This is a genomic window from Mesorhizobium sp. M8A.F.Ca.ET.208.01.1.1 (assembly GCF_004791315.1).
GTDB lineage: Bacteria > Pseudomonadota > Alphaproteobacteria > Rhizobiales > Rhizobiaceae > Mesorhizobium.
Genome location: NZ_SRUT01000001.1, coordinates 1 through 56,523, shown reverse-complemented (window position 1 = coordinate 56,523; position 56,523 = coordinate 1). Strand labels below are relative to the sequence as shown.

The 56,523-nt window shown below is 63.8% G+C and carries 55 protein-coding genes, 3 pseudogenes and 1 riboswitch (1 of these 59 only partly in view); of the genes and pseudogenes, 8 read left to right on the top strand and 50 right to left on the bottom strand.

The annotated features are described in order from the left end of the window. From EN851_RS37640 to EN851_RS00285, 4 genes are all read left to right on the top strand, one after another. A protein-coding gene (locus tag EN851_RS37640; protein ID WP_135928294.1) for a molybdopterin cofactor-binding domain-containing protein crosses the window boundary here: on the top strand, positions 1 to 487 show its final stretch. 515 nt of this gene lie to the left of the window's left edge; only the last 487 of its 1,002 coding nucleotides appear in the window; the start codon falls outside the window, past its left edge; its stop codon occupies positions 485 to 487. 9 nt (positions 488 to 496) lie between these two features. After that, the gene (locus tag EN851_RS00300) at positions 497 to 1,378 is read left to right on the top strand and encodes a MoxR family ATPase (RefSeq protein WP_135866255.1); all 882 of its coding nucleotides are present in this window, start codon (positions 497 to 499) and stop codon (positions 1,376 to 1,378) included. A 234-nt stretch (positions 1,379 to 1,612) separates the two neighbouring features. After that, positions 1,613 to 2,749, top strand: a complete 1,137-nt coding sequence (locus tag EN851_RS00290; RefSeq protein ID WP_135928293.1) for a VWA domain-containing protein — start codon at positions 1,613 to 1,615, stop codon at positions 2,747 to 2,749. Beyond that, positions 2,749 to 3,636: an amidohydrolase gene (locus EN851_RS00285; protein ID WP_189521737.1), complete on the top strand. Its 888-nt coding sequence runs from the start codon at positions 2,749 to 2,751 to the stop codon at positions 3,634 to 3,636. Before EN851_RS00290 ends, EN851_RS00285 begins: the two co-directional genes overlap by 1 nt. A 51-nt stretch (positions 3,637 to 3,687) precedes the next feature. Here EN851_RS00285 and EN851_RS00280 read toward each other — a convergent pair whose 3' ends face one another. The 12 genes from EN851_RS00280 to EN851_RS00225 all read right to left on the bottom strand — a co-directional run bounded on the left by EN851_RS00280 (position 3,688) and on the right by EN851_RS00225 (position 18,486). Continuing rightward, positions 3,688 to 4,953 carry an ABC transporter substrate-binding protein gene (locus EN851_RS00280; RefSeq protein WP_135928291.1) on the bottom strand — a complete coding sequence of 422 codons (1,266 nt, stop codon included), beginning with the start codon at positions 4,951 to 4,953 and terminating at the stop codon, positions 3,688 to 3,690. A gap of 26 nt (positions 4,954 to 4,979) precedes the next feature. Beyond that, entirely contained in the window at positions 4,980 to 5,810 is an 831-nt protein-coding gene (locus tag EN851_RS00275) for a carbohydrate ABC transporter permease (RefSeq protein ID WP_135916696.1), read from the bottom strand. Next, complete coding sequence (locus EN851_RS00270; protein ID WP_135928290.1) at positions 5,807 to 6,730, bottom strand: sugar ABC transporter permease; 924 nt, start codon at positions 6,728 to 6,730, stop codon at positions 5,807 to 5,809. Before EN851_RS00270 ends, EN851_RS00275 begins: the two co-directional genes overlap by 4 nt. Beyond that, entirely contained in the window at positions 6,723 to 7,880 is a 1,158-nt protein-coding gene (locus tag EN851_RS00265; RefSeq protein ID WP_135928289.1) for an ABC transporter ATP-binding protein, read from the bottom strand. The genes EN851_RS00270 and EN851_RS00265 overlap by 8 nt, the downstream gene beginning before the upstream one ends. Continuing rightward, complete coding sequence (locus tag EN851_RS00260; protein ID WP_135928288.1) at positions 7,877 to 8,713, bottom strand: metallophosphoesterase; 837 nt, start codon at positions 8,711 to 8,713, stop codon at positions 7,877 to 7,879. Before EN851_RS00260 ends, EN851_RS00265 begins: the two co-directional genes overlap by 4 nt. Positions 8,714 to 8,952: 239 nt before the next feature. After that, the gene (locus EN851_RS00255) at positions 8,953 to 9,363 is read right to left on the bottom strand and encodes a carboxymuconolactone decarboxylase family protein (protein WP_127278345.1); all 411 of its coding nucleotides are present in this window, start codon (positions 9,361 to 9,363) and stop codon (positions 8,953 to 8,955) included. A gap of 390 nt (positions 9,364 to 9,753) precedes the next feature. Continuing rightward, positions 9,754 to 11,250 (bottom strand): sugar ABC transporter ATP-binding protein, encoded by a 1,497-nt coding sequence (locus tag EN851_RS00250; RefSeq protein ID WP_135928287.1) that lies wholly within the window; start codon positions 11,248 to 11,250, stop codon positions 9,754 to 9,756. After that, positions 11,250 to 12,305, bottom strand: a complete 1,056-nt coding sequence (locus tag EN851_RS00245; RefSeq protein WP_135928286.1) for a hypothetical protein — start codon at positions 12,303 to 12,305, stop codon at positions 11,250 to 11,252. Before EN851_RS00245 ends, EN851_RS00250 begins: the two co-directional genes overlap by 1 nt. Beyond that, positions 12,302 to 14,425 (bottom strand): SMP-30/gluconolactonase/LRE family protein, encoded by a 2,124-nt coding sequence (locus EN851_RS00240; protein ID WP_135928285.1) that lies wholly within the window; start codon positions 14,423 to 14,425, stop codon positions 12,302 to 12,304. Before EN851_RS00240 ends, EN851_RS00245 begins: the two co-directional genes overlap by 4 nt. Positions 14,426 to 14,681: 256 nt before the next feature. Then, positions 14,682 to 15,707 (bottom strand): sugar ABC transporter substrate-binding protein, encoded by a 1,026-nt coding sequence (locus EN851_RS00235; protein ID WP_015317085.1) that lies wholly within the window; start codon positions 15,705 to 15,707, stop codon positions 14,682 to 14,684. An 87-nt stretch (positions 15,708 to 15,794) separates the two neighbouring features. Beyond that, positions 15,795 to 16,781, bottom strand: coding sequence for an ABC transporter permease (locus tag EN851_RS00230; RefSeq protein WP_135928284.1), 987 nt, complete (start codon positions 16,779 to 16,781; stop codon positions 15,795 to 15,797). 271 nt (positions 16,782 to 17,052) lie between these two features. Then, entirely contained in the window at positions 17,053 to 18,486 is a 1,434-nt protein-coding gene (locus EN851_RS00225) for a DHA2 family efflux MFS transporter permease subunit (protein ID WP_135928283.1), read from the bottom strand. Positions 18,487 to 18,600: 114 nt separating this feature from the next. On the opposite strand from EN851_RS00225, the gene EN851_RS00220 reads away from it, so the two are divergent. Next, complete coding sequence (locus EN851_RS00220; RefSeq protein ID WP_135928282.1) at positions 18,601 to 19,602, top strand: ornithine cyclodeaminase family protein; 1,002 nt, start codon at positions 18,601 to 18,603, stop codon at positions 19,600 to 19,602. Next, on the top strand, positions 19,599 to 21,116 hold the full coding sequence (hutH, locus tag EN851_RS00215) for a histidine ammonia-lyase (RefSeq protein WP_135928281.1): 1,518 nt from the start codon (positions 19,599 to 19,601) through the stop codon (positions 21,114 to 21,116). The genes EN851_RS00220 and hutH overlap by 4 nt, the downstream gene beginning before the upstream one ends. On the opposite strand, the gene EN851_RS00210 is transcribed toward hutH, so the two are convergent. The 14 genes from EN851_RS00210 to EN851_RS00145 all read right to left on the bottom strand — a co-directional run bounded on the left by EN851_RS00210 (position 21,081) and on the right by EN851_RS00145 (position 35,330). After that, on the bottom strand, positions 21,081 to 21,881 hold the full coding sequence (locus tag EN851_RS00210; protein ID WP_135866230.1) for a 3-methyl-2-oxobutanoate hydroxymethyltransferase: 801 nt from the start codon (positions 21,879 to 21,881) through the stop codon (positions 21,081 to 21,083). The genes hutH and EN851_RS00210 overlap by 36 nt on opposite strands. A gap of 34 nt (positions 21,882 to 21,915) precedes the next feature. Next, positions 21,916 to 22,230 (bottom strand): MocE family 2Fe-2S type ferredoxin, encoded by a 315-nt coding sequence (locus EN851_RS00205; protein WP_135928280.1) that lies wholly within the window; start codon positions 22,228 to 22,230, stop codon positions 21,916 to 21,918. A gap of 28 nt (positions 22,231 to 22,258) precedes the next feature. Continuing rightward, positions 22,259 to 23,341 (bottom strand): fatty acid desaturase family protein, encoded by a 1,083-nt coding sequence (locus EN851_RS00200; protein ID WP_135929126.1) that lies wholly within the window; start codon positions 23,339 to 23,341, stop codon positions 22,259 to 22,261. Between the two features lie 85 nt (positions 23,342 to 23,426). Beyond that, on the bottom strand, positions 23,427 to 24,608 hold the full coding sequence (locus EN851_RS00195; RefSeq protein ID WP_135928279.1) for an aldose 1-epimerase family protein: 1,182 nt from the start codon (positions 24,606 to 24,608) through the stop codon (positions 23,427 to 23,429). A 10-nt stretch (positions 24,609 to 24,618) separates the two neighbouring features. Next, complete coding sequence (locus EN851_RS00190; RefSeq protein ID WP_135928278.1) at positions 24,619 to 25,401, bottom strand: ATP-binding cassette domain-containing protein; 783 nt, start codon at positions 25,399 to 25,401, stop codon at positions 24,619 to 24,621. Positions 25,402 to 25,403: 2 nt separating this feature from the next. Beyond that, a complete protein-coding gene (locus EN851_RS00185) occupies positions 25,404 to 26,408 on the bottom strand; it encodes an ABC transporter permease (protein ID WP_245520668.1) in 1,005 nt (334 codons plus the stop codon). A 56-nt stretch (positions 26,409 to 26,464) separates the two neighbouring features. Continuing rightward, the gene (locus EN851_RS00180; protein ID WP_135928277.1) at positions 26,465 to 27,409 is read right to left on the bottom strand and encodes a substrate-binding domain-containing protein; all 945 of its coding nucleotides are present in this window, start codon (positions 27,407 to 27,409) and stop codon (positions 26,465 to 26,467) included. Positions 27,410 to 27,465: 56 nt separating this feature from the next. Next, positions 27,466 to 28,380 carry a sugar phosphate isomerase/epimerase gene (locus tag EN851_RS00175; RefSeq protein WP_127279317.1) on the bottom strand — a complete coding sequence of 305 codons (915 nt, stop codon included), beginning with the start codon at positions 28,378 to 28,380 and terminating at the stop codon, positions 27,466 to 27,468. A gap of 75 nt (positions 28,381 to 28,455) precedes the next feature. After that, on the bottom strand, positions 28,456 to 29,553 hold the full coding sequence (locus EN851_RS00170) for a Gfo/Idh/MocA family oxidoreductase (protein ID WP_127279316.1): 1,098 nt from the start codon (positions 29,551 to 29,553) through the stop codon (positions 28,456 to 28,458). 35 nt (positions 29,554 to 29,588) lie between these two features. Then, a complete protein-coding gene (locus EN851_RS00165) occupies positions 29,589 to 30,659 on the bottom strand; it encodes an ABC transporter ATP-binding protein (protein WP_135866217.1) in 1,071 nt (356 codons plus the stop codon). Positions 30,660 to 30,662: 3 nt separating this feature from the next. Next, positions 30,663 to 31,754: an ABC transporter ATP-binding protein gene (locus EN851_RS00160; RefSeq protein WP_135928276.1), complete on the bottom strand. Its 1,092-nt coding sequence runs from the start codon at positions 31,752 to 31,754 to the stop codon at positions 30,663 to 30,665. After that, entirely contained in the window at positions 31,751 to 32,710 is a 960-nt protein-coding gene (locus EN851_RS00155) for a sugar ABC transporter permease (protein WP_127279313.1), read from the bottom strand. Before EN851_RS00155 ends, EN851_RS00160 begins: the two co-directional genes overlap by 4 nt. Then, positions 32,707 to 33,567: a carbohydrate ABC transporter permease gene (locus tag EN851_RS00150; RefSeq protein ID WP_135882002.1), complete on the bottom strand. Its 861-nt coding sequence runs from the start codon at positions 33,565 to 33,567 to the stop codon at positions 32,707 to 32,709. Before EN851_RS00150 ends, EN851_RS00155 begins: the two co-directional genes overlap by 4 nt. Before the next feature lie 149 nt (positions 33,568 to 33,716). Further along, entirely contained in the window at positions 33,717 to 35,330 is a 1,614-nt protein-coding gene (locus EN851_RS00145; protein ID WP_135882003.1) for an extracellular solute-binding protein, read from the bottom strand. A 357-nt stretch (positions 35,331 to 35,687) separates the two neighbouring features. On the opposite strand from EN851_RS00145, the gene EN851_RS00140 reads away from it, so the two are divergent. Next, positions 35,688 to 36,716 carry a LacI family DNA-binding transcriptional regulator gene (locus EN851_RS00140; RefSeq protein ID WP_127279549.1) on the top strand — a complete coding sequence of 343 codons (1,029 nt, stop codon included), beginning with the start codon at positions 35,688 to 35,690 and terminating at the stop codon, positions 36,714 to 36,716. Positions 36,717 to 36,772: 56 nt separating this feature from the next. Here EN851_RS00140 and EN851_RS00135 read toward each other — a convergent pair whose 3' ends face one another. The 22 genes and pseudogenes from EN851_RS00135 to EN851_RS00025 all read right to left on the bottom strand — a co-directional run bounded on the left by EN851_RS00135 (position 36,773) and on the right by EN851_RS00025 (position 54,497). After that, on the bottom strand, positions 36,773 to 37,792 hold the full coding sequence (locus EN851_RS00135; protein ID WP_127873218.1) for an aliphatic sulfonate ABC transporter substrate-binding protein: 1,020 nt from the start codon (positions 37,790 to 37,792) through the stop codon (positions 36,773 to 36,775). Positions 37,793 to 37,827: 35 nt separating this feature from the next. Further along, on the bottom strand, positions 37,828 to 38,733 hold the full coding sequence (locus tag EN851_RS00130) for an ABC transporter permease (RefSeq protein WP_135882004.1): 906 nt from the start codon (positions 38,731 to 38,733) through the stop codon (positions 37,828 to 37,830). 12 nt (positions 38,734 to 38,745) lie between these two features. Next, positions 38,746 to 39,582, bottom strand: coding sequence for an ABC transporter ATP-binding protein (locus tag EN851_RS00125; RefSeq protein WP_127279546.1), 837 nt, complete (start codon positions 39,580 to 39,582; stop codon positions 38,746 to 38,748). 13 nt (positions 39,583 to 39,595) lie between these two features. After that, complete coding sequence (locus EN851_RS00120) at positions 39,596 to 39,922, bottom strand: ferredoxin family protein (protein WP_135866199.1); 327 nt, start codon at positions 39,920 to 39,922, stop codon at positions 39,596 to 39,598. Beyond that, positions 39,919 to 41,544 carry an FAD-binding protein gene (locus EN851_RS00115; protein ID WP_135928275.1) on the bottom strand — a complete coding sequence of 542 codons (1,626 nt, stop codon included), beginning with the start codon at positions 41,542 to 41,544 and terminating at the stop codon, positions 39,919 to 39,921. Before EN851_RS00115 ends, EN851_RS00120 begins: the two co-directional genes overlap by 4 nt. Positions 41,545 to 41,578: 34 nt before the next feature. After that, the gene (locus EN851_RS00110; protein ID WP_135882006.1) at positions 41,579 to 42,175 is read right to left on the bottom strand and encodes a thioredoxin family protein; all 597 of its coding nucleotides are present in this window, start codon (positions 42,173 to 42,175) and stop codon (positions 41,579 to 41,581) included. 262 nt (positions 42,176 to 42,437) lie between these two features. Continuing rightward, on the bottom strand, positions 42,438 to 42,878 hold the full coding sequence (locus tag EN851_RS00105; RefSeq protein WP_189521736.1) for a DUF126 domain-containing protein: 441 nt from the start codon (positions 42,876 to 42,878) through the stop codon (positions 42,438 to 42,440). After that, on the bottom strand, positions 42,875 to 44,125 hold the full coding sequence (locus EN851_RS00100) for an aconitase X (RefSeq protein WP_135882008.1): 1,251 nt from the start codon (positions 44,123 to 44,125) through the stop codon (positions 42,875 to 42,877). The genes EN851_RS00105 and EN851_RS00100 overlap by 4 nt, the downstream gene beginning before the upstream one ends. Positions 44,126 to 44,361: 236 nt before the next feature. Next, a pseudogene (locus EN851_RS00095) lies at positions 44,362 to 44,607 on the bottom strand (TOBE domain-containing protein); the annotation flags it as partial. Beyond that, positions 44,498 to 45,040 (bottom strand): hypothetical protein, encoded by a 543-nt coding sequence (locus EN851_RS00090; RefSeq protein WP_245520666.1) that lies wholly within the window; start codon positions 45,038 to 45,040, stop codon positions 44,498 to 44,500. The pseudogene EN851_RS00095 and the gene EN851_RS00090, both read right to left, overlap by 110 nt. After that, positions 45,040 to 45,176: pseudogene (locus EN851_RS00085) on the bottom strand (ABC transporter permease); the annotation flags it as partial. The pseudogene EN851_RS00085 and the gene EN851_RS00090, both read right to left, overlap by 1 nt. Before the next feature lie 270 nt (positions 45,177 to 45,446). Then, positions 45,447 to 45,611 (bottom strand): DUF3309 family protein, encoded by a 165-nt coding sequence (locus EN851_RS00080; protein ID WP_127280942.1) that lies wholly within the window; start codon positions 45,609 to 45,611, stop codon positions 45,447 to 45,449. Positions 45,612 to 45,843: 232 nt separating this feature from the next. Further along, positions 45,844 to 46,188 (bottom strand): hypothetical protein, encoded by a 345-nt coding sequence (locus EN851_RS00075; protein WP_245520665.1) that lies wholly within the window; start codon positions 46,186 to 46,188, stop codon positions 45,844 to 45,846. 118 nt (positions 46,189 to 46,306) lie between these two features. Beyond that, positions 46,307 to 46,987 (bottom strand): isoprenylcysteine carboxylmethyltransferase family protein, encoded by a 681-nt coding sequence (locus EN851_RS00070; protein WP_245520664.1) that lies wholly within the window; start codon positions 46,985 to 46,987, stop codon positions 46,307 to 46,309. Between the two features lie 203 nt (positions 46,988 to 47,190). Further along, complete coding sequence (locus tag EN851_RS00065) at positions 47,191 to 48,207, bottom strand: ABC transporter substrate-binding protein (protein ID WP_135882010.1); 1,017 nt, start codon at positions 48,205 to 48,207, stop codon at positions 47,191 to 47,193. Beyond that, the gene (locus EN851_RS00060) at positions 48,200 to 48,967 is read right to left on the bottom strand and encodes an ABC transporter ATP-binding protein (protein ID WP_127279091.1); all 768 of its coding nucleotides are present in this window, start codon (positions 48,965 to 48,967) and stop codon (positions 48,200 to 48,202) included. Before EN851_RS00060 ends, EN851_RS00065 begins: the two co-directional genes overlap by 8 nt. Then, complete coding sequence (locus EN851_RS00055; RefSeq protein WP_189521735.1) at positions 48,964 to 49,782, bottom strand: ABC transporter permease; 819 nt, start codon at positions 49,780 to 49,782, stop codon at positions 48,964 to 48,966. Before EN851_RS00055 ends, EN851_RS00060 begins: the two co-directional genes overlap by 4 nt. A 39-nt stretch (positions 49,783 to 49,821) precedes the next feature. Further along, positions 49,822 to 50,430, bottom strand: a complete 609-nt coding sequence (locus EN851_RS00050; RefSeq protein WP_135919344.1) for a YkoF family thiamine/hydroxymethylpyrimidine-binding protein — start codon at positions 50,428 to 50,430, stop codon at positions 49,822 to 49,824. After that, positions 50,421 to 50,534, bottom strand: a riboswitch (TPP riboswitch). (Overlaps the previous gene by 10 nt.) Further along, positions 50,498 to 50,818 carry a hypothetical protein gene (locus tag EN851_RS36115; RefSeq protein WP_189587321.1) on the bottom strand — a complete coding sequence of 107 codons (321 nt, stop codon included), beginning with the start codon at positions 50,816 to 50,818 and terminating at the stop codon, positions 50,498 to 50,500. (Overlaps the previous riboswitch by 37 nt.) Positions 50,819 to 50,848: 30 nt before the next feature. Then, positions 50,849 to 51,664: a formyltransferase family protein gene (locus tag EN851_RS00040; RefSeq protein ID WP_189521733.1), complete on the bottom strand. Its 816-nt coding sequence runs from the start codon at positions 51,662 to 51,664 to the stop codon at positions 50,849 to 50,851. A 569-nt stretch (positions 51,665 to 52,233) separates the two neighbouring features. After that, a complete protein-coding gene (msrA, locus tag EN851_RS00030; protein ID WP_135882012.1) occupies positions 52,234 to 52,752 on the bottom strand; it encodes a peptide-methionine (S)-S-oxide reductase MsrA in 519 nt (172 codons plus the stop codon). A gap of 176 nt (positions 52,753 to 52,928) precedes the next feature. Beyond that, positions 52,929 to 54,497 (bottom strand): glycosyltransferase family 39 protein, encoded by a 1,569-nt coding sequence (locus tag EN851_RS00025; RefSeq protein ID WP_245520663.1) that lies wholly within the window; start codon positions 54,495 to 54,497, stop codon positions 52,929 to 52,931. Between the two features lie 177 nt (positions 54,498 to 54,674). Here EN851_RS00025 and EN851_RS00020 point away from each other — a divergent pair, with 177 nt between their 5' ends. Then, entirely contained in the window at positions 54,675 to 55,382 is a 708-nt protein-coding gene (locus EN851_RS00020) for a hypothetical protein (protein WP_127873230.1), read from the top strand. A 179-nt stretch (positions 55,383 to 55,561) separates the two neighbouring features. Here the strand turns inward: EN851_RS00020 and EN851_RS00015 are convergent, their stop codons facing one another. Together EN851_RS00015 and EN851_RS37795 are read right to left on the bottom strand one after the other, a co-directional pair. Next, the gene (locus EN851_RS00015) at positions 55,562 to 56,032 is read right to left on the bottom strand and encodes a GNAT family N-acetyltransferase (RefSeq protein ID WP_135928272.1); all 471 of its coding nucleotides are present in this window, start codon (positions 56,030 to 56,032) and stop codon (positions 55,562 to 55,564) included. 386 nt (positions 56,033 to 56,418) lie between these two features. Continuing rightward, positions 56,419 to 56,523 (bottom strand): annotated as a pseudogene (locus tag EN851_RS37795) (IS110 family transposase); the annotation flags it as partial.

The following is a 56,523-nucleotide window of genomic DNA, read 5'->3' as shown; positions in this document are numbered from 1 at the left end:
GGAGAAGGAAACCGGCGCGATGAAGCCGTCGACCTGCTACGCGCATGCGTGCACGGTCGCTGAAGTCGAGGTCGACGACGAGACCGGCGAAGTGACCGTGCTCACCGTGAAGAACGTCTTCGAGATCGGCCGCGCGCTGAACCCGAAAATCGTCGAGCAGCAGCTGGTCGGCGGCTCCTGGATGGGCATCAGCCACGCACTCTACGAGACGACCGAGCCCTATTATCCCAACCGCGACCATGGCGGCACCGATTTCAACCAGTATTTGATGCCCGGTCCCGGCGACCTCGCCGAGACCGAAATCATCGTTCTGGAGCGTCCGTCCGGCGACGGACCATATGGCGCCAAGGGGCCGGGCGAAATGTGCGCCAACCCGCAAATACCGGCGGTCGCCAATGCCGTCTTCGACGCCGTCGGCGTGCGCATCGACACGCTGCCGATCACGCCGGAGCGCATTTTGCGGGCGCTGAAGGCGCAAGCGAACTGAGTGCCGAAAATGCCCGAGGTGAACACCGAGACTGTCGCGACCTCGCCGGAGGCGGTGGCACAGCATCTCGCCGCCTCGCGCTATCTGGCCGACGAAAGCCTCGCCACCGCCATCTTTCTTGCTATCCGGCTCGGCAAGCCGCTGCTGCTCGAAGGCGCGCCGGGCGTCGGCAAGACGGAAGCGGCCAAGGCGATCGCCGCGCTGCTCGGGCGCGATCTGGTGCGGCTGCAATGCTACGAAGGCATCGACGCCGCGCACGCGCTCTACGAATGGAATTATCAGCGCCAGTTGCTCGCCATCCGCGATGCCGGCGAGCACGAGATCGACATCTATGACGACCGTTTCCTCATCGCCCGTCCGCTGTTGCAAGTACTGAAGGCGCCGCAGCAGCGTGTGCTGCTGGTCGATGAGATCGATCGTTCGGACCATGAATTCGAAGCGCTGCTGCTGGAGTTCCTCTCCGACTTCCAGATCAGCATTCCCGAGCGCGGCACCATCCGTGCCGAGGCACAGCCGATCGTCGTGCTGACCTCGAACCGCACCCGCGAACTTGCCGAAGCGCTGCGCCGCCGCTGCGTCTATCACTGGATCGGCTATCCCGACGCCGAACGCGAGGCCGCCATCATCATGCTGCGCGCCGGCGATGTGGCGCAGGCCACTGCTCGCGCCGTGGCGGCGGCTGTACAGACCATCCGCGCCCGGCCGCTCGCCAAGCCACCCGGCATCGCCGAGGCGGTCGAATGGGCCAATGCCGCGACCATTCTTGAAAAAGGCGGTAGCCCCTGGCCGGAAGCCTTCCGCCGCGCCATCGGCGTGCTGATCAAGGACGAGGAAGACCTGTCCTACATCGCGCCGGAGCTTGGCCGTATCGTCGAGGAGGCGCTGGCGTGATGCGGGGAGTCAACGAGCCTCTGTCTCTAACGTCGGCGGGACAGCGCCCCCCTCTGTCCTGTCGGACATCTCCCCCACAAGGGGGGAGATTAGCAACCTCGGCGCTTCGCTCAATCCTGCTACGTTGGAGATTGGCGAAAGCCGGGATGACATCCGATCTCCCCCCTCGTGGGGGAGATGTCCGGCAGGACAGAGGGGGGCGCGAAGGAACGCAACGGTCGGAATATTTCTGCCATGCCGCGCGACCGTAGCCTACCTCCGGCCTCGGCACCCTTCCTCGGCTTCGCCCGACTGCTGCGCCAGTACGGTTTCGCCATTGCCCCCGAACAAGCCTCCGGCTTCATGCAGGCGATAACCTTGCTTGGCCCCCGCTCGATGGCCGATATCCGCGAGGCGGCCCTTGCCACGTTGGCGCCGCCGCCGGATCGCCGCGACGAATTCGAGGCGCATTTCCAAAGCCATTTCTACGGCAACACATCAGCCGTTGTCGAAGGCGACGCCGACGACGAGACCCGCATCAAGGATGATGGCGGCGCCGACGACGAACGGATCGAAGCCGAGCAGCAACAGGAAGGCGGCGAACTGTCCTCGGCGCTGGAGCAGTTGAGCACCCGCGACTTCCAGCGCGACGACGACAGGCTGACCGCCTTTCGCCGCCAACTGTCATCCGCGCTCCCCGCGCGTCGCTCGTTTCGCACCGTGCGCACCCATTCACGCGGCAAGCTCGACCTGCGCCGCTCGCTCAGGGAAATCGTCAGCGCCGATGGCGATGTCCCCTCGCCGCTGCTGCGCCGCCGCCAGACCGTGCCGCGCAAGCTGCTGATCCTCATCGACGTTTCAGGCTCGATGAAGTTGCACACAGCGGACTATCTCAAGCTGGCGCATGCCGCCGTGCAGGGTGCTGACCGGGCAGAAATATTCACCTTCGGCACGCGTCTGACCCGCATCACCACGGCGTTGCGCGTCCGCGACCGGGACCAGGCGCTGGCGCGCGCGGCCGCCCAGGTCGACGACTGGGACGGAGGCACCCGCATGGGGCCGACGCTGCTTGCCTTCCTCTCCGTGCCGCGTTTCTCCTCCTTTGCGCGCGGTGCGGCCGTCGTCATCCTGTCCGACGCGCTGGAGCGCGGCGATCATGCCGAACTGGAAACGGCCATCCGCCGGCTGAGCGCCCGCGCCTTCCGGTTGTCGCTGGCGACCCCTTTGGCCGGCGACCCTCGCTTCCGGCCGGAGACCGCCGCGCTCGGCGCCATCCTGCCAGTGCTTGACGATCTGGTTGACGGCTCGTCACTTGCCGGTCTGACCGATTTCATCCTGTCGCTTGCCCGCCCCGCGCCCGTGGCGGCGGCAATCTGGAAGAGGGTATCGTGATGCAGAAAGCCATCGACGCGCATTTCCACATCTGGCGCCAGCAGGACCAGCCCTGGCTGGTCGGGCCGATGGTGCCGCGCATCTTCGGCCCTTACGAGCCGATCCGCCGCGATTATCCTATCGAGGAGTTTCTCGCCGACCAGCAGGGTTCCGGCGTAGAAAAAGCGGTCTATGTCCAGACCAACTGGGCCAAGGAGGATTTCGAAAAGGAAGTCGCCTTCCTGCAGAAAACGGCTGACGAGACCGGCTGGCCGCACGCTATCGTCGGCTATGCCGACATGACGGTCGACGATGTCAGGCCGCAGATCGACCGCTTGAAAAAATATCCGCTGCTGCGCGGCGTGCGCATGCAGCTGCACTGGCACGAGACGCCGGCCTTCCGCTTCGCTGCCTCGGCCGACCAGGTGATCGACCCGAGAGTGCGCGCCAATGTCGCGCGGCTGAAAGATTACGACCTGTCCTTCGACCTGCAGCTCTTCCCCGCCCAGATGAAGGACGGACTGGCGCTGGTCGGCGAGAATCCGCAAACCAAATTCATCCTCACCCATGCCGGCATGCTGACCGGCATGGACACGGAAACCACCGAGGCCTGGAAGGCCGGCCTGCGCACGCTGTCGGCTGCGCCCAATTTCTATGCCAAGCTCTCCGGTCTCGGCACTTTCGTCCACCGCAACGACCCGGCTCTCATCGCCTATATCGTCGACAACGCGATCGACATTCTCGGAACCGATCACCTGATGTTCGGCTCGAACTTCCCGATCGAAAAGCTGTGGACCAGCCACGCCGAACTGATCAAGGCGCACCGCGATGCGGTGGCGAAGCACGGTCCGGCCGCCGAGGCGGATATCTTCTGGAATACGGCGGAGCGGGTGTATCGGCCGGCTTAACGCAGCGGTCTTCCTTCCCCTTGTGGGAGAAGGAAGAGCCGCCGTGCTTCCTTATTGCGTGGGCAGCATGCCTTCGACGTCGCTTGCAGCGTCGCCGAGCGCCTCCTTGGGCGTTGCCGACTGGTCGACGATCCGCGACAGATTGTCGACGATGGTCTGTGTCACCTTCACACCGTTGGTGCCGGGGAAAGCATACCACGGAACCATCAGCGGCATTTGGCTCAGACCAGCCTGGAACAGCGGGTTCTTCTTGTAGAAATCGCCGAGATATTCCGGCGATTTCGCCGCCAGTTCGTTGTTGGGGACATAGCCCGTGCCGGGCACGACGACCGACGCGCCATAAGGACCAGCGGCGAACTTCGCGAACTTCCAGGCGGCGTCCTGCTTGGCCGCGTCCTTGGTCAGGATGACCACGGCGTTGCCGCCGGTCGGCAGATGGCCGTTGACCGGATCGATCAGCGGGATCTTGGCCGTGCGCAGCGTGAACTTGTCGCCGACATTCTTGATGGTGTTGACCAGGGCGCCGGTGGTCTGGAATTCGAAGCCGACCTTGCCGGCCGCGAACGCTTGCTCGCCAGCCGGCTTGGTGAAGACCGGCATGCCGCCCTCCTTCACCATCCGCTCCAGGATCTCGACGGCCTTCTCGCCTTCCGGCCCATTGAAGGCGACCTTGCTTTCGTCCTCGTTCAGCATCTTGCCGCCAGCGCCGAACAGCAGCGCCGAGAACATCCAGTCGTCGCCCTGCCAGCGGAAGTCGATGCCGTCGACGCCATTGCCGAGCGCCTTGATCTTGCCGCCGAGCGCGATGACCTCGTCCCAGGTCTTGGGCGGGTTATCCGGATCGCCGCCGGCGGCCTTCACCAGGTCGGCATTGTAATACATGATCGGGTTCGAGGTGGCGAAGGCGAGGCCGATCTGCTTGCCGTTGACTTGCGCCAGCTTCAGGATCGTGTCGGAGAAACCGAGTTCCGCCATGTTGCCTTCCTTCTTGACCAGCGGGCCAAGATCGACGGCAACGTCGCCCTCGTTCAGCATGCGCAGGCGATTGAGGCCGATGAAGGTGATGTCGGGCATCTCGTCGGTGCCGGCCTGGCGAAGGATGGTCTGGATGCCTTCCTCATAGGTGGCGGACGGGCTGGCGAACTGGATCTTGATGTCGGGGTCTTCTGCCATGAACTTCTTCGAGATCGTGTCCATCACGTTCTTGAAGAAGCCGGGCATCGGATAATGAACCGTCAGCGTCGTGTCGGCATAGGCCGGAAGGGCGAAGGTCAGCGAGACCGCCGCCGCTGCAAGAATCCTGGGAAGTTGCTTCATGTGCTCGTGCTCCTGGTTCGACCCGGTCAGCCTTTGAGACCGGTCATGGTGATGCCTTCGACGAAGCGCTTCTGTGCGAACAGGAAGGCGACGACGAGTGGGAGGGTGATGATCAGCGTTGCGGCCATCAGTGCGCCGTAGTCGTCGCCCGCCTCCGCGGCGCGGAAATACATCAGGCCGAGCGGCGGCGTGGCGTAGGCCTGCTTGCTGACGACGATCAGCGGCCAGTAAAGGTCGTTCCAGTGCGCGACCACAGAGAAGATCGCGAAGGCGGTGACGGCCGGCCAGGCGTTGGGAACGATGACGCGCGCGACGATGCCCAGTTCTGACATGCCGTCGAGCCGCGCCGCGTGGATGAGATCGTCGGGCATGGCGCGGAAGAACTGCAGGAACATGAAGATCGCGAACACCGAAATGGTGAAAGGCGCCACCAGCGAGGTATAGCTGTTCAACAGCGACATCCTGTCGAAGGCGACATAGAGCGGCAGCGCCGTGGCGTGGATCGGCACCAGCAGGCCGAGCATGACCAGCACCATCATAAATCGCGCCGCGCGGAATTTCAGTTTGGCCATGGCGTAGGCGCAAGGGATGGCGACCAGCACCTGAAAGAAGAAGATCAGGCCGCACACGATGACGCCGTTCCACAGCAGCGTTGCCATCGGCACCTTGGCAAACGCCTTGGCGAAATTCTCGGCGAAGTAGAAATGCTCGGGGATGAGCGACAGCGACGAGGTGAAGATGTCGCTCTGCGTCTTGCCCGCCGTCGAGATCATGAAGATATAGGGGGCAAGGATCATCAGCGCGCCGAGCGAAAGCAGCGCGAAGCGGATGAGGCGGCCGGCCGGGATGCTGGTCATGTGTAGTGCACCCGTCGGTCGAGCACGCGGTACTGGAGAAGCATCAGCACGACCAGGATCGCCAGGAAGACGACCGTCATCGCCGAGGCATAGCCGACGCGCAGATAGACGAAGCCTTCCTGGTAGATGGTGAACAGCAGCACTTCGGACGCCTTGTTGGGACCGCCATCGGTCAGCATCTTCACGGTCTCGAAAACCTTCACCGCATTGGTGATGCTGATGGTGACGACGAACAGCGTCGTCGGTCCGAGCATCGGCCAGGTGACCAGGAAGAACCGGTCGAGCGCCGATTTCGCGCCATCGACGTGGGCGGCGGCGTAGAGCTCGCGCGGGATAGCCGTCAGCCCCGCCAGGAACAGCACCATGTTGAAACCCACCGACTGCCAGATGCCGATGATCGACAGGCTGTAGAGCACGGTGTTCGCGGCCCCGAGCCAGTTCGGACCGGGAATGCCGGCGAGGGAAAGCAGCGCGTTGATCGGCCCGATCGTCGGGTGGAAGAGATATTGCCAGACCGTCGCCATGGCGACGATCAGCGAGGCCACGGGGAGGAAATAGACGGTGCGGAAGAAGCCGCGCGCACGCGGTTCACCTTCGATCAGCAAGGCGACGCCGAGACCGAGCACGATCGAGACCGGCGCCACGATCGCCGTATAGACCGATGTGTTCCACAATGATTTGCGGAAGGTTCGATCGGTGATCAGATGCGCGTAGTTCTCGAAGCCGACCAGGCGAAATTTGCCGTAGCCGAGTTCGAAATCGGTGAAGCCGAGGAAGATGACGGCAACCACCGGCAGCAGTACGAACAGCAGCAACAGCGCGATCGCTGGAGCCGCCAGCAGCCAGGCGGTGCGGTCTTCGCTGCGCCGATGAAGTGCCGCTGCATCCGAAGCGCGGCCCGCCAGCACGATGCTAGACATAGGCCGGCTCCTGCCGCGTTGGCGCGGCACTTGCCGTACGCAGCCGCCGTCCCTCCGGCCCGAAGACCATGGCCTGTTCGGGGGACAGAAGGATACCCACCGGCATTCCCGCAATCAGGTCCCTCGCCTCATGCGGCGCAAGCTTGGCGATGACGACGTCGCCGGACGCGTCGAGCCGGCAATGGGCAATGACCTCCGACCCGAGGAATTCCAGACGCTCGATCCGCCCGGCAAGTCCGCTCCGCCCGCTGGGCGACAGCTTGACGAATTCAGGCCGGATGCCGAGACTGACCGGGCCGTTCGCCACTTTCTCCAGCAGGGCAAGCCGGATGCCCGAGAAATCGACGCGGCCATTCTCGGCGAGCGCCGGTATGATGTTGATCCTCGGCTGGCCGACGAAGCGGGCGACCTCGATATGGGCGGGATCGTTATAGATCGCCTCGGGCGCGGCGAGCTGCAGCAGATTGCCGCCGATCATCACCGCCACGCGGTCGGCCATCGACAGCGCCTCGGCCTGGTCATGCGTCACATAGAGCGTCGGCACGCCGGCGCGGCGGTGCAGTTCGACAATCTCGCCACGGGCATGGACGCGCAGATTGGCATCGAGGTTGGAGAGCGGCTCGTCCATCAGGAAGATGCTGGGACGGCGCACCATGGCGCGCGCCAGCGCGACGCGCTGCCGCTGCCCACCTGACATCTGACCAGGCTTGCGGTCGAGCAGATGATCAATCTTGAGCACCGTCGCCATGTCGCGGACATCGCGCGAAATCCCGGCCCGGATCTCCTTCTGGCCCGGCAGGGCCGAGCCGACCAGCGGCAGGCGCTGCGTCCGGCTCAGCCGCTTCATGGCCAGCGGAACGGCAATGTTCTGGCCAGCCGTCAAATGCGGATAGAGCGCGTAGGACTGGAACACCATGGCGATGTTGCGGTCGGCCGCGGCGACCGCCGACATGTCCTTGCCGCCAACGAAAATCTCGCCGCTGTCGGCATGATCGAGCCCAGCGAGGATGCGCAGCAAGGTGCTCTTGCCGCAGCCCGAGGGGCCGACGAGAGCGATGAACTCGCCCGCTTCGACATCGAGACTGACGCCGTTGAGGACGGCGTTGCCGCCGAAGGCCTTGTTCAGGCCGCGAAGCGAAAGCGCGCTCATGACGCGACCTTCCTGCGGACCTTGTGCGCCTCGTGCGGGTAGACCTCCTCGACCACGTCATCGAGGACATGGATGATCATGCCGGGGATTGCGACGATCTCGCTGATGACCGTGTCGTCGAATTCATGGACGACGGCGCCAAGCAGCCGCTCGCCCGGCATGTCGCGCTCCATGTCGCCGACGACGAAGGCCGCCGACGGGCCCCATATCAGCGAAGTGTTTTGGTATTTCCCTTGCCATGCCCGGTGCAAGTGCCCGCTGGCGAACAGCGCGACATCATGGGTGGCAATCAGATCGTAGAGACGCTGCCGCTGTGCCGGGCGGATGCTCCAGTAACCGGTGTCGCCCTCGCCCGGCTCATCGATGAACAAGGGCTTGTGGGCGAAGAGCGCGACGCGCCGGCCGCCACGGCTTTCCAGCGCCGCGCGCAGCCATTCGAACTGGTTCTCTTCTTCGGCATCATCAAAGCCCATCAGCAAGCTGTCGAGGCCGATGAGCCGCCAGTTTCCGGCGTCCTCCATCCAATAGTCGGGACCAACCAGCCGGCGCCAGCGCTCGAGACGTTCCGCATTGACCGGCTGCAAGGAGCCGGGCAGATGGCCGACATCGTGATTGCCGGGCAGAAGCAGCATCGGGACTGAGATTTCCCGCATCAGGTCCATGCAGAAGCTGATGTCGGCATCCTTGTCTGCGCCATCGACGCTGAGATCGCCGGTATGGATGACGAGGTTCGCACCGCTCTGCTCGATCCAGGCGGCGAGCGGCTGCCAATTGCCGTTGAAATGCGGCTTGGTCGGGCTGAAATGGGTATCGGTGATCTGGACGATTTTCATGCCGGCTCCACTGCGAGAGCCTGCTGCCGGAAAACCACCGGGCGACCTCGCGTGTGGCTTCCTTAGTGCCGTTACATGTCACTTCCTTAACAGCGTGGGGACAAATGTTCCCATCGCGCCGATGGGCCGGCTGGCCGCCGGCGCGGTTCAGCGTGCGATAGAATTGCCGAACCGCTCCAACTCTTTGTTTTTGCGTAATTTCAGATGGAAGGCCGCTATGCGCGTTTCCCGGAACGGCTCTAGCTTTTCACCTCGAATTGCGGATCGACTGGAATCTGCATCGCCGTAACCAGATGATTGGTCTGGCCGGCGAGCCCGATGATCGACACCAGCTCGCCGTGCTGCGCGTCGGTCATGCCCTTGGCGCGCGCCGCCGCCGTGTGCGAGTGGACGCAGTAGGAGCAGCCATTGGCCGTCGACACCGCGATGTAGATCATTTCCTTGGTCAGCGGATCGATGGCGCTGTCCGCCACCATCACCGCCTTCAACTGTTCCCAGATCCGCTTCAGCGCCGCCGGATCATTGGCCAGCCCACGCCAGAAATTGTTGACGAAATCCGATTTGCGCGTCGCCCTGATGTCGTCGAACACCGCCTTCACCGCCGGGATTTTCTCGACCTCGGCATCGCTGAGGAGCTTTGTGGTGGCCATGATCGGGTCCTTTCGTTTGGATGAATAAGGTCGTTGAAACAAGTTTCGAGCAAATGCGGCGGCTAACCAACTTTTTTGACTCGGTTTTTGGCGCTCAATGGCGTGGCGCCTTGAAGGTTGGCCGAAGCACTTAAACTTCGTCATCCCTGGGCGAAGCAGGCGCGAAGCGCCGTCGCGGAGACCCTGGGTTCCATGCCGCGACTTTCACCGTAGAGTGCAGCGGAGCCAAATCCTGCACCATAGCAGCGCTTCTGAGTCTCGGCATGGATCCTCGGGTCTGCGCCGCGTCGCTACGCTCCTTGCTCCGCCCGTGGATGACGAAATGACGGATGCCTCAGCTAGCCTCCGGTGTTCGATCCAATGGTGCGATCATCCACCTTGTCTCGCCACCTAATGCACCGCCGCGTACATGATCCTCTCCTCCGTCGCCTCCGCCGGCGAAAACTCCTCGACGATGCGCCCTTGGCGGCAGACCAAAATGCGGTCCGACAGGTTCATGATCTCCGGCAAATAGGAAGAGATCACCACCACGGCCAATCCCTCATCCGCCAGCCGGTTGATGATCTGGTGGATCTCGGCGATCGCGCCGACGTCGACGCCGCGCGTCGGCTCGTCGAAGATGACGATGCGCGGCTTCTGCACCAGCCCCTTGCCGATCACCACCTTCTGCTGGTTGCCGCCGGAGAGTTCGACGACTCGCGCATTGTCGTTGATCGCCTTGATGTTCAGCGTCTTGGTCCATTCCGCCGAAAGCTGCCGCATCTCCTGCTGGTTGATCACCCAGGCCTTTTCACGGCCCGCCGCCAGCAGCCCGCCGAACAGGTTCTCGGCGATGCCCATCGTCTCGAAGATGCCTTCGCTCTTGCGGTCCTCGGTGACATAGACGATGCCGTCGGCCACCGCTTGGCTCGGCACGAGATAGCGCACCGGCTTATCGTCCAGTTCGATCGCACCGCCGCGCAAAAAATCGCGCTTGTAGATGCCCGACACGATCTTGAACGTCTCGGTGCGGCCCGAGCCGATCAGGCCGAACACGCCGGTAATCTGGCCCTCGAAGATCGAGAAGGAATTGTTGCGCACGACATTGCTCATCGAGATGTCCTGCACCGAGAGCACTTTCTTGCCGGCCTTGCGCAGCCTGGCCTCATCGCGCTGGCGGTAAATCTGGCCCGACAGCGTGCGCCCGACCATGGCGGCGACGATCTTGTCGCGGTCGAAGGCCGAGGTGTCGTCGGTGATGACCAGCTCGCCGTCGCGCAGGATGGTGATGCGGTCGGCAATCATCAATGCCTCTTCCAGCGCGTGGCTGATGAAGACGATCGAGACACCGTTCGCCTTCAGCCGCCGGATCAGTGCGAAGAAATGCCGCTTCTCCTCCGGCGTCAGCGTCGCCGTCGGTTCGTCGAAGATGATGATCTCGGCATTGTGGTGCACGGCGCGCGCGATCTCGACCATCTGCCGCTTGGCCGCGCCCAGCGTCGCCACCATGGCGTTCGGATCGACCGGAAAATTCAGCGACTGCAGGAACTGCTGTGCTGAAATATACGTGCCGCGCAGCCGGTTGAGGAATTTTTCAGTACCGAGATAGAGGTTCTGCGCCACCGTCATCGACGGCACCAGGCTGGTCTCCTGGAACACCATGGCAATGCCCGCTTCGAGCGCGGCATGCGGTGAGGCGTAGGCGATCTCCTGGCCCTTATGGAACATCTTGCCCGAGGTGGCATCGACCACTCCGGCGATGATCTTGGTCAGCGTCGACTTGCCGGCACCGTTCTCGCCGAGCAGCGCATGGATTTCGCCCTTGCGTAGCTCGAAGGTGACGTTCTTCACCGCGGGCACGCCGCGGTAATTCTTGGTGACGTTCTCGAGGCGAACGATCGGTTGCATCAGAAACCTCCCGAGGCAAGGTCGACGGCCAGCACGCAGTCGCCGCCCTTCGAGGCGATCAACAGCCCTCCGTCCCTTTCCGCCACGCTGCAGATGCCGTGGCGCGTGCCGTTGGCGCGGCTGTGCAGGCTGAACCGCGGCTGCATGTTTTGGTCGAGCCTGACCACCAGCCCGTAGGAGCGGCTCGGCGACCACGGCTTGTGGATGCCCATGGTTCGGATGCCGCCGCATTGCAGCGGCTCGAGGAAGCTGCGGTTTGAGGCCAACGCCGGCGCGATCCAGTAGGCCGGCGGCACCTGTCCGATCATGTCCTGGCGATAGTGCGTTTCCTGCAGCACGAATTCGATCAGCCGGTTGCGCGGCGCGAACAGGGCCAGCCACGCGCCACCATCGCCGGCCGGCGACAGCCGCGCTGGATAGCCGGGCAGATGCGTCAGCACGGTCGAGCGATCGCCGGTCGTGCCATCGAAACGGACGAGCTGGTGGCGCCAGCTCTCGCTCACCAGCACGTCCCTACCGAGGGGATGGAGCCCGTAAGGGAACGCAATGTCGCCGGCCAGCTTGCTGAACTCACCGCCTGCCGCATCCCGCTTCCAAAGCGAACCGGAGGCGCCCTTCTTCATCAGATCGGCGGCCCATTGCGACGGCGTGTGCTCGGCCGACCCATTAGCCAGCCAAAGCCCGCCGTCCTCGGCATAGGCAAGAGCGGTGATGCAACGGATTCCGGCTGGCAGCGACACCTCCCTGCCCGCGATGAACAGCTTGCCGCTCTCCAGCCCTACCGTGAGTTCGCCTGAAGGCGACAGCGACAGCGCCGTGACAGGAGACGGAAAGGTCTCGACCACGGCGGGTTCCACACCGACAGCAATCCCAAGGACGGCGTTGCCGCTTGAGGCGAGCAGCCGGCCACCGGCAACCAGCAGATTGTCGGGCTCGGTCAGTTCGGCGAAAGCCGGCGCATCATCGAGCCGCGTGTTCGGCCGGAAAGCGCCGTCGAGCGGCGGGATGGTCACTGCCTTGCCGCGAAACATATCCAGGATCGGATCGAGGATCACAGCTGCGCCCCCCAATAGGAAGCGGGGCTGGTCCAGTTCGGGTCGGCACCCCTGATCTTGTAGCGGCCGATGCGGTTGTTGAGGATGCCGCCGACGAAGAGATATCCCTTGTGCTCGCGCATCGAGGTGACCATCGGGTGCGCGCCGCCCGTCAAGTCGCCCATCGCCTCGACGATGCCGCCCTTCTCGTTGAATTTCACCACGCCGCCGGTGTTGATGTTGGGAAACAGCCATTCGTCCTGCGGCAGGCGGCGCGTCATGCGCTTGCGCATGTCGGGATGGCGCAGCGAGAGGTCGAAGCTCGGCGTGCGCATGCCCAGCCACGCCATCCAGTAATTGCCGTCGGAGGCCCGATTGATGTTGTCGGGATAGCCCGGCATGTCGCGGATGACGCATTCGGCGGTGCCCGCCTTCGGCCCTTCCAGCCAGTAGCGATGCACGCGGCAGGCCCAGCTTTCGGCGAAGAACAGCGACTTGCCGTCATGCGCCATGCAGACACCGTTGGTGTAGCGATAGCCGTCGAGCAGCGTCTTTGTCGAGCCATCCCTGGGATCGTAGACCAGCAGCCGGCCGGTGGCGCGGTTCTCGATCGAGTCCAGCGCCCAGTCATGCGCGTCATAACGCTTGGTCGAGTCCGTGAAATAGATGCGCCCGTCCGGCGCGATATCGCAATCATTGGGATCGCGCAGCCGTGCATCGTCGACGATCGACGTCCAGGAACGCGACGTCTCGGCCGACAGACGCTTCACCTCGCGCTGCGGTGAAACCGAATACAGCCCCATGGCGCCGGCGCAGCTGATCAGATTGCCCGATTTGTCAAACGCCAGCCCCAGCGGGAAACCGCCAATATGGGCGAACACTTCCGACCTGACATAATCGGGCGCGAAGAAGCGGACGATCTCGCCATGGCGGGTGCCGCAATAGAGATTGTCGTCGCGGTCGAGGATGACGTCTTCCGGCCCCTCCAGTTCGCCAAGCCCGATATGGTCCGCTGACGACAACCGGTCGTCGAGCGCGTAAGGCGTGCCCGAGCCCGGCACCGCGGACTGTGTTTCGCCCATCTTGAGATAGACCGGCGCGACATAGACCTCATTCAACACCTTGTGGCGGTTCTTAAGCCAGCGGATGTCGATGGTCACAGCCACCGCAAGCATGATGCCCAGCACCATCTGGTTGGTGCCGGTGCCGTAGCCGAGCCGGATCAGCCCGTTGGTCATGGTCAGCACGATGATGGCGCCCATCAGGCCCTTGATCACCGAGCCGCGCCCGCCGCCGAGGCTGACGCCGCCGACCACCGCCGCCGTCAGCGCCATGATCTCCAGATTGAGGCCGGTGCCCGGCCCCGCCCCGCTCAGCCGGCAGGCGATGAGAAAGCCGCCGATCGAGGCGCAGAAGCCGGAAAAGACATAGGTCATGAACACGGTGCGGCGCACCCGGATGCCGGCATTGTGCGCCGAGCGGCGGGAACCGCCGACCGCCAGCACATGCCAGCCGGGCCGCGAGCGCGTCAGCGCGATATGGGTGACGATGGCGAGGATGATTGCCAGCCACACCGAGACGGAGAGCCCCCAGAAGGTGCTGTCGCCGATGAAGTCGAGCACATCCGATGTGGCCGTCGAAAGCTGCACATCGGCTGCATAGGTGGTGACCAGGATGTCGAACAGCGCCCGCCCGAAGATGAAGGTCACCAGCGTGGTGAGGAAGGCGCGCAGCCTGAGGTACCCGACGAGGTATCCATTGATGGCACCGAAGATCAACCCAGTGGCGAGCGAGGCGGCCAGCGCCAGCCAGATCGACTGTTCCAGGATGAAGAAGACATAGACGGCGGAGAAACAGGACAGCGCGAAGATCGAGCCGACCGAGAGATCGATGCCGCCGCCCAGCATCACCACGGTCATGCCGGTGACGACCATCGAGAACTCGCCGAGCTGACGGGTCGATTCCTGCAGCGAGGAGAGCTTGAAGAAGCCCGGAATGATCGAGCCGAAGGTCGCCAATGTCACCACCAGCGCCAGGAAAGGAATGGCGTTGTCGGTCCAGCGCTTGGTCAGGATCTCGCCGACCAGATGGTCGGGCACAAGATTGTAGCGCCAGGACTGGAGGCGTTCGCGAAAGGTCATCGGCTGCTGCTATTCCATGAGAAAAAGGGCCGGGTTGCTCCCGAGGCATGGCGTCGGGTAATTCTCGATCTCGCCGCTGCCCTCATCCGCCTGCCGGCACCTTCTCCCCGTATAGAGACGGGGAGAAGGGAAGCGCACTAACGTCGGCGTCCCCCTCTCCCCGTTCTTCACGGGGAGAGGGTAAGGGTGAGGGCAGCGCAAACCGCTAGCGATTAGAGATGGCCCAAGCCACCTCGCTGACATTAACCGCGCGACACTATTTCGCCGCCGCCTCGGCCTGCAGCGCCTTCAGGTCCCAGCAGCTGTCGGGCTTGAGGTCGGCCTTGGTCGTCGCCTTCTCCAGCGTGTAGATGTAGGTGTGCGAGGTTCCGGCTGGCTGGCCGCTCTGCAGCAGGAATTTTATGATGGCGTTCATGTCGCCCGACTGGCGGGCAAGATCGGTCATCACCACGGCGCCATAGGTGCCGTCGTTCAGCTTGTCGCAATCGGCCGCCTTTTCGCCGCCGCCGGTGGTGACCAAAAACACCTTGCCGTCGAGCTTGGCGTCGCGGATCGCGGCGGATGCGCCGGTCGCGTCACCATCCCAGAAATCGATGATCGAGCAGATGTCGGGGTTCTGCTGCAGCATGGTCGTGGTCACATTGCGCGAGGTCGTGGCATCCCAGTTGGAGTCGGGCTTGGCCACGACCTTGAAGTCGGGATGCTTGTCCAGCACCTTCATGATGCCGGCATACTGGTAGAGGCTGGAAGAATTGGCCTGGTCGCCCTGCACCAATCCGATTTTCTTGGACGAGTTCTCGCCGCAACCCTTGATCGCCGCTTCAGCCTCGAGCTGGCCGAGGCGGTCCCAGTCGCTGCCGACAAAGGCGTCGGCCGGAAAATTCGCCGGATTGTCGACGAGGATCACATAGGTGCCGGCCGCCTGCGCCTTCTTCATCAGCTTGGAATAGGAGTTGAGGTCCGGTGCGTGGATGATCAGCACATCTGGTCTTGTGTCCGAAGAGATCGCATCGGTGATCGCCTGCGCGCCGGCATCGACCACCCAGTTCGGATCGCGCGTCTCGAACGTGCCGCCCCAGGCCTCGACCTCCTTCTTCAGGTAATGCGCCCAGCCCTGCGCCAGGTCGAAGCCCATCGCCAGCGGCACCAGCATCACGCGCTTGCCCTTGAGTGCCTGCGCGTAAGCCGCCGGTCCCGGATCGTCAGCGGCGAAGGTCGGCGCCACGAAGGCGGTGACGGCAAGGGCCGTGGCAGCCGCCATGAGTGTTCTGATCAGTTTCATGTGTCATCCTCTGGTTCGGTTTTCATTGCCGGCAGATCGTTCCGATCGCACCGGGTACCCCGAGCAAGATGGGCTAGCCCATCTGCGCTAAATATCGCCCTGCTGCGCGGTCTGTTCGTCGCGCGGATTGATGATGCCGTCGACGATGATGGCGCCGAGCAGGATCGCCGCCTTGATCAGGTTCTGGTAGAGCAGCGGAATGTCGATGATGGTCATGGCGTTGAGCAGGATGCCGATCAGTGCTGCGCCCACCAGCACGTTGCGCACCCCGCCTCGCCCGCCCGACAATCCGATGCCGCCGATCACCGCCACCAGCACGATGTCGTAGAGCAGCGTCGAGTTGACGACCCGCGTGTTGATCGAATGCAGGCTGGCCGCCGTCAAAAGGCCCGCGATCAGCGCCACGAATGCGGAGAGCACATAGCGCAGCACCAGCATCGGCCGCACCGGAATGCCGATGTTGCGCGCCGCTACAGGATTGTCGCCGGCGAAATAGATGTAGCGGCCCCATTTGGTGTAGCGCAGGAACAGGAAGAACAGGAAGGCGAGCCCGGCGAAGACGAACACCTCGATCGGAACGTCGAGAAAGCGCAGGCCGCCGAGCAGTTCCACCCAATGGCCCTGAGGCACCGGCACCGCATCCTGGGTGATCAATTGCGAACGCACATAGCCGAAGACGAAGGAGCCGGTCGCCAGCGTGACGAAGATCGCCGGCACATCGGCATAGGCGACGAGAAAGCCGTTGAGCAGGCCGATGGCGAGCACGCCGGCCAGCACATAGGCGAAGGCCAGCCCGTCCGGCGTTCCGATGTTGAGCAGTTGCAGGTACCAGGCGACCGACATGGCCATGATCGCCACCGCCGACAGGTCGATGCCGCGGCCGATGATGACGACGGCCATGCCGAGCGCCAGTATGCCCAGCACCGACACCGAGCGGACAATGGCGACGAGATTGTTGGGATCTATGAAACCCGGCAGGCCAATTGCGGCGGCGACGAACAGCACCACCGCTATGGCAAAGACAATGCCTTCCTGATTCAGGCTCCTGAAGTTCAGCCAGCCGGCCATGTTCATTGTCTGCTTTCACCCCGATGGCAGCGCTGCCACCCCTGGGTCGAAAACTAATCGGCTCAGCGTCGCTTCGTCAAATGAATCCGCGGTCAAAACGTGGGCTTGCGATGAGATTCGCAAAGTGGACGCATTGATTGCCGAATCTGGCGCAATGCCCGGAAACTTAAACGCTTTTGGCAATTGTTTGCACCATCGCAGCCATTCGCGAAAGCGTCACACCAAGGCGAAAGGCGAAGACGGAATTTAACCCCGCCATGGGCGGGAAAATTCGATTTCAGTTCCCGGCAATATGGCCCGAGACCTCGGCGCCGGCGGTCCTCGGCAACACCAGGAAACGAAACGACGCCACCAGCCCGATGACGCCGATCACCAGGAAGGCTGCTCGAAAATCGACGAGATCGAGTGCCGGCCGGCCTCTCGCGATCTGCGACAGGTTGAGGATCGCCGCCGCCACGGCAACGCCGAACAGCATCGCCACCTGCTGCAGCATCGAGGACAAGGTCGCTGCGGAGCTCCGCTGCCCGGCGGCGATATCGGCGAAGGCCAGCGTGTTGAGCGCGGTGAACTGCATCGAGCGCGACAGGCCGGCAATCAGCATCAGCGCCACCACCAGCGCCTGCGGCGTCTGCGGCGAGATCGCCGCGCAAGCCATGATCGATGCCGACGCGATGATGCCGTTGACGACCATCACCGAGCGAAAGCCGAAGCGACGCAGCATCGGCGTCGTCACCGTCTTCATGCCGAGATTGCCAAGGAAATAGGCCAGGATCATCATGCCGGCGTCGACGGGCGAGAGGCCGAAGCCGACCTGGAACAACAGCGGCAAAAGGAACGGCGTGGCGTTGATCGCAACCCGGAAGATGGTGCCGGCGGCAAGCGTCGAGATGGCGAAGGTCTGCACCTTGAACGACGACAGGTCGAGCAGCGGATGCGGCGCGCGATGGAGATGACGCACCGCCAGCCATCCGACGACGATCCCCGCCGCGATCAGCCCCACCGTCGGCAAGGCGCCATCCTCCGGATGCGCGATGCGCTCCAGGCCATAGAGCAGGCAGGCGAGCCCCAGCGACGTCAGGAAGAAACCCGGCCAATCGAGCGGCTTGGGATCGGCTTCACGGTCACCGGGGATGAAGCGGGCGACCAGCGCCAGCCCGATCATACCGAGCGGAATGTTGATGAAGAAATTCCAGTGCCAGGACAGATAGGTGGTGATGAAGCCACCGAGCACCGGCCCGACGACAGGCGCGAACAGCGCCGGCCAGGTGATCAGCGCCGTGGCGTTGAGCAATTCGGATTTCGACGCGTTGCGCAGCACCAGGATGCGGCCGACCGGCGTCATCAGCGCGCTGCCCAGCCCCTGCACGGCACGGGCAATGACGAATTCGGTCAGGTTCTGCGAAAAGCCGCAGGCAAGCGAAGCCAGCGTGAACAGCGCGATGGCGACGAGGAAGATGTTGCGCGCGCCGAAACGGTCGGCGAGCCAGCCCGACAGCGGCACGAACACCGCCATGGTCAGCATGTAGACGGTGATGCCGATGCTCATCGCCACCGCCGGCACGCCGAACGATTCCCCCATCTGCGGCAGCGAGGTCGAGATGATCGTCGAATCCAGCAGTTGCATGAAGAAGGCGATGGCGACGATCAGCGCCACGCGCCGCGAATTCCCGGCTGGGTCGGCTGAAGCTTCGGTCTCGGAAATGGCAGTCATGACGGACCGCTTTGAACAGCATTTGGCCGATGGCGTCCAGACAACAGCCAACAAACTTTCGTGTCGCGCCGCGGCCTGTTATGGATGAGCGGGGTGGCCGAGGAACGCAGACGCATGAAGCCTATCTATATCGACTACCTCAATGCCCTCGACATCGAAGCCCTTGCCATGACCAATGCCGAGATCATCGGTGCGGTCGAGGCCGGGCTCATCGCACAAGGCAAGGGCCAGACGGTGATCGAGCCGCGTGTCCACCTCGAACCCGACCCGTCCTTCCACGGCCATTTCAATGTCCTGCGCGGCTACGTCGCGCCGCTCGATACCGCGGGCGTCAAGATCGTCGGCGACTATGTCGACAACTACCTTCACGGCCTGCCTTCGGAATTCGGCATCCTCAATTTGTTCGATCCGCGCACCGGCACCCCACGCGCCATCCTCGACGCCACCGTCATCACCGACATGCGCACCGGCGCCGTCACCGCCATCGGCGCCAAACATCTGGCGCGCAAGAACTCGAAAGTGCTGGCCCATATCGGCGCGCGCGGCACCGCCTACTGGAACGTGCGCCTGCTCGACCATCTCTTCGATTTCGACGAAATCCGCGTCCACTCGCGCCGGCCGGAAAGCCGCGACGGCTTTGCCGCCAAATTGTCGGCCGACCTCGGCAAGACGGTCACCGCCGTGGCCGACTGGAAAAGCTGCGTCGAAGGGGCCGACATTGTCGTCGAGGCCTCGCGCCTGCCGGAGCCGCAACCGCTGCTCAAGACCGAATGGATCAAGCCCGGCGCGCTGGTGGTGCCCTATGGCACGATGAGCGCGGTGGAGCTGTCGCTGACCGACATCATGCAGAAGATGGTCGTCGACGATTGGGGCCAGTGCAAGGGCGGCAAGTTCGGCTCGCTGCGCGCCCATGTCGAGACCGGGCGGCTGAGCGAGACGACGCTGCATGCCGAACTCGGCCAGATCGCCGCCGGCCTGAGGCCGGGACGGCAGAGCGACGACGAGACCATCCTGTTCTGGCATCGTGGCCTGTCGCTGTCCGACATCGCGCTTGGCAAGGCGATGCTGGCCAAGGCACAGGCGCAAGGCATCGGCCAGAGGCTGCGCTTCGCATGAGCGCGCTCGTCCTCACCGGAGCCGGCGTCAGCGTCGGCGATGTCGCCGCCGTCGCCCGCGAGGCGCGCAAGGTGGAAATCGGAGCCGATGTCATCGGCGGGCTGGAGAAGGCGCGAAAGGTGCTCGACCAGGCCGCGGCCTCGGGCCAGCAGATCTACGGCCTGAACACCGGTCTCGGCGCCAATCTCGGCACGTCGGTCGAGGGTGACGCCAGCGCCTTCCAGCGCCAGTTGCTCGAAGGCCGCAGCGGCGCGGTCGGCGGGGCCCTGCCGGTCGAAACCGTGCGGGCAACCATGCTCGCCCGCCTGACGATGCTGTCGGCGGGCGGCTCCGGCCTGTCACCCGCCGTGTTCGTTGCCCTGGTCGATGTCCTCAACGCCGGCGTCCATCCGGTGATGCCGTCGCTCGGCTCCATCGGCGCCGGCGACCTGGTGCTGATGACCGCGATCGCCCGCCTGCTGATCGGCGAAGGCGAAGCCGATTATCAGGGAAGGCGCATGCCGGCGGTCAAGGCGCTGATGATGGCCCGTCTCGGCCCCATCGGCCTGGCGCCCAAGGATGGGCTGTCGCTGATCAACGCTTCCGCCGTCTCCGCTGGCGGCGGCTCGCTTGTGGTCACGGACGCGCTGTCGGCCCTTGACCAGCAGCAGCAGGCCGGCGCGCTGACCATGGAAGGGTTTGGCGCCAACCGCACCATCCTCGACCCGCGCCTGCACATGGCGCGGCCAGCCGCTGGCCAGCAGGAAGCCGCCAAGGCGCTGCACGATCTTCTCGCCCGCGACGAAGCGCCGGCGCCCACCACCCTACAGGATCCGCTCTCGATCCGCTGCATGCCCTCGATCCATGGCGTGCTGACCGAGGCGATCGGCCAGGCAAAACGCGCCGTCGAGATCGAACTCAATGCCGCCGCCGACAACCCGCTGGTTCTGAGCGACGACGGGCTGGTGCTGTCGACCGGCAACTTCCACACCGCTTCGCTGGCGCTCGCCTTCGAGGCGCTCAGCCTGGCAATCGCTCAATGCGCGGCCGCCAGTGCAGCCCGCTTCGTCCAGCTCACCGGCTCGGGCCGCAACAGCCTGCCGAAATATCTGTCGCCGGTCGGCGGCGCCTCGGCCGGTTTCGTGCCGCTGCAGAAGACGGTGACATCGATCCTGGCTGCCATCCGTCACAAGGCCAATCCGGTGATGCTCGACTTCCTGCCCGTCTCGGAAGGCGTCGAGGATCACGCCACGCAGACGCCGCTGGCGGTTTCGAAATGCGCTGACATGATCGTGCTGTGGCGGCGGTTGATCGCTTTCGAACTGATGGCGGCCGCCCAGGCCGTCGACCTGCGTGATGGGTTGACGCTGGCACCAGGCACGTCAGCCGTCCACACGGCGATACGCGCGCTGGTCCCTTCCCTGAAAGAGGACCGGCCGCTCGGCGTCGATGCGGAAGCACTCCACGCCGCGCTGGCCGGCAATGCGTGGCGGCCGGCCCTAGCTCCGGCCGACCTTGTCGAGAAACAGGCGTAGCTCGGTCGGGTCCATGTGCACGATGTGCCTGTCCTCGGGATAGGCGCCGCTGTTGACGTCGGCGACATATTCGGAGAACGCCGCCACCCGCTCGGCCTGCAGCCGGTCATACTCGGCGGCGAAGTTGCGATAGACCTTGGAGTGGCGCGGCATGTGGCCTCTGTTCTGGCCAAGGATGTCGTCGGCGAATAGATATTGCGCGTCGCAGCCGGTGCCCGCGCCCATCGACAGCATGATCAGCGACGTCCGCTCCGAGATCGCCTTCGCCACTTCGACCGGCACAACTTCTATTTCGGCGCCGATGGCGCCCACTGCCTCCAGTTGCTTCACCGCCTCGAACACCTGCATGGCCGTGTCGGCGGACTTGCCGACAGCCTTGAAGCCGCCTGTCCAGGTCGCGCGCGATGGAATGAGGCCGACATGGCCGATGACGGGAATGGCATCGTCCGCCATCCGCTTGATGGTGGCATAGCCGGCGCTGCAATAGACCGCGTCGGCGCCGGCCTTGTAGAGCCGAAAAGCCCAACGCAGGAAATCGTCCGATGTGCCGATCTCGTAGAAATTGTCGCCCGGCATGGTGAACAGGCTGGGCGCCGCATCGCGGTATTGCGGATTGAGCACCAGTTCGGGCGGCACCGAGACGATGTCGACCCCTGCCCGCTCGGCGGCTTCCGCTTCATCCAGTGTCAGCACGCGCAGCATGGTCAGCTGCCGCCTGCCCTTCATGGCGCGCAGATCGGCGACGGTCGGTCTCTTTCGGCTCATTGAACTCTTGTCCCTGTTTCTGGATGGCGGCTCGTCAGCCGATCTCGATCATCACCTTGCCAGCTTCGATTCGGACTGGATAGGTCTTGAGGTTGACGCAGACCGGCGCGCCCTTGGCCTGGCCGGTCTTGTAGTTGAAGCGGCCATTGTGCTTGGGACATTCGATGATGTCGTCCATGACAAGCCCGTCGGCCAGATGCGCCTTTTCATGCGTGCAAAAACCATCGGTGGCGAAGAATTCGTCGTCCGGGGAGCGGTAGATCGCGAAGCTCCGCCCACCATGATCGAAGCGGATGACATCCTCTTCCTCGACATCATCCACGGCGCACGCTTCAACCCAATCGGCCATCTCAATCTCCTGCGGACATTGCCGATCGCTATTCGGCCGCCGCCGACATATCGACCTCGTGGAATTCGCCGCGATAGGGCCTGGCCGTCGGCGGCAGTTCGCGCTTGAGGTAATAATCCTCGTATTTCAGCTGCCGGAGCAGCACCGGCCAAACCTCGCGGTAGGCATGCCACATCGACGGGTTCGGCCGGGGCAGATCATGCTTGATCAGTTCGTGCAGCCTGGGCAGCGCGTGATAGGGCACCATCGGGAACATGTGGTGCTCCACATGGTAGTTCATGTTCCAGTAAATGAACCGGCTGATCGGGTTCATGTAGACGGTGCGGGTGTTGAGCCGGTGGTCGACGACATTGTCGGCCAGACCGATATGCTGCAGCAGGCCGGTCGTCACCATGTGCCAGGTGCCGTAGAGGCGCGGCAGGCCGATCAGCACCAGCGGTATCCACGACCTCAGCGCGATGGCAAGCGCGATCGTCGCGAGATAGATGGCGACATGCCAGCGCGCGACGACGACCGCCTTGTGCTGTTCCATCTCGGGGATATAGCTCTTCTCTTCGTCGGACAGGGTGCCGAACGCCTGGCGCACCAGCGTCGGCAGCGAATAGCGGAAATCGAGAATGCCGGTGAAGGCGAGCGCCGCCTTCAACAGATCCGGCGGACGCATGACCGCGATCTCGGCGTCGCGGCCGACGATGATGGTGTCGGTGTGGTGGCGGGCATGGCTCCAGCGCCATTGCACGGGATTGCGCATCAGCATGAACGAGGCGATGTGATAAACGACATCGTTCATCCAGCGCGTGCGGAACGCCGTGCCGTGGCCGCACTCGTGCCAGCGCGAGTCGCTCGACGAGCCGTAGAGCACGCCGTAGACGAACAGGAACGGCACCGTCCACCACGAACCCCAGAACCAGACGATGCCGGCGGCCGAACCCAGGATCGCGACAATCCAGATGACGGTGTCGCGGATCGCCGGGCCGTCGGAACGCTGCATAAGTTCCTTCATCGCCTTGCGTGAGACGTCGGTGTGATACCATTCGGCCGAGGCGAGCCCGGTCTCGATCGCCGCCCTGGTGCTTTCGCCGACCAGGCTGTAGTCGCGCTTCTTTGCCATCGTCGTCACACTGACCTCCAATCGTCGCGCACCGCTGGCAATCCGGTCCGCCGGCCGGAGGGCTTGCTTTGGATGAATGTCGCGCTCATGTCCTGCCGGCCAGTCTTGGAAAGTTTCCGGAAGGCTCAGGATAATCCTGCTCGGGCTGTCGGGCGATAGCCGCGATCCTGGCTTCGGCCGCCGCGATCTCACCGGCGCCGTCGAGAACCCGGAACACCGCGTCGTAGGCCCGGCTTTCGCCATGCTCCAGCCAGATCATCTCGCCGCGCTCGCGGGCGGCGAGATCGCCCAGCACATGGTGGGTCGAAGGCTCCATCCCCAGCGCGTACTGCCCGGCCTGGAAATTCTGCCACTGGTAGGCACACGGCAACTGGTCCTTGCGCGTCACCAGTTCGAGACCGAGCCCGATGCGGTCGTTGACGACGGCCACCGGCACCTCGCCATTGGCATCGGCAGCCATCTCATGCTGCCAGACCTGTTCGCTGAAGCCCGGTTGCGGCGCAGGCGCCGTGCGATAGCCGACCTTCTGCGCCGCGTAGCGCTCGCCGGCATGGCCGGCCCAGACGACGTCGCGGATCGGCGCCAGATAACGCGAGCCCTCATCCAGCAAGGGATGGCTGATATTGACATGATAGAAATACATATGCGGCGTGCGGTTGAAGCCGTGATTGACGACATGGTCGGAAAGCCGGATCTCGTTGCCGCCGACATCGGCCTCGATGCGGCGGATGAGATGGAGGTCCTCGCCGAATACCGCCGATTGCTGGACGATGCCTTCGGCCCACAGCACGCAACGGTCGCCGTCCCAACGCTCGCCATAGCCGGTCAGCCGCGCCGGGATGGTGCCGACACGGCCATGCAGCGAATGGAGCACCGTCTTCCTGCCGGGGTAGTTGTAGCTGTCGGCGGGTACGGTCTCACGGCCCAGAACATGGTCGAGGCCGCAGGTGACGAGCAGGCCGGAGAACGAGCGCGCCCAGGCCAGCCCCCCTTCCCCCTCATACTCGTGCAGGCCGGGATGGCGAAAACCGCTCGGCGAATGCCAGCCGATCGCCTGCCCCCTATAGTCGCAATCGGCGATGTCGAGCGCCCGGTCGACCAGCGCGGTGAAGCGAAGGCCCGAGCCGGTGCGAAATTCGAGCATGCGGATGCCGCGCTCCACGCCGTCGCCGAGCGTCATCAGCCGCACGCCGGCGAATTGCGACAGCATGCCGGACCGCTCGGCCACTTGCCGGCGTGACAGCGTCTTGCCGTATAGCTCTACCATGCGACGCCCTTCACTTTGCCCTCGCCTCCTTGAGCAAGGCCGACATGTCGGCGCCGGTGATGATGCTTTCCACGGTCAAGAGGTCGGTGTCGGCGACCGTCTGTTCGGCGACGATCTCACCGCGCCGCATCACGACGATGCGGTCGGCGACCTGGAAGACATGGTGGATGTTGTGGGTGATCAGCAGCACCGAATGGCCGGCGTCGCGCACCTCCTTGACGAAACGCAGCACGCCATGGGTCTCCTCGACGCCGAGATTGTTGGTCGGCTCGTCGAGGATGATGACCTTGGCGGCAAACTGCATGGCGCGCGAGATCGCGATCGACTGACGTTCGCCGCCCGAAAGTGTGCTCACCAGCGCGTCCGCGTCGAGCTTTTTCGAGATGCCGACGCGCTTCAGCAACGCCGAGGCGGCTTCGCGCAGCTTGGCGAGGTCGAGCGGCGCGAACACGCCGAGCCAGCCAAAATTGACCGGCTCGCGGCCGAGGAAAAGATTGCGCGCGATGCTGAGGTCCGGCGCCAGCGACGTGTCCTGGTGGATGGTCTCGATGCCGAGGTCCATCGCATCCCTGGTCGAACGGATCGAGACCTTCTCGCCGCGCACATAGATGTCGCCGCGATCGACCGGAAACACACCCGAGATCGCCTTGATCAGCGTCGATTTGCCGGCGCCATTGTCGCCGAGCAGCGCCACCACCTCGCCTTCCCGCAGTGTCAGCGAGGCGTTCTTCAGCGCCCGCACGCTGCCGAAGGACTTTTGCAGGTTCTGCAGCCGAAGTACTTCTTGCGTCATCGTCAGCCCCTTGCGGCGTTCTTCTGCAGCAAAGCGTGCAGGATGAGCATGGCGAGGATGATCAGGCCGACAAAGATGTTGTAGGCGAGCCCCGGCACGCCGATCAGCACGATGCCGTTTCGGATGGCGCGCAGCATCAGCGCGCCGACGATGGTGCCGAGGATCGTACCGCGTCCGCCGGTCAGCGCCGTGCCGCCGACCACCACCATGGCGATCACTTCCAGCTCGTAGCCGGTGCCGGCCACCGGCGAGGCGGCGGAGATGCGGAAGGCACTGATCATGCCGGCAAGGCCGGCCAGCACGGAGGTCGCGACGAACAGCCAGATCTTGACGCTGTCGGCGGGCACACCACGCGCCACCGCCGCGTTGCGGTTGGAACCGATGGCGCTGATCCAGTTGCCGAGCTTGGCGTAGCGCAGGATGTAGATGGCAAACAGCGAAAGGCCGATGAACCACCACAGCGAGGTGTAGAAGCGGAATGAACCGATGTTGAAACTGCCCGCGAGCAGTGTCACGAAGAAGCCGGGCTGGTCCCAGGATTTCAGCGGAAAGCCCTGCGTGATGTAAAGCGCCGCGCCACGCACGACGAGCAGCATCGACAGTGTCACCAGGAAGGACGAGATGCCGATCTTGGTGACGATCAGCCCGTTGATCGCGCCGATCGCGATGCACAGCACAAGTCCTGCCAGCAGCGCGACCCCGATATCGACGCCGCCATTCTGCACCAGGAGCATCACCACCACAGGCGCCAGCCCGAACACGGCGCCGACGGAAAGGTCGAATTCGCCTGCCGTCAAAAGCAGTGTCATGCCGAGCGCGATGATGCCGAGCTCGGGCAGGAACGCCATCATGTTGGAGATGTTGAGCGGCGACAGGAAATTGGCGTCGGCGACAGCGAACACCGCCAGCAGCACGATGAGGATGATGAAGGAGGAGAATTGCGGCGAGCGCAGCAGGCTGGACCTACCTTTCGCCCTCGGCGCGTCGTCTTCTGCGGCAATTGTCATGACTGCTTGGACCATGCTTGGAAAAACGCCCGCCGCTTTAGGCGGGCGCCGGCCTCTCATTTCTTGTCGTAGAGCTTCAGGATCGGCTCGACGCTGGCGGCGTCGTAGAGACCGAAAGTATGGATGTCGTAGCCGATCGGTTCGCCCGAGGCGGCGAGCCCGAGCAGCGCCACCGGCATGAAGCCCTGCGCGGACGGGTACTGCCAGGCGGCGGCGTTGACGAAGCCATCCTTGACGGCCTGCGCCGTCTCCTTGGAATTGCCCCAGCCGACGACGGGGATTTTGCCCGCCGGCACACCGGCGCCATCGAACACGCGCTTGACGCTGGCCGCCACGGAATCGCCGAGCGCGATGATCGCCGGCGGATTGTTGGCGACCATGTAGTCGGTCATCTTGGCGATGATGCCGGCCGGGTCGGTGCCGCAATCGACCACGTCATATTTGATCCCCAACGGATCGAAAACGCTGGCAATGCCCTCAGTCTCGAGCTGCTGATAGCTGGCGCCGGGAACCTCGACCGGCAGGAACACCTTGTCGCCCTGCTTCACCATCTTGTGCTCGACGAGGTATTTGGCCCAGGTGACGCCCGCTTCCTTGAGATCCGCGCCGACATAGGCCTGCCGTCCGGTCGCCGGATCGTCGGTGTTGAAGAACACGATCGGGATGCCGGCCGCCTTTGCCGCTTTCACCTCTTCGGTCCACAGGCCCGGCTGCGCCGAGGTGGTGGCGATGCCGTCGGGCTTGGCGGCAAGCGCCGAATTGAAGGCCTCCTTCTGTGCCGCCATGTCGCCGCCGCTGAAGGAGATCTTGCAGGTCACCTTGAGCTGGTCGCAGGCCTTGGTCGCGCCGGCGTTCCAGTCGATCCAGAACGCATCCGACGGGCCGCCATGCGACAAGAGATAGAAGGTCTTCTGGCCGTCCTGCGCCCGCGCCGTCGTGCCAAGGGCGACGCCGGCGAGCACTGTCGCGGCGGCAGCCAGTTTCCAAGCGAATTTCAACATTCTTTCCTCCCTTGTTTGACGCCGCGCCGCCATGCACCGGGCGGCGCGGCTAGCCGTCACAGGCCGTTGGCGCGGAACTTCCCGTCGAGGAACGTCTTGGCGCGCGGCACGTCGTCCTCCGACAGATGCTCGATGATCACAGGGATGTTCGGATGCTTTTCAGCCAGCCGCTGGAGATAGAGGTCGTAGTTCAGCGAACCGAGGCCGGGCGCCGGCAGTTCGATTTCACCAACCCCACGGAAGGTGTGGCTTTCCATCGCGTCGGCGTCACCGATGTCGGCATGCTTCTCCGACTTGTCGTCGCCCGAGCGCTTGACGTCCTTGGCATGCGCGATCTTGATCTTGTCGGTCAGCGTGTCGAACACCTGGTTCAGGATCTGGTCCATCCGGTCGATGTTGTGGGTCTCGAAATAATTGGTCGGATCCATCAGCAGGCCGAGACCGGGATGATCGACCTGCGCGAACATCCTGACCGTCTCCTCGACCGAGCCGACGACGTTGTTGACATAGGTTTCGAGCAGGAACACCGCGCCGTGGTCATAGGCCGTCTGGGCGAGGTCGGCGATCACCTTGCGGCATTCCTCGAACCCTTCCTCGGTCTTGTTCTTGGGATGATGCACCCAGTCGGACTCGGTGTTGTAGGTGCCGGTTTCCGAGATCACGTAAGGCGAGCCGAAATGACGGGCGTTACGGATGATCTCCTTGAGATAGCCGACGCGCTTGTCACGCTCGGCTTTGTCAGGATGAATGATGTTGGTGTAGCCCGACACGCAGCAGACCGGCAGATTGTTGTCGCGGAAGACGTCGCGCACCTTCTTGGCCTTGTCCTTGGTGATCTGGCCGGCCGACAGGTCGACATCCCTGAAATGCAGGTCGAGCTGCACCGTATTGAAACCGAGCCCGCGGATCTTCTTCGCCGTCTCTTCAAGGCCGTACGGGAAATAGCCCGTGAAAATACCTGCCTGCATCATGATGTGAATTCCTCCCTGTAAGCGATTCAGTTGCCAGTGATTTCAGCTGCCAGTGATTTCAGCTGCCAGTGATTTTCAGTTGATCGAGTTTGTCGAGATTTCGGAAAGCTTGACGGTGCGGCCCAACGCGATGGAGCGGTAGCCCGCCTCCACCAGCGCCATGGTCTTGACGTTGTCGGCAACAGTGAGCGCCGGCGGCGTGCCGGTCTTCACCGCATGCTGCAACTGCTCCATCACCCCGATGAAGGCATGCGGGAACCACATCGTCTCCCAGCTCGGGCTGACCCACTCGCCCCCGGTCGTCTCCGCCGAGGCGTAAGTCAGTGTCGAGGCGGCACCCGTCGGCCAGCCGATCGTGCCCTTGGCGACGCCCTTGGTGCCGTCGACGCGCCAGTTGATGTGCTGGTCGTCGCGATAGCCCTCCTGGCGCGGACCGGACCAGACGTCCTCCAGCGACACGGCGAGCACGCCTGTGGGGAAACGCAGCGTCGAGACGGTGATGCCGTCGGAATGGTCGAACTGCGTGCGCGGATCCTTACGCGTCAGCGTCGTGATCTCGTCGGGATCGCCGAACAGGAAGCGCAGCACGTCGAGGTGATGCACGCTCATATTGGCGAGCGTCAGCCGGTCGTAACCTTGAAGGAAAGTCTGCCAATGCGGGATGGCATGCATGTCAATCTGCGCGAAGACGATATCGCCCAGCGCGCCGCTGTCGATGATCTGCTTCAACACGCGCATCGACTGGTCGTAACGCATGTTCTGATTGACCGAGAGGATCTTGCCGGCCTTCGCCGCCTCGTCGCGCAGCTTGACGGCTTCCTCGACCGACAGCGCCAGGGGCTTCTGCGCCAGGATCCCCTTGATATGCTTCTGCTTCAGCGCATGGCGGATCAGCGCCGGCTGCTGGTCGGGCGGAAAGGCAAGGTCGATGATCTCGATATTTGCGTCCTCGATCAGTTGTTCAGGCGTGTCGTGGACGGTCGGGATGCTCCAACGGTCGGCGACCTTTTGCGCATTCGCTTTTGTGCGCGAAGCGATCGCCACCACCGGGAACCCCGCCTCCTTGTAAGCGGCCAGGTGGCACTCGGCCATGATCATGCCGGCGCCGACGCAGCCGATCCTGTATTCCTTCGTGCGGACCTTCACATCCGGCTCGAAGCCCTTGCCTGTCATGCCTTCCTCCCGAAATTCTGTCCTTGCGGCCGCATTCATCTTGCCAACGCGCCTCCGCCCTGTCCGAAATAATGCACGCGTGCCGGCTCGCAGGATATCGCCACCATCGCATCGGGCCTGATATCGGGCTGGCCGCGCAGCAGTGCCTTCAGCCGCGCCTGCCCGGCGGCGAGCGTCACCACGGTGTAGCCGCCAAGCGGCTCGACCTCGAACACCCGCGCCGGGCGGCCCCGGCCCGCCTTCTCGTTGTCGCTCCAGGGGCTGACCTTGATGTCCTCCGGCCTCAGTCCGATCTCGACTGCGTCGGCCGGAGCCGCGCGGTCGGCGATGCTGAGCGCGCCTTCGGCGGCTTCGACGCCGCTCTCGCCGCGAACGGATTTGAGGATGTTCATGACAGGCGAACCGAGCAGCCGCGCCACATAGGTGCTGACGGGGCGGTCATAGATCTCGGCCGGCGCGCCGATCTGCCTGATCCTGCCATTGTCCAGGATGGCGATGCGGTCGGCGATCGACATCGCCTCTTCCTGGTCATGGGTGACATAGATCAGCGTCTTGCCGAGGTCGCGCTGGATGCGCTTCAACTCGACACGCGTCTCCTCGCGCAGCCGCGCATCGAGCGCCGAGATCGGATCGTCCATCAGGTAGGCATTGGGATCGCGCACCAGCGCCCGTGCGATCGCCACGCGCTGCCGCTCGCCGCCCGAAAGCTGTGCCGGCGGCTTGTGCAGGATATGACCGATATGCAGCTTGGCCGCGACATCGGCGACGCGCCGCTTGATATCGACGTCGGCGACCTTCCGCTCGACCAGCGGAAAGCGGACATTGTCGAGCGCGCTCATATGCGGGAACAACGCCAGGTTCTGGAACACCATCGCCACGTTGCGCTCGGCCGGCGACACGGTGTTGACCGGCCTGCCACCGATGAGGATTTCGCCGGCATCCGGCGTCTCCAGCCCGAGCACCAGCCGCAGGATGGTCGACTTGCCCGACAGCGGCGGCCCGAAGAAGCAAAAGAACTCGTTGTCGTTGACGGTGAACGAGGCATCGTCGACGGCGAGTGTGTCGCCGTAGCGTTTCGTGACATTGCGGAAGACGATATCGGCCATGGCTCAGCCCGCCCCCATCGCAAGGCCGCTGACGGCGTCGAAGACGCGCACCGATGGCGCCGCGGGTGCGACGACGGCGGCCTGCCCGATCGACAACCCGACATCATTGTCGAACACCGCTTTCACGGCGCCCTCGCCCTGTCCGAGATGAACGATGGTACGTGCACCGATGCGTTCGACGAAGGTGACAAGCATGGCAAGCCCGCGCCCGTCTTGGGCCAAGGCCACCTGTTCCGGCCGGAAGCCGTAAAGCACCTCGCCGCGTGCGCCGCGCACACTGGCCGCCAGCTCATCCGGCAATGGCGGCGTGATGCCCAGCGGGCCGAGATCGACGACCAGACCCCGGTCGCTCTCCGCCGGCCTGCCCTTGAGCAGGTTCATGCCCGGCGCGCCGATGAAGCGGGCGACGAAGACATTGGCCGGATTGTTATAGACCTCCAGCGGCGTGCCGACCTGCTGCAGCACGCCATCGTCCATGACCGCGATGCGGTCGGCCATGGTCATCGCTTCCAACTGGTCGTGGGTGACGTAGACCATGGTCTGCTTGAACTGGCGCTGCAGCTGTTTCAGCTCGGTGCGCATGACCGCGCGGAAGGCCGCGTCGACATTGGACAGCGGCTCGTCGAGCAGGAAGATCGCCGGCTCCATGATCGCCGAGCGGCCGATCGCCACGCGCTGCAGGATATTGACCGAAAGCCTGTCGGCCTTGCGGTCGAGCAGCGGCGTCAGTTGCAACAGCTCTGCGATGGCGCCGACGCGCCGGTCGATCTCGGCTTTCGCGGCACCGCGCATCCTCGGCCCGTAGGCAAGATTCTGGCGCACCGTCATATGGGTGAAGATGGCATAGTTCTGGAAGACGAAGCCGACGCCGCGCCGGCCCATCGGCACCCCGGCCATGTCGCGCTCGCCGAACAGGATCTTGCCGCTGCTCGGCTCTTCCATGCCGGCGATCATGTTCATCGTCGTCGACTTGCCGCAGCCGGACGGCCCGAGCAGCGCCATGAACTCGCCATCCGATATGTCGAGGTCCATGGTCTTCAGCGCCGTGAAGTCGCCGAATGTCTTGGTGAGGTGCTTGAGTTGGATCGTGCTCATGCCGGCACCTGCCTTGCCCGCGCCATGCGCTTCATGGCGAACACGGCGACGATGGAGAGCACGACCAGGATGGCGAGGGCGATCGCCGCGACATAGCCCCAGATCAGATCCTGCGTGGTGACCTTGTAGATGTAGACGGAGATGGTTTCGGTGGCGACGCCGGGGCCGCCGCCGGTCATGATGTAGAGCGTGTCGAAGATCTTGAAGTTCTCGATCACCCGGATCGCCAGCGCGATGATGATGATCGTCTTCATCTTCGGCAGCACGATGGTGGTGAAGCGCTGCCAGGGATTGGCGCCGAGCAGCGTCGCCGCCTTGATCTGGTCCTCCGGCACGCCGACGAGGCCCGCAAGCAGGATCAGGAACATCAGCGGCGTCCACTGCCAGATATCGGCGATCATCACCGCGATCAGCGCCAGCGTCGGGTCCGACAGCCAGGCAATGGTGACTTGCGTGCCGGTGACTGCCGACAGGATGTCGTTCACCGGGCCGCCCGACTGGAACAGCATGAAGAACATGTAGCCGGCCACCGCCGGCACCACCATCATCGGCATCAAGAGGATCGAATAGAAGATGCGCTTGCCGGGAAAATCGTCGGCGAACAGCGTCGCAAGTGCCAGGCCGAGCAGGAACTCGGCTGGCACGCAGACGATCATGACGATGGCAGTGCGCTTCAGCGCGCTCCAGAAGCGCGCGTCGGCGGCGAGGTCGGTGTAGTTGGCGAAGCTGTCCCACATCTCCCAGGCGTTCCACCAGCCGAGGCCCGAGAGCGGCGACCAGTCGGTGACGCTGATGTAGAGCTGCATCAACAGCGGAAAGGCCGAGATAAACAGCACCAGGATTTGCGCCGGCAAGGTCAGGCGAAAGCCCAGCCGCGTGCCTTCGTCGCGCAGGACTGGCTTGCCGCGCACGGCGCCCATCTCGTCCTCCGAAATCGTTGCGGTCAAGGCGCTCATTGCTTGAGCGCCCCAAAGGTCAGCCCGCGCACCAGATGGCGCTGGATGGCGATGCCCATGATGACCGGCGGCACGGCGGCGATCAGCCCGAGTGCTGCCTTGGCGCCATAGAGCTGGCCGGTCATCGAGGATGACAGTGAGGCCATGTAGACCGGGATCGTCACCCATTCGCGCGTCGTCAGAAGCAACGCGATCAGATAATCCGACCAGTTGAGGATGAAGACGAAGAGGGCAGCGCTAGCCAGCGGCGCGCGCATCATCGGCAACGTGATGCGGGTGAAGACGCGCAGCCGCGAGCAGCCTTCGACCAAGGCGGCTTCCTCGATCTCGCGCGGCATGTCGTCGAAGAAGGTCTTCATCAGCCAGAAGGCGAACGGCAGCGTGACGATGCCATAGATCAGCGCCAGACCCCACCAGCTGTCGGTGAAGTTGAGGAAAGCCCACATGATCATCACGGGGATCATGACGGCCATCGGCGGAAACAGCCTGAGCTGGATCAGCGCCAGCGGCAGGTTCTGTCCGGAGCCGAAGCGCGACAGGCCGTAGGCGGCGGCCGTGCCGGCCGACATGGCGATCGCGGTGCCGAACACCGCCGACAGCAGTGACGACAGGATCGGCTTCAGCGCGGTGCGGTCGAGCGCGACGATCAAATTGTTGGTGGATTCGCCGAACACGAACTGGAAATTGCTGAGCGTCGGGTTCTTCGGCCACCATGTGAGATCCGCGCCCGTCGCCGACCATTCGGCGATCGGCTTGAAGGCCATCGACACCATCCACAGGATCGGCACCAGCGTGACGGCCATCGCCGCGAGGATCGCGGCGTAGCGGAATATCTGGAAGGGGACGGAACGCTTCATCTGGCTGCTTTTGCTGGTGGCGCTAGATCTAACTCTTTGTTGGAGCATGATCTTTTCCGAAAACCGGGTCCCACTTTTCGGGATCATGCTCCAGTGCGGAGGGGACGAGCTTTCGCGCCTCCCCTCCGGCTCTGATCCGGGGAGACGGATCAGCTGATCGGATCGAGAACGGTCGGCCAGGCCTCCTTGTTGGTCCTGATGGCTTCGAGCAATTTGTCCTCGCCAATTCGCCGGGCGATCTTCTTCCACTCGGCTTCGGTGTCGGCCATCGCCTGCTCCGACGTCTTGGCCTTGGTCAGCGAGGCCATGAGGTTTTCGTCCAGCGCGTTGTGGAAGGCGGTGGCGCCGGGATAGTTGATGGTCGGCACCGTTCGGGCGACCGTCTCGCGCACCACGTCCATGTGGTAGGCATGATAGGTCTGGCGCACCAGCGGATCGGAGAAATCCGAAAGCCGGAACGGATCGAGATAGCCGCCGGGGTTGGCGCTCATCCAGGCATAGATGCGCGCCGAGCCCAGCCATTGCAGCAGGAGATAGGCGACCTCCTGGTTCTTCGACTGCGACGAGACCATGCCGGTCAGCGAGAACCAGAGCACCGAGCGGCTGATCAGCTTGCCGTCGATCTCGCGGCCGGGTGGCAGCATCGTGCCGATCTTGCCGGTGACCTTGGAGTCCTTGTTGCCGGCATTGTCGAGGAATTTCGGCAGGTTGGAGAAGGCGCAGGTCATCGCCGCGCCGCCCTTGGCGAAATTGCCGTACTGCTCCGGCCAGCCCCACGAGATCGCATCCGGCGAATGATGGGCGAGCGATTCGACATATTCATTGGTGGCCGCGATGCCGTGCTCGGAATTGATCTGCGGCTTGCCGTCATCGCCGAACAGGAACTGGTTGGGCGAGGCCATCGACACATAGCGCTGGTACCAGTTGGTGTAGCCCCAGCCCTGGTTGCGCAGGTCGGTGGAGCCGAACAGACCCTTGTCCGGGCGCTGGAAGAAGGCCGCTATATCGCCGTGCTGCTTCCAGGTTTTCGGCGGCGCCAGATCGTAGCCGTATTTGTCCTTGAAGGCCTTCTTCTCAGCTTCGTCGCCGAATAGGTCGGTGCGGTAGACCCAGGTCTGGAAGTCGCCGTCCAGCGACACGCCGTAGTTCGAGCCGCGATATTTGTTGAGCAGCGACACGCCCTTGGCGCCGTCGACATAGCCGGTCTTGGGATCGTCCCATTCGGGCTTGTACTGGGCGACGAAGTCGTCGAGCTTGGCGATGCCGCCGGTCTCGGCGAGATCACCAAGGCGGTTCCACTCGGTCGAGTAGATGTCGTAGGCTCCACCCTTGGTGGAGATGTCCTGCATGGTCTTGGTGAATTCCTGACCGTTCGGCAGGCCGACGATCTCGATCGGGATGCCGGTCTCCTTTTCCCAGAGCTCCTTGATCGACGGCGCGCCGGCCGGGAAAGGCTGGGTGAGCTGGCCGATCGAGCCGTCCGACAGGCCAAGCACGATCTTGGCTGGCGCCTTGCCGGCGCCCTTCAGCGCCTTGGCGGCCTCGACGGCACGGCCTTCGGGCGTGTCGGGGCCGTATTGATAACGCTCGGCGCCGTCGAAGCCGGTCGGCCCGCCGATCATGCCGGGCGCCAGTGCATCGGCTGCAAAAGCGCGGCCGGGACGAATGAATTGCGGTGCGATACCGGTCGCGGCGACGAACACCGCGGCCTTTCCTCCGGACGCCAACAATCGGCGCCGCGAGATGCGGATCAGATCAGACATTGGAATTCCTCCCTCAGGGCCAACGTTTCCTCCACGAGCCCATGAGGGATATTGACGGCAGTATCGGAAGGCTGTCAACATCATAAATAATCAAAACACCTCACAACATCGCAATGAGGCGAGGAAATGCTTCATACCGGAGTTCATACACCTCTCCAGATGCCTCGATTTGATGGGAAATGTGTTTTCCCTTCCCGGCACGATCGCTCCGGGCGACTTGATTTAGCCTGGCGGCTTGCGCATCGGCCAAGGCCGGATACATCATTTCCCATCAGAATCGCGGATAGCGAGGCGTTGGCAGCATCGGGCCGGATGCCCGCATTGCGTGATCCTGATGCATTGAGGAGATGAAAGACGGTGCGTTCCACCCTGACTGACATAGCCCGGGAAGCCGGCGTCTCCGCCGCCACCGTCGACCGTGTGCTCAACAACCGCCCCGGCGTGCGGGCGCGTACACGCGAGATCGTGCTCGAAATGGCGCAGCGCCTCGGCTACATCGCCGAGAGCCCGAACGGCGCGCCGCCCAGGCCCCTGCCCGGCGAGATCATCCGGCTCGACTTCGCCCTGCCGGCGGGCACGAATTCGTTCATCAAGATGCTGCACCGCCACATCGAGGCGCAGGCCTCGGCGCGCCCCGATCTCGACGTCCACATCGCCACCATAGAGGGCTTCAATCCCGACCGGCTCGCCCGCCTGCTGCAGGATCTGCGCGGCCAGACGCAAGGCGTCGGCGTCATCGCGCTCGACCATCCGACGGTGCGCGAGGCGATCCGCTCGCTGTCGGCCAACGACGTCAAGGTGGTGACCATCGCCTCCGACATCCTGCATGTGCCGAGAGTCGCCTATATCGGCATCGACAACCGCGCTGCCGGGCGGCTGGCCGGCTATCTGCTCAACCGTTTCATGGGGTCTGGACGCCCCGGCAAGGTGGCACTGTTCGCCGGCTCGCTGTCCTATCGCGGCCATGAGGAACGCGAGATGGGATTCCGGCACATATTGACGGAAGAGTCACCCAACCTGCAGATCGTCGAGATGCGCGAAATGCTCGACGACCGCGAAAAGGCCTATTCGGAGGCGTCAGCCCTTCTGGAGCGGCACCCGGACCTTGCCGCGATCTACAATGTCGGCGCCGGCAACACCGGCATCGCGCGCGCGCTGAAGGAGCGCGGCCGTGCGCGATCCATGGTTTTCCTCGGCCATGAGGCGACGGACGGCACCAAGGAATTGCTGCTCGACGGGACGCTCGACGCGGTCATCGACCAGAACCCGCGCGTCGAGGCCCGCGAGGCGCTCAACATCCTGACCCATGCCGTCCGGGGGCTGCCCTATGAATTGCACCAGCCGAGGCTGCAGGTGATCTTCAAGGAGAACATCCCGGAGATTTGATATCCTCGGACGAACGGGACAGCGCCGCGAACGCGCGCTGCCCCGATCACTCCGGCTTACTGGACAGCGGCGACTTCCGCCGCGGCGGCGTCGACAAAGCTCTTGTCGATCCATTTGCCGTAATCGATCGAGCCTTTCAAAAGCCCGGCGCTGGCCATGAATTTTTCCTCGCCCTTCAGGGCCTCGATCGCATCGTCGGTGAGTTTCGGGTCCTGGTGAAACGCCCCATCGGCATAAGTTTTGCGCACCGATTTTTCCGACGACTTGGTCGCCTCCACGAAGGTCTTGATCGTCTCATCGGGATGAGCGTCGGCCCAGCGCGAAATCTCGATATCGACCTTCAGCAGGCGCTTGACCAGATCGGGATATTTCGCCGCGAAGGCGCCGTTGACCGAGATGACATTGGGCACGTTCCATTCCGGATGGGTGCCGGTGTCGAAGAGGATGCGGGCCTCGCTGGTATCGACCAGCTTGGCCGCCGTCGAATCCGTCTCGACGATGGCGTCGATGTCGCCGCGCAGCAGTGCCGGGCCGGATGCCTCGAAAGGCAGGTTCAGACCCTCGACATCATTCGTCGTCAGGCCGACGCTGTTCAACGCCTTGCTGAAATTTGAATGCCGCACCGTGCCGGTAAGATAGGCGACCTTCTTGCCCTTGAGGTCCTGCAATGTCTTCAGCGGAGAATCGGTCTTGACGACGATGTAGGAGCCGCCTGTCCTGACATAGCTCGACAGGCCGATCAGCTTGACGTCGGCGCCGGAGGCGGCGACACGCAGCGCCGGGTTGTTGCCGGTGTAGGTGAACTCGATCGCTCCGGTCGCCAGCGCCGTCGTTGCCTCCGAGCCGCCATTAAAGGTCACCAGTTCGACCTTGATGCCGTCCTTGGCGAATTCCTTTTCCCACCAGCCATCCTTCTGGGCGAGGATGAATTTGAGATGCCCGGGCGCGGTGCTGCCGATGCGGATGACATCGGGCTTGTCCTGCGCGAAGGCCGGCATGCCGCCAAGGCCTATGACGACGGCAATGGCGCCCTTGAGGAGCAGCCGGCGAAATCCATCGAATGCGATGCTGGTCATGGAAAAATCCTTCCTGATTGGTATGAATGGATGGCTTAAATGAGCGAAGACTCGGACTGCCCCTTCCAGGCCGTGGCCCAGCGCTCGAACCAGACGAGCAGGTAGTTGACGGTCAGCCCGATGACAGTGAGCGTCAAAATGCCGGCATACATGTCGGCCGTTTCCATCATCAGCTGCGAGTTCTGGATGAGGAAACCGAGACCGGATTTGGCCGCCAGCATCTCGGCGCCGATCACCGCGAACAGCGAGGATTTGACCGCCAGCCGCGCGCCGGCGACGATCGAGGGAATGCTCGCCGGCAGGATGACTTTTCGAAACAGGTCGAAGTCGGACGTACCCATCGAGCGTGCCGCCTTGATAAGCAGCGGATCGACCGACTTGACCCCGCTGATAGTGTTGACGAGGAGAAAGAACACCGAGGAGTAGAAGGTGATCGCCACCTTCGATTCCTCGCCAATGCCGAGCAACAGGATGAACACCGGCAGCAGCGCGAATTGCGAGGTGTTGCGCAGCGTCTGCACCAGAAGATCGCTGACCTTCTCGAACAGCGCATAGCGGCCCATCAAGAGGCCGAGCGGTATGGCCACCACCACACCGAGCGCAAAGCCGATCGCGGCGCGCTGCAAGCTGATGCCGATATGTTCGACCAGCACGCCCGAGGCGAGCAACGCCCACCAGGCGATCAGCACCTCGCTCAATGGCGGGAAGAAGATGCGGTTCAGCCAGCCGAGCCGCGGCGCGATCTCCCAGGCGAGAAAGAACAGGCCGAGCAGCGGCAAGCCATAGAGGAAGGTGCCGGCGTGCGCTCCCTTCCCGCGAACCTTGGCACCTGCGGCGACACCGCGCGTCTTGATCGCAGGGACGTTCGTCGAAACCGCAGCCTCGCCGGCAGTGCTGCGAAAGCCGATGGCGGGGCCGAGCTTTTCGGTCAGATAGGCCATGGGTCTAGCTCCTCAATGGCTGAAGGCCGGCGACAGCGTCCAGTCCTTCTGCGCCTTGTTGACCTCGTCGCGCAGCACGTCCCAGACGCGGGCGCGATACAGGTTGAATTCGGTGCTGGCGCGGATATCGCCGTCGCGTGGCCTTGGCAGGTCGATATCGATGATCTCCTTCACCGCGCCGGGCCGCGCCGTCATCACCACCACGCGGTCGGCCAGGAAGATCGCCTCGTCGATCGAGTGGGTGACGAAGATGACAGTGGTCTTGATCTTGCCCCAGATGCGCAACAGCTCGCCCTGCAGCAGCTCACGCGTCTGCTGGTCGAGCGCGGCGAAGGGCTCGTCCATCAACAGCACTTCCGGATTGCTGGCCAAGGCGCGCGCGATCGCCACGCGCTGCTGCATGCCGCCGGACAGCTGATTGGGAAAACGGTCCTCGAAGCCGGCAAGGCCGAACAGCGACAACAAATGCCGGGCCGTCGCCGTCCGCTCGGCCTTGGCGACGCCGCGCACTTCCAGCGCATATTCGATGTTTGCCAGTGCCGTGCGCCAGGGAAACAGCGCATATTGCTGGAAGACATAGCCGGTCTTCGGATCAGGCTTTGTAATCCGCATGCCGTCGAGCTGGACCTCGCCACCCGTCGCCTGCGTCAGCCCGCCGATGATGTCGAGCAGCACCGACTTGCCCGAACCACTCGGACCGACCAGCGTGATGAACTCACCCTTGCGGATGGCAAGATCGACCCCGTCGAGGACGGTGACGCGGTCGCTTGCCTCGCCGTCGACAGTGACGAACTGCCCCGGCTTGAGCTGGAAGGTCTTGCTGATGTCGTTGACGACGATGCGGTCCATGGTCCCTCGCCTCCTATTGCGCCACGCGGATGCGGTGCGTCGGGTCGAACTGGGAGCCGCCGGCCTTGCCGCGCGCCCAGCCGAGCGCGCGGGCATAGCTGCCGAACAGAAGACGTTCCTCGACCTCCACCTCAGTGATGCCGGTCGGCCCTTCGGCGAACTCGGCCACGTAAAGCGCGTCGGTCGGGCAATAGATTTCGCAGAGGAAGCAGGTCTGGCAGTCGTCCTGGCGTGCGATGACGGGGGCGCCATGCTCGGTCGCGTCGAAGACATTGGTCGGGCATACCTTGACGCATATGTCGCATTCCACGCAGCGCGTGGCCGAGACGATCTCTATCATGATGCCAGCTCCGCCGGCCGCTCGGGCGTCCCTTCGATACGGAACGCGTCGACACCGGTGATGATCAGCCGATGCGCCAAGGCTGGGCTCTTGCCCGGCAGATCGGTGCGGCGGTGCATGCCGCGGCTCTCGGTGCGGTGCAATGCCGAGGCCACGGACCAGCGCCCGGCAGCGGCGATCGATGCCGCCTCGCGTGCGCGGACCTTGTCCGCTCCCTCGCCCCGCAGATGGTCGCGCACATCGCGCCAGACGCTCTCCAGCCGCTCGCTGCATTTCTCCAGGCTTGCGCCGCTGCGGAAGAAGTTCTTGTCGAGTGGCGTCACTTCGTTACGCACCGCCTCGATGACCTCGCCCGCCGCGATATCGGCGGGCGGCGTTGCCGCAGGACGCAGCCCGGCCTGACCGAGCGGTTGCACGGTGCCCCGAAACGCCTTGCCGGCGCGGCGCTTGGCATGGGTCGATGCGCCCTTGCCTGCCCACCAGCCACTGGCCAGCGCCCAGGAGGAATTGACGGCGCCCCCGCCCGACACCGCCCCGGTCATGATCTCGCGGCTTGCGGCGTCACCGGCGACATAGAGGCCAGGCACGCCTGTGGCGCAATCGTCGGAGACAATGTCGATGCCGCCAGTGCCGCGCACCGTGCCTTCGGCACGCAGCGTGATGCGGAACAGATCGCTGAACGGATCGATGCCGGCCCGGTCATAGGGAACGAAGCAGTTCGGCTGACCCTGACGCAGCCAGCCCTGCAGCGCCGGTTCGGCCTGGTCGAGCCGCGCATAGACTGGACCGTCGATCAGTGCGCGCGCCACCTCGTCCTCGCGGTCGCCGATGCCGTTCCGCAACGGCTCGCCCGTGGGTCCGAGGATCGGCGAGCCATCCTCGCGATGGAACGAGGCCCAGCGGAACGGCAACCCCTTGTTCAGCGAGGAACCGTACGGCGCCAACGTGTACTTGCCAGTGAATTCCATGCCGGAAAGGCTGGCGCCCGCTTCCGCCGCCATCAGATAGCCGTCCCCGGTCAGCCCGGTGCCACCGAGGATGCGCTCGCGGAACGCACAGCCGCCGGTCGCCAGCACCACGGCCTTGGCGTCGACGCGCCAGTCATGGCCCGCCTGCCGGGCGACACCGCCTGCGCCGACGATGGCATCGCCGTCGGACAGGAGTTCGAGCGCGGGATGATGGTCGAGCACGGTGACGCCGGCCAGCAGCACGCGGCGGCGCATGAAGCGCATGTAGTCCGGCCCGCGCAGATTGGCGATGTAGAGCCGTCCGTCATCCTCGCTTGGGAAGGGATAACCCCACTCCGAAAGCCTGAGCAGATTGCGGTAGGCGGTGTCGACGCAACGCAGCATCCACCGCTGGTCGGCGAGTTCGCCGGTGCGCTGCCAGCGCCGCTCCACCACGGCATGCCTGTTGTCGCCCGGCGGCACGCACCATGTGCCGGTGTTGGATGGCGCGGTGGCGCCACTGGTGCCAAGATAGCCCTTGTCGGCAAGCACCACCTTGGCGCCGCTCTCGGCCGCGGCGACCGCCGCCCAGGCAGCCGACGGACCGCCGCCCAGCACCAGCACATCGGCCTGCAGATGCAAGTTGTCGGAAGCTGATTTTTGCGACTTGGGCATGGATGCTCGGCGAAGGAGTGCGACGTGGCCGGCGCTATGCGGCGCGGGCCGCACCGGAGAACCACACCGGCTCATTGCCGGCGCTCCATTTGATGTTGCAGCCGATCGACGGCACTTGGCTTGCGGCGGGCCTGCCGCCTTCCAGCACCGTGTCGACAGCCGCGCGCAGATCAGCACCGGTCACCGGCTTGCCATTGCCTGGCCGCGCGTCGTCGAACTGGCCGTGATAGGCGAGCCGGCGATCGGCGCCGAACAGGAAGAAGTCGGGCGTGCAGGCCGCGCCATAGGCTTTCGCCACCTGCTGCGAGGCGTCCTTCAGATAGGGGAAGGAATAACCGACCTTTTCAGACTCCTCGCCGATCCGCGCCAGTGTCTCCTCGGGATGCTCCAGATGGTCGTTGGCGTTGATCGCCACCACCTGCAGCCCTTTGGCCGCATAGTCTCTCGCGAATGCGGCGAGCTGTTCGCGGATCAGCACGACAAAGGGGCAACGGTTCGAAATGAAGGCAACGAGCAAGGCCGGCCTGACATCGAAATCGGCCAGCCGGTGCAGCACGCCATGCGCGTCGGGCAACAGGAAGTCGGCAGCCCTGGTGCCAAGCTCGATCGGATTGGATTCTGTCTTCGGCATCGATGCTCTCCCTTCAGCCTGGCTTTCACAGGTCAAGCTGCAAGCGCCCAGGCACCGGCAGTTAGTCTATGAATTTAGTAGAATTATACGCCTGAGGGCACGTTCACGGTCAACCGCGCAGCTTAGAATATCGTGCCAATGTTCGGGGCCGCGCCGGCAGGTTTGTTCGAGAGGAAGCCGTCTTGGAAGAAATGAGATTTGGGAAGCTGCGGCGGCTTCCATCCGCGATGTCCGCGCTGAGCTTGATTAGGAACGCATGTTCCTAGACCTTGCGAACGACCGCAGCGCCATCCCCACCAACACCGATGAAAATCCGACCACCGGAACCAATGCCGGAAATATCGCACACCACAAGCGGCATGCGAATGTCGTAGAGAAACTCGGCGACGATCGCGCCCACCGCCAGGATCGGGTCCGGCCGCTCCAGAAGGATACCCGCAGGCGCCGTGCCAATGCGGATCGCCTCGGCCAGCACCGAGGACGAGGATGACGATCCCCGGCCGCTCGGCATGACGAGGATCCTGCCGGCGACATTCTGGCCAAGGCCTGGATGCGAATGATCTATTATGTCGCCGGTCTCGGCATCGATGCCGCCCCAGAAGCTGAGCGGCTGCGAGAACACCAAGGCCTGCCCTTCGGCGGTGCCGGCCAGTTGGAAAGTGCCCAGCCGGTCAGCCGCGTCCGTTTCAATCCGCCGCGTCACGACACACCCCGCACGACATGCCCCACGGCCGCGGAGCGGATGCAGTCCCTCATCTCGGCGAAGGCGACGGTCACGCCGATATTGCCCGGCGCGTAATGCGCCCATTTGCCGGAATTGGTCATCACCACGCCGTCGAGACGTTCGAGGATCGAGGTGACATAGGTGCAGGTATCGGCAACCGGGATCAGGCCGAATGCCTCCAAGCCGTCGAGCGCCCGCTCCTCCTGCAATCGCGTCAGCGTCGCGCGTCCGGTGTTGACGTAGATCGGGATGCCCTTGCCGGGTGCTGCCTCACGCAGCAGCGGCAGCAGGCGCATCCATTCCTCATGCGAGAAATGCGGCGTGCCCAGCGACACGGCGCGGAGCGGCGCGCCGTCAGGCACCATCGACAGCCTGGCCAATGCATGGTCGATGTCGGCACGGCTGACGCGGACGATCTCCTCGGGCACCATGCCTTGAAACGCCTCGTCGCCGGTTCCGGCCTCCGGCGTGATGCCAACCGCATGGAACAGCGCCACCGCGCCTGTCGTTGCCGCCGCGGCACCGAGCGCTTTCAACTGGTCCTCGTCGCGCGGCCTGGGCAGGCCCGCAATCACCGGAACGCGGTCGCCGCTGGCTTGCCCGATGATCAGCCCGACGCCGACGAACAGGCTGTCAGTCGGTTCCAGCTCGGCAGCGTCCAGTTCGAACAGGACACGGCCGCGCCGGTTTTCGCTGAGATGCAGGCCCCAGGCCGGTGCGCGTCCGGTCATGGCGCAGCACAGATCGATGAAATCGCCGTAGCGGTTGGTGCGCGCGCCGATCACCGAATTGGCGAAGACAATGGCGTTGGATTCCCCCCAGGCGATCTGCTGGCCGAATTCGGGCCGGAAGCGGGTCTGATAAGGCGCGCAGGTGAATGTCGCCTGACAGCCAAGTTCGAGATGCGCCTGCATCAACCGCCGCGCCGGTGCTTCCTCCGCCGCCGGCATCTTCACCATGCCGGGATGGATGAGGTCGAACGACCCGACATTGAGCGTCGTCGGCACTTGAACACGGCCGCCGCCTTCGACCAGCCGTTCGACGAAATCGAGCCCTGCCTTGCCGTGATAGAGGCAACCGTCGATATGGGCGCCGGTGATGTCGAGCAGGCTGTTTGCTCCGATCGCGTTGGAAAAAGCGGCCAGGATTTTCATGGCCGCCGCAGCGGACGGGCCGTGCTCGCCGCCGAGCATGGATTGGTCGCGGGCATCCAGTTCAAGCGTCATCGATGTGCTCCTAGGCCTACCCGACCGTATGGCGGGACAGCGCCCCCCTCTGCCCTACCGGGCATCTCTCCCACGAGGGGAAGATCGGCGGCTTCAGCCTTGGCGCTCGTTTTTTGCGACGTGAGAGATTTGCGAAACCGGCGATGACAGTCAATCTCCCCCCTCGTGGGAGAGATGTCCGGTAGGGCAGAGGGGGGCGCCAAGGAACACCAACCATCCCAATCGTCGACTCCATCCTAACCGCCAATCAACACCGTGCTCTCCGGCGACCATCGCAGCACCACATCCTGCCCCTCCGCCAGCCTGTCGGCACCGGTATTTTGCACGATGACCTTCAGCGTCTGTCCGGCGCGCTCGACGAAATAGGTGCTGTTATTGCCGGCGAAGATGCGCTTCGACACCTGCCCCTCGAGCATGTTGACATTGGCGGAATCCATGGCCCCGGCATCGGCGGCAATGCGGATGCGCTCGGGCCGCACGGCCCAGCCTGCCCCTGGCCAGCGCGACATGGCCGAGCAGGATGGCGAACAGGCCGCGCCCGACGCCGAAGAAGAAGATCAGCATCGCCGTGCCGGTGATCAGCCAAGGAATGGCGATCGGCGGAAACAGCAGCGCCTGCAGGAATTTCTTGCCACGAAACTCATGACGAAAGAGCGCCAGCGACGCCGCCGAGACGAGCACGGTTGAAATGATCGTGGTGATGACCGCGATCTCGATGCTGTTCCAGGTCGCCGCGATCAGCTGGTCGTTCTGCCACAGCGAGGCGTACCACTCGGTCGTCCATTCGAACGGCAGCTGATAGAAGGGCGAGACGTTGAACGACATCAGCGCCATGATGATAGGCAAATAAAGGAAGGCGAGCAGCAGCCCGACATAGAGGCGACCCAGCCATTCGAGGATGTGCGTCGTCGCCATCACGCCACCCTCCGCAGCAGCGGCGAAGCCACCGCCAGGATGACCAGCACGACGGCGAGCAGGAAGAAGGACAGTGCTTCCCCGAGCGGCCAGTGAACACGGCGACGAACTGGTCCCCGATGACCGTGCCAAGCCAATTCTGTCAACCACCAGCGCAGGGACGCTTCATCGCAATTCGCCCGGAGCCGCCCTTCGAGGAACCGCTTTGACGAAAAAAGGCCCGCTCCGGGAAGCCGGAGCGGGCCTTGGGGAGGATGAAGGGGTGGACCCTCTCCTCTTGTTTTCACGGGAGGTGTGGACCGCGATCACCATACCTGAACCCCGCGAAATGCGTGATGCATCACAATCCGGTGCTCGGCAACGTAAGCGCGGTCACGCGGTCGCGATTGCTCCCGTGATCGAACTGCTAAATGCGGCCCAGGACGACAAGAATGATGATGATGATCAGCACAAGTCCGAGACCACCGCCACCATAATAACCGGTTCCGTAGAACGGACCACCACCGATACCGCTGAAGCCGCCAAGCAGCGCGAGGATTAGAATGATGATAAGTATTGTTCCGAGACCCATGACTTTCCCAGCTCCTAAATGCGCGCTTTCGCGCCGTTTCAACATCGCGCTATTTCAGATGTTGTAAGGTATGAACGTTTTAGGGGAGCTGGCGTTCCGCCGGGCCATCCCGGCTACGGAGCATCCAGCCCGCAAAGCAGAAAGCCCGCCTGGACGGCGGGCTTTCCGACCGGTCGGGGGCCAGGAGAGTGCGGTCAAAGCCTCAGGGCTGGTTCCGCAGCCTCCTTCAACCTCAGCGGCGTGCGATCAGCAGGCAGAGCTGGCGCAGGTCGCGGTCATAAGTCCCCTCGCTGCCGAGAACGTCGACGCAGCGCTTCTTCATGCGCCTCAGCTGGGAGCTCGACATCTGGGCCACGGCACGCGGACCGTTGAGCTGGCTAGGGTTGGGCGATATGCCCACGTTCGACGGGTTGCTGGGATTGGTTACGTTGTCGATGCCCACGCCGACGCCGACGCCGACACCACTAGTACCGCCAACATTGGCGCCAAGCCCCGCGTTGATACCGCCTGTTCCACCAGCATTGGCACCGAGCCCGGCGTTGATGCCGCCCGAATCTCCGATATTGGCGCTGGCCACGGCATTCGCGCCGTTGCTGCCGCCGACCGAAGCGCCGAGCTACAGCGCCCTCGCCTAGGGAGCAGCTCCGACCACTGGACGCTGAGGAGCCTGTTGGCCAACCCTCACAGCCTGGCCTTCAGAATAACCGGTAGAACAGCCGATAGTGTACATGTTCCATGTAAGCGCGATACTCCGGCTCGGCGGCCAGCAAGGCCTCCTCGCGCAGGATTCGATACAGCTGCATGTAGGTGATGACCGCATAGACAGCGAGATTGTGGAAGGAAAAGGCCGACAGGAGGTAGAGCACATGGCCGGCGAGGTAGCCGGCATAGATCGGATGCCGCACCAGCCGATAGGCACCGCCCGTCATCACACCGCGATTGGCCGGCAGGATCGCAAAAGAGCGCCCCAGCGAGATCTTGCCCCAGATAACGAACAACAATGCGATGATCTGTAACGGCGCGGCGACGTAGAGAGGGATGAGCGCAATGCCTGGCTTGAGACTGATCAACGCAACGCCAAAACTGGCTGTCACCGAAACGATGACGGTAAGCAGATTCCAGTCACGCGTGACCGGACGCCGCGACAGAAGCAGCCAGGTGAAGGTGAGTATCTCGGAAATCGCCACCAGCGCGGTGTTGAGCCGGGTCGGATCCTCGAGAAGCTGATAGACGCCGCGATAGACGAACAGCGCCGCGCACAGCAGCGCACAGGCGCGAAAGAAGCCTTCGCGCAAGTCGAGCATGATCTCGTGCTTGCGCGCCGCCGACAAAAGCCTTTTGTCTGGCGCACGCGAAAGCGCTTCACTTTTTGACATGAGCAAGGCAAGCATCCCGATGATCCCTCGGGGGCGACTTTTGCACGTAACCATTGCCGTGCCGTTAACCGAGAAGATCAGATCGGCATCAAACCGGGTCGAAGGTGAAGGCCGTAGCCGCGGTTTTGTCGGGCTGCGACCTAGCGACATCCTCGCCTCCAGCATCGGACGATACGACCTTTTCGCAGTCTCAGCGTCGGCACCTATCTGAGGTACCCATTGCTGAAATATCCCACGAAATCCGGACGTTGCGCGACAACCTTGCCATCGGCATCATGCAGGATACCCGCGGCGAGGAGGTAGGAGCCGATCGCTTCCATCTTGGCGGGATCCATGATGCCGATGGTGCCGTCTTGCCCGCGCAGATAGTGCCCGTCGATCAGTGCCTTCAGCGAAGCCTGGATCAACGCCGGATTGGTGAGGGCATCCTTGTTGGCGGCGATCAGCAGCGTCGCGGCTTCCTCTGGATGATCCACCGCGAACTGATAGCCGCGCCGCGTTGCCTGGATGAAGGACGACGCCAGTTGGGGATTTGCCTGGAGAAACGCTTCGCTCGAAGAGATGAGCGTCGTGTGCTCGTCGGGGACGCCATAGTCGGCATAGACGAAGCTGCGTTGCTTGACGCCCTTGAGTTCGGCTTCGACGCCCTCCCAGGTCGACACTTCGAGCGTGAAGTCGACCGAACCGTTGGCCAGCGCCTCATAGGCGGAAGTGCCGAGCGTCACCGTCTCGAAATCGCCCTTGCCGCCATCATGCCGGATGATGGTCGAGATCAGTGCGTTTTCCCAGGCGCTGCCGAAACCGCCATAGGTCAGGCCATCCAGATCCTTCGGGCTCCTGATCTCGCTGCGCGCCGCATTGAACACCAGCCGACCAGTTTCGGACTGCACGACGGCATAGACGGCCTTCAAGTCGGCGCCGGCGGTCTTCTGGGTGAACAGGCTGATGGTGCCGTTGATGCCGAAATCGGCGACGCGGTTGGCGACAAGCGTGCCGGCGCCGGTGTCGCTGTAAGGCACGATATCGACCTCCAGACCGGCCTCGCGATAAAAACCCTTTTCGCGCGCGACGAACAGCCCGATGTGGTTGGTGTTGACCGTCCAGTCCAGCGCGACAGTGACTTTTTGCGTTGCCGCGAAGGAGCGGCTCGATCCGGTGGCCAGCGGTACGCTAGCGGCAAGGGTGAGCAGCAGAGCCTGCCTTCGCGTCAAGTCAGTCATGGTCATGTCCTTTGGTTGGCTGGAGGTTGAGCAGAATGTCGAGGATCTCGGCCTCGAGTGCCCCGGCCTGCCGTGTGGCGGCGCTGGTCGGATCGCGCGGGCGCGGCAGTGGCACCTGGATCTCGCGCACGACACGGGCAGGCCGGGCCGACAGCACATAGATGCGGTCTGACAGGAACACGGCTTCGCGCACGTCATGGGTGATCAGCAACGCCGTCCATCGATGGTGCCGCCACATCTGTTCGAGCCAGCGCTGCATGGCCGCGCGCGTCAGTGCATCGAGCGCGCCGAACGGCTCGTCGAGCAGCAACATGTCGCGTTCCTGCACGACAGTGCGCAGCAGTGCCGCGCGCTGCCGCATGCCGCCTGAAAGCTGCGCCGGAAAATGCCGCTCGAAGCCGGCAAGCCCAAACTCGGCAAACAGCGGCGCGACACGCGTCCGCGCCGCCTTGCGGCCGAGGCCCTGCACCTCGAGCCCGAGCGTCGTGTTATCGAGGATGCGCCGCCACGGCATCAGCGCGTCCCGCTGCGGCATGAAGGCGAAATGCCTGCCATGATCGTCGAGCGGCGCGCCGTCGAAAAACATCTCGCCCTCGCCATGCTCGGCGCCGGTCAGAAGCTGGAACAGCGTCGACTTGCCAGCACCCGAAGGCCCAAGGATCGAGACGAATTCGCCGGCATCCACGCGCAGCGAAATGTCGGCGAGCACTTCGAGCCCGCCAAAGGCCTTGCGCATATGCCGCAATTCGAGCCGGCTCATGCTTGCGGGCCTTTTCGGGCGGCTTGCCTGCCAGCGGCTCTTTCCCAGGGCATGGCAAGTCGTTGCAGCACCACCGTCAGCCCGAACAGGACGAGGGTAAGGGCGGCGCTGACGCCGACGGCGGCGAGCACCAGGTCGGGACGGAAATTGTTTTTGGCGTTGAGCATGTAGATGCCCAGCCCTTTGGCCGCGCCCGCATATTCGGCGAAGATGGCGCCGACGACGGCATAGGTGATGGAGATCCTGAGGCCAGCGAAGAAATAAGGCAGCGCCGAAGGCAACCGTGCCAGGATGAAGACCCGCCAGCGCCCTGCTCCCATGGCGCTCAGCATCTGCCCGATCTCGACCTCGGTAGCCTCGTAGCCCTGCACCAGGGCCACCAGCATCGGGAAGAAGGTGACCAGTGCCACCAGCATGATCTTGGGCGTCAGCCCGAAGCCGAACCACAGCACCACCAATGGCGCGATGGCGACCAGCGGCAAGGTCTGGCTGACTATGAAGACAGGAAACAGCGCGCGCCGCAAAGGCTGGAAGAAGTCGACCAGCATCGACAGCGCGAAGGCGGCGCTGAGCGAGCAGGCAAAACCGATCAGCGTGGCGCGGATGGTGGGAATGGCGTTGTCGAGCAGCGCGTCACGATTGAGCATCGCCTGTTCGAAGACGCGCGAGGGTGCCGGCAGAACCGTCGGCTTGATGCCGGAATGGTTTGCGTAGAGTTCCCACGCCACGAGCACCAGGCCGATCGATATCACGGCCGGCGCCGCCTGGGCGAGGAAGCCCGTGAGTTGACGCGGGTTGAACGACGATGAAGCCACGAGAGGATGACCTTGACGGCGCGCGTCGGCGCGAACGGTTCAAACGGCAGTGGGACTGTTGGCCGAAACCGTGACGTCGAGGGTTACGTGGCCGGCGCCTGGTCCGAAGCGGCAGAAGGCTTCGTCGAGCGCCGAGAAGATCGCGCCGGCATCGCCGCGCAGCTTGGTGCAGAAATTCTTGGAGCGATCGTAGACGCCGGACTGCTTCAGGAAATCGATGCAGCCATAGATCTCGTCCATGTGGTCGTCCGTGCCCATCACATAGAGCGAGAACTGCGCCGCCGCTGGCTGCCCAGTGGCGGGCGCGCCGCGCACGGCGGAAATGGCGGCTTGCTTGCGCGGGCCGAGTGGCCCGGCAGGGCCGCCAAACGTGTCGGAGCGGCAGATCGGATCGTCTGGCTCACCTGGGCAACCACGCGAAATGGTCGCCGACAGCACGCAATGCTTACCGCTGCCAGACGCAGCCACGAAAAGGTCGCGCAGCGCCGGGAATAGCACCTCGGGGGGCCCGACCAGCAAGGTCGAGATGTCGTCGGTCTCGATCCTGAGCTTGTCGCGATACGGATCGAGCGCGCCGAGCGCACCCAGGATGACGCCGACAAAATCGTCGGCCATGGGATATAGGGAAACCTGTGCGCCTGAAAACATCGCCCGCCTCGCTCCGCTGGTATTACCCAGATCAGCTTCTAGGGTCTGTGGGCTTGCCGCCCCCGTCTCAGCCCCGACCGTACGGAGCACCCCTGTGGATGGCGGCGTTAAAGCACCATTCGATCGGTTGGGGAAGCTGTTTTTTCAGCAAGCTGCGCCAAAAGCATTGCGCCAGCGCGGGCACAACCGGGTGCCGGCGCCCGGGAATTTGGCTCGATCCGGGTGCAACCAACAGCCCGACCATCACGCCGGGCGGAATGAATTCCAACGCGGACCAGAATTGCCCGACCAGCGCGCAGACGGATGCCAATGGCAGGGCGACCGCGCCGACCGTGAACGACAAGAACTGCGGTACGTAGTTTTCGCAGCAGGGAAAGCGCGGATGCAAGTTCCGCGCTTTCCATGCGCATTGGTTTCACTATCCGCCACGACCGGCTGGCGGTACCTCTGGCGCCGATTCGCTGATCACTTTGCCAAACACTCTTATTTCGGGGCACGGTTTTCCGGCTTTTGGCCGTGCGAATGCGGTGTGCATTTTCATCAGCCGTTTGAGCAGGCGGCCATAAGTGAGGTATCGAACCCGGCCATTGGCAAGATCGAACTCCACCCTCCCCCATCGCCTGACCGGACCTTTTCCAGTTGGCGGGCCCAGTCGCGCGATCTGAAAGGCCAACCGAACTTCGCGGCCGGCAACGTCCAGATAGATACCGGGATTGCCGCCCAGGACGTGCCACAATCGGGCAACGTGCTCGATCGACATGTCGGATGAAATCGCCATGTGGTTCCGCTCAAGTCGCGCCCAGACGAAATCACCAGTTGGCTGCCGCGTCCCGGACACCAAATCCTTGCAATAGGCTGGCGCCACCTCGCGCACCAACGCGCGCATCGCGGTCGCCACGCTGTCGGCCACATCCCGCCGCGTTGCCCAGTGCGCTTCCGAGAACGGCACCTGTCCGAGGATGTCGCCGTCATCGAAATTGGCGGACATCTTGTGCAATGTCACGCCGCCATGAACGGCATGCTGGCCGTCCGCGGCCAGGCGATGGAGAGGATGCGGACCCCGGTAGTTGGGCAGCAGCGCCGGATGAAAATTAAGCCCGCCCTTGGGAAAGAGGCCGAGCAGTTGTTGTGGGATCAAGGTCGGGAAAGCGTAGCAGATCAGTACATCCGCGGCGATGTCAGGCAATTGCCGGCCAAGCTCATCCCAGTCGTAAGGCCGGCCGAATTCGATCAACTTTACCGGCGTGTTGCCGAGATAGCGCCTGAGCAGAAGCTGGCGCCTCAGCCGGCGTCGAAAATTGCCAATGCTGAAGCCTCTGGATGGGCGCTGAAAGCCAGGCACGATGATCGCGCCAATACGGTTTCCCGCCTCGATCCAACCGGAAAGCAGAGGCCCGGTGTAAGCAGAAACATCCAGGATGAAAACTGCATTGAGCTGCCGGGCGCCGGCCACAGGCTCGAAAGAAATCATCTTTTCAAATCCGGCGGGGCAAGACATCGCCCGGCAATCCGAGCACCGTCACGGACCCGTCCGGTCAGGACCAAAAGGCCGGCCGAGCCGTCAGCCTGGTTTGGGAGAAAGCGGTCCTGCCGCGGCGACACTTGAGAGCCTTTCCCGCTTCACCAACACAGGTTTTTCGTAGAGTTTCCTCATGCTCCCCCTGAAATCAATCAACCCGCGCAGTTGGTCAGCAGCGCCGCGGACTGTCAACCGCCGGGCGGGGCTGACAGCCGCTATTGATATGGCCTCGCGGCAATCGGCGGGCGCTTAAACCCACTGCCGCAAAGACTGATCAGCGAGCCTTATGAAACGGCCTTTTCACGAACCGGCAGTTTCCAACCCGGCCTGACGAAATGGCAGGTGTAGCCGTTCGGATACTTCTCCAGATAATCCTGGTGCTCGGGCTCGGCCTCCCAGAACGCTCCGGCTGGAGCGAGCTCGGTGACAACCTTGCCGGGCCACAGGCCAGAGGCATCGACATCGGCGATGGTGTCCTCCGCCACACGCTTCTGCTCCTCACTGGTGTAGTAGATTGCCGAGCGATAGCTCATGCCGACATCGTTGCCCTGGCGGTTGCGCGTCGTCGGATCGTGGATCTGGAAGAAGAATTCCAGAAGCTGGCGGAAGCTAATTTTCGCCGGATCGAAGCTGATCTCGATGGCTTCGGCATGGGTGCCATGATTGCGATAAGTGGCATTCGGCACGTCGCCGCCGCTGTAGCCGACACGCGTGGCGAGGACGCCCGGCATGCGCCGGATCAAATCCTGCATGCCCCAGAAACAGCCGCCGGCAAGCACTGCACGTTCGCTCGAAGTCGTCATGTAACGTCTCCTCAAAAGGCAATTCCGGGAAAACTGTGGCGGCTTTCTCCGGGGAATTGCGCGACAACAAATTTGGATAGTCTTATAAATGGGCATTGTCGCCTGCTTCGTCCAGTCGGACGAGCGGCCATTCGGCAATACCGGTGAAAGGCGCCCCCTAAAGAACGGGGGGCACCTCAGATGCGTGGATGCCGAGTCCGGCTGCTGGCGGCGACCGGCAGATATCGGATACCAGGCGGAATGGCTGCAAAACTGATCGCCACAGGCGGCGCCTCGCGCGACCAGTTGAAAAGAACGGTCTTGACCGGAACGTTGTCCAACCATGCCCGCAGCTGCGACGGCACGTGAGGACCCGACCAAACCATCAGCATGCCATGGTCGCGCAACCGCTGCCTCGTGATCCAGGGCGCGAATCGCATATCGAGATCGGTGAAGATAGACGGCTTGTCATAGGCGTTGAGGCCCGCCAGCATGGCAAGATTGGTGTCGCCACCGACGATGTCGAGCCGGCCCGGCACCGCCGCGTGCCAGATTGCCTCGGCCTCGTCCGAGATCGGCCGCGCCGGCCAGCAGACGGCGTCCATCCGCCCGCGCACATTGCAATCCGTCCAGCGGATGACCGCATAGGCCCCCGACATGGCCACGATGCAGATGAAGGCGCAGATCGCCAACCTTCGCATCTCGGGGGCACCGAGCCGGTGACCGAGAAAGGCGAGCGCGACGACGCCGACGAGATTGTACATCGGCGCGCCCCAGGCCTCGCCGGTGCCGGTGAACAAAGAGGCGACCATGATCAGCGTCGCCGGCCCAAGTCCCATCCAGGTGAGATAGACCAGCTTACCGCGCTCGACGGGGTCCTGCGGAGCCGACGTGCGCCGCAGCAGCCCTGATATCGCCAGCACCAGGAGGAAGCCGGAAAACCCGGCCAGCTGGACACCGATATAGTAGAGGCGCGCACGGTGCTCGGTTACCCAGGCATCGCGGCCGGCGAAATAGGTCAACGGCAGGAAATCGATGCGGTAGAGTGCGATGGCCAACGGCGCGGCGACCGCGAGACAAACGGCCAGGCCAAGCCACGGCCAGGGCGTCGCCAGCCGACTGCGCGCGCGCGCGTCGGACAGCAGCCAGAGAGCGCCGAAGGCAAGCAGCAGGCCGGTGGAGAACTTGGCATAAAGCCCGACGCCCGACACCAGTCCGAGCGCCAGCCACCAGCCTGGCCCGCCACCGCGGCCGGCGCGCCACAGCAGCCAGCAGATCGCGGCCCAGAACGGCATCTGCGCATAGTCGTGATTGAATTGCGGCGTCGGCCAGCCGAAGAAATAGACCGATGGCATCAAAAGCACGGCGGCCAGCGCGCGGCGTTGTCCGAGCATGTCGCGGGCCAGCAGATAGACCAGGACGAACGTGGCCGAGATCGTCAGTTGGGCCAGCAGATATTGCGGCCAGCGGAACGATCCGGTCAGGAGATGGCTGGCCTCGAGCAGCCAGCCGGGGAGCTGCGGGTGCTTGTAGGTCAAAAGCACCCATTCGCGGCCCCACATGAAGCCTTCCACGACATCACCGGGCGGTGCGGGATCGATGAGTGTTGGCACCACGGTCCAGCACAGCGTCTGCACCAGACACAAAAGTGCCAGCAAACCCCAGGGGTGCCGAAGCAGGGCGGACCAGAACGATGACGAGTCCAGCGCCACGGCAGGCAGCCCTGCCGGCACCCAACGATCGATGGAGTCGTCAATTCCCGCCATGCGCGGCTTAAACCACATTGCCCGGTTTGCCGAACAGCCCCAACGTCAAAGCTTACAAAAAAGTATACATGCCGGTCATTGCAAGACCAAGATTGAGCGGGAAGTTCGGCGTCCCGTTGCCCTTACCGGGCAGAACAGCCCGCACACCTGATCCCCCTTGAAAATCCCGGATATTCGATGCGTCATCCACATGCCGTCATCCACCACCGCGCGCTCGACTTCTGGCTGGCGCGCGCGGCGGTCCTCGTCATCATCTGCCTGCAGCTTCTGGTCATCAACGATCTTTCATTCGGTCCCCGCTGGCTGGCGCCGGCGCTGGAGGCCGCCCTGCTCGCGCCGCTGTCCGTGGCCACCGCCTGGACGCAGGCCGCCACCCAGAAAGCGGTCGAGGAGGAGCACTGGTATCTGGTCGGACGGTTTCGCGTCATGATCCGCCGGACGGCCCTGGTGATGACCGGCGTCGTCAGCGTCATGAATTGCGGTTCGCTGGTGCTCCTGGTGCGTGCCTTGCTGGCTGGCCATGCCGGCTCCAGCGGCCAGACGCTGCTGGTCGACGCGCTCAACATCTGGGTCACCAACGTGATCGTCTTTGCCTTGTGGTTCTGGAGCACCGACCGGGGCGGGCCGCCGACCTGCGGCCTGGTCAAACGCGCCCATGCCGATTTCCTGTTTCCGCAAATGACCCTGAATGATCGCGAGATCCGCGACTGGCTGCCCGGCTTCGTCGACTATTTCTTCCTCGCCTTCACCAATGCGACGGCGTTTTCACCAACCGACACATTGCCGCTTTCCCGGCGCGCCAAGCTTTTGATGATGGCGGAGGCGATGATCTCGCTGCTGACGATCGCGCTGGTCGCGGCCCGCGCCGTCAACATCCTGGCCTAAGGCAGGTCTACCGAAGTAACCCGGCTTTGGAGCACGCCATGCATGAAAAATCCGAAGATGCGCGTTAGGCCCAGAAACACCAATAGCCCGCCCCGGCGAACCGGAGCGGGCTATTGGTTGTGTGCGATGGCTGTCGCTAGTCCAATGGCATTGCAACACATGCGGGCAATCCGCCATCGTCAATCGGCGCGGAGATCCCGTTCAAAGACCACCTGGTCGCACAACGGAATGCCGTTCACGAGCAGGCCTTCGGGATAACCGGTCGATGGCCCAAACGCATCCCGAACGATGCGGTACATCCGAAAGCCCTGCCGCTGGTAAAATCGCAGGTTGCCGATATCGGCGCTCGCCGTCGAAACGATCAGGCGTCGGCCGCCGCACTCGCTGCAGCGGGTGATTGCCGCCGCGACAAGGGCACGCCCCAACCCCTCGCTCTGTCTTGCCGGACGCACGGCAAGGCTCTTGAGTTCGAAGACACCGCCGTCGCCTGTCTCGATGATCTGCGCATGGCCGACGATCCTCCCGCCATCCCGCGCGACGAGCACCTCGCCCTGAGCGATATAGCTGGAGATCTGCATGGCTGAATCGTCGGCAAGGGCAAACAGCGGCCGCAACGCGTCGCGGTCCCCGTCATATCGTTCAATGTGCATCCGCAAACCCAAGCTGAATCAACGCCGCCGCGAACGCGGCAGCCTTGCGTCGGGATATAGCAGTGGCCGGTCGGGAGCCACAAATGCAAAAAAGCCCGCCTCGGCGCGAGCCGAGGCGGGCTTTGGCTCGATAGAGCCGACAGGTGCAGATTTTCGACGCCGAGCAAAGTGTCGGGCTATTCCTCCGCCGCGGGCCTGAACCTCCGCACGATCACCTCGAACAGAATATCCGAGAGGCGGCGACGATCGCCGCACGTTCCCCGGGCGAATAATGCGCGGCATCGTCGATGGTCATGAAGGTGACGTGACGGGACATGAGGGCTGTCCTTGGAAAGCTTGGTTTCCTCGCCCCGCGCGAAGCGGGGGGAGAGCGACTATCTGGGGTGTCAAGTTGCATTTGCGAATTCGCTTCTCGCGTCGCGTGCTTTTGCGTTGAGGATGACGAGAAGTTTTCTGGCGAGTGCGATGCGGATGAGCATTTTGGGCTTTCC

Coding starts and splice junctions, on each gene's coding strand:
- EN851_RS00260 (WP_135928288.1), bottom strand. CDS start 8,713: ATGAAAATCGTCCAGATCACCGATACCCATTTCAGCCCGACCAAGCCG.
- EN851_RS00120 (WP_135866199.1), bottom strand. CDS start 39,922: ATGATAGAGATCGTCTCGGCCACGCGCTGCGTGGAATGCGACATATGC.
- EN851_RS00220 (WP_135928282.1), top strand. CDS start 18,601: ATGAAGCCTATCTATATCGACTACCTCAATGCCCTCGACATCGAAGCC.
- EN851_RS00250 (WP_135928287.1), bottom strand. CDS start 11,250: ATGCAACCGATCGTTCGCCTCGAGAACGTCACCAAGAATTACCGCGGC.
- EN851_RS00125 (WP_127279546.1), bottom strand. CDS start 39,582: ATGGACCGCATCGTCGTCAACGACATCAGCAAGACCTTCCAGCTCAAG.
- EN851_RS00265 (WP_135928289.1), bottom strand. CDS start 7,880: ATGAGCGCGCTTTCGCTTCGCGGCCTGAACAAGGCCTTCGGCGGCAAC.
- EN851_RS00090 (WP_245520666.1), bottom strand. CDS start 45,040: ATGGCGACGACGCACATCCTCGAATGGCTGGGTCGCCTCTATGTCGGG.
- EN851_RS00180 (WP_135928277.1), bottom strand. CDS start 27,409: ATGTTGAAATTCGCTTGGAAACTGGCTGCCGCCGCGACAGTGCTCGCC.
- EN851_RS00020 (WP_127873230.1), top strand. CDS start 54,675: ATGCGTCATCCACATGCCGTCATCCACCACCGCGCGCTCGACTTCTGG.
- EN851_RS00230 (WP_135928284.1), bottom strand. CDS start 16,781: ATGAACATGGCCGGCTGGCTGAACTTCAGGAGCCTGAATCAGGAAGGC.
- EN851_RS00065 (WP_135882010.1), bottom strand. CDS start 48,207: ATGACTGACTTGACGCGAAGGCAGGCTCTGCTGCTCACCCTTGCCGCT.
- EN851_RS00275 (WP_135916696.1), bottom strand. CDS start 5,810: ATGACCAGCATCCCGGCCGGCCGCCTCATCCGCTTCGCGCTGCTTTCG.
- EN851_RS00175 (WP_127279317.1), bottom strand. CDS start 28,380: ATGATGCAGGCAGGTATTTTCACGGGCTATTTCCCGTACGGCCTTGAA.
- EN851_RS00185 (WP_245520668.1), bottom strand. CDS start 26,408: ATGACAATTGCCGCAGAAGACGACGCGCCGAGGGCGAAAGGTAGGTCC.
- msrA (WP_135882012.1), bottom strand. CDS start 52,752: ATGACGACTTCGAGCGAACGTGCAGTGCTTGCCGGCGGCTGTTTCTGG.
- EN851_RS00080 (WP_127280942.1), bottom strand. CDS start 45,611: ATGGGTCTCGGAACAATACTTATCATCATTCTAATCCTCGCGCTGCTT.
- EN851_RS00200 (WP_135929126.1), bottom strand. CDS start 23,341: ATGGCAAAGAAGCGCGACTACAGCCTGGTCGGCGAAAGCACCAGGGCG.
- EN851_RS00135 (WP_127873218.1), bottom strand. CDS start 37,792: ATGACCAGCATCGCATTCGATGGATTTCGCCGGCTGCTCCTCAAGGGC.
- EN851_RS00100 (WP_135882008.1), bottom strand. CDS start 44,125: ATGACGCTTGAACTGGATGCCCGCGACCAATCCATGCTCGGCGGCGAG.
- EN851_RS00290 (WP_135928293.1), top strand. CDS start 1,613: ATGCCGCGCGACCGTAGCCTACCTCCGGCCTCGGCACCCTTCCTCGGC.
- EN851_RS00190 (WP_135928278.1), bottom strand. CDS start 25,401: ATGACGCAAGAAGTACTTCGGCTGCAGAACCTGCAAAAGTCCTTCGGC.
- EN851_RS00235 (WP_015317085.1), bottom strand. CDS start 15,707: ATGAAACTGATCAGAACACTCATGGCGGCTGCCACGGCCCTTGCCGTC.
- EN851_RS00280 (WP_135928291.1), bottom strand. CDS start 4,953: ATGAAGCAACTTCCCAGGATTCTTGCAGCGGCGGCGGTCTCGCTGACC.
- EN851_RS00300 (WP_135866255.1), top strand. CDS start 497: ATGCCCGAGGTGAACACCGAGACTGTCGCGACCTCGCCGGAGGCGGTG.
- EN851_RS00195 (WP_135928279.1), bottom strand. CDS start 24,608: ATGGTAGAGCTATACGGCAAGACGCTGTCACGCCGGCAAGTGGCCGAG.
- EN851_RS00155 (WP_127279313.1), bottom strand. CDS start 32,710: ATGAGCGCCTTGACCGCAACGATTTCGGAGGACGAGATGGGCGCCGTG.
- EN851_RS00150 (WP_135882002.1), bottom strand. CDS start 33,567: ATGAAGCGTTCCGTCCCCTTCCAGATATTCCGCTACGCCGCGATCCTC.
- EN851_RS00210 (WP_135866230.1), bottom strand. CDS start 21,881: ATGAGCCGAAAGAGACCGACCGTCGCCGATCTGCGCGCCATGAAGGGC.
- EN851_RS00070 (WP_245520664.1), bottom strand. CDS start 46,987: ATGTCAAAAAGTGAAGCGCTTTCGCGTGCGCCAGACAAAAGGCTTTTG.
- EN851_RS00025 (WP_245520663.1), bottom strand. CDS start 54,497: ATGGCGGGAATTGACGACTCCATCGATCGTTGGGTGCCGGCAGGGCTG.
- EN851_RS00130 (WP_135882004.1), bottom strand. CDS start 38,733: ATGGCCTATCTGACCGAAAAGCTCGGCCCCGCCATCGGCTTTCGCAGC.
- EN851_RS00060 (WP_127279091.1), bottom strand. CDS start 48,967: ATGAGCCGGCTCGAATTGCGGCATATGCGCAAGGCCTTTGGCGGGCTC.
- EN851_RS00205 (WP_135928280.1), bottom strand. CDS start 22,230: ATGGCCGATTGGGTTGAAGCGTGCGCCGTGGATGATGTCGAGGAAGAG.
- EN851_RS00145 (WP_135882003.1), bottom strand. CDS start 35,330: ATGTCTGATCTGATCCGCATCTCGCGGCGCCGATTGTTGGCGTCCGGA.
- hutH (WP_135928281.1), top strand. CDS start 19,599: ATGAGCGCGCTCGTCCTCACCGGAGCCGGCGTCAGCGTCGGCGATGTC.
- EN851_RS00285 (WP_189521737.1), top strand. CDS start 2,749: ATGCAGAAAGCCATCGACGCGCATTTCCACATCTGGCGCCAGCAGGAC.
- EN851_RS00225 (WP_135928283.1), bottom strand. CDS start 18,486: ATGACTGCCATTTCCGAGACCGAAGCTTCAGCCGACCCAGCCGGGAAT.
- EN851_RS00050 (WP_135919344.1), bottom strand. CDS start 50,430: ATGTTTTCAGGCGCACAGGTTTCCCTATATCCCATGGCCGACGATTTT.
- EN851_RS00270 (WP_135928290.1), bottom strand. CDS start 6,730: ATGTCTAGCATCGTGCTGGCGGGCCGCGCTTCGGATGCAGCGGCACTT.
- EN851_RS00015 (WP_135928272.1), bottom strand. CDS start 56,032: ATGCACATTGAACGATATGACGGGGACCGCGACGCGTTGCGGCCGCTG.
- EN851_RS00115 (WP_135928275.1), bottom strand. CDS start 41,544: ATGCCCAAGTCGCAAAAATCAGCTTCCGACAACTTGCATCTGCAGGCC.
- EN851_RS00160 (WP_135928276.1), bottom strand. CDS start 31,754: ATGAGCACGATCCAACTCAAGCACCTCACCAAGACATTCGGCGACTTC.
- EN851_RS00240 (WP_135928285.1), bottom strand. CDS start 14,425: ATGACCTTTCGCGAACGCCTCCAGTCCTGGCGCTACAATCTTGTGCCC.
- EN851_RS00110 (WP_135882006.1), bottom strand. CDS start 42,175: ATGCCGAAGACAGAATCCAATCCGATCGAGCTTGGCACCAGGGCTGCC.
- EN851_RS00255 (WP_127278345.1), bottom strand. CDS start 9,363: ATGGCCACCACAAAGCTCCTCAGCGATGCCGAGGTCGAGAAAATCCCG.
- EN851_RS00165 (WP_135866217.1), bottom strand. CDS start 30,659: ATGGCCGATATCGTCTTCCGCAATGTCACGAAACGCTACGGCGACACA.
- EN851_RS00170 (WP_127279316.1), bottom strand. CDS start 29,553: ATGACAGGCAAGGGCTTCGAGCCGGATGTGAAGGTCCGCACGAAGGAA.